The organism is Kitasatospora sp. NPDC005856 (assembly GCF_040629945.1).
Classification (GTDB): domain Bacteria; phylum Actinomycetota; class Actinomycetes; order Streptomycetales; family Streptomycetaceae; genus Kitasatospora.
The window spans coordinates 1-55,647 of sequence record NZ_JBEXWT010000058.1 but is presented as its reverse complement, the minus strand read 5'-3'; the positions used below and the strand labels follow the sequence as shown (position 1 = coordinate 55,647).

50 protein-coding genes and 1 pseudogene (1 of these 51 only partly in view) are annotated in these 55,647 nt (G+C 74.3%); 20 read left to right on the top strand and 31 right to left on the bottom strand.

Features of this window, described 5'->3' with window-relative positions:
- Positions 1-679: the 3' portion of a CbiX/SirB N-terminal domain-containing protein gene (locus tag ABZ449_RS28620; RefSeq protein WP_360351740.1), read on the top strand. It extends 56 nt beyond the left edge of the window; only the last 679 of its 735 coding nucleotides appear in the window; its start codon lies off the left edge, out of view; the stop codon is at positions 677-679.
- Positions 680-716: 37 nt separating this feature from the next.
- Here ABZ449_RS28620 and ABZ449_RS28615 read toward each other — a convergent pair whose 3' ends face one another.
- Both ABZ449_RS28615 and ABZ449_RS28610 read right to left on the bottom strand, forming a co-directional pair.
- Positions 717-1,037, bottom strand: coding sequence for a multidrug efflux SMR transporter (locus tag ABZ449_RS28615; RefSeq protein ID WP_360351737.1), 321 nt, complete (start codon positions 1,035-1,037; stop codon positions 717-719).
- Between the two features lie 5 nt (positions 1,038-1,042).
- On the bottom strand, positions 1,043-1,711 hold the full coding sequence (locus ABZ449_RS28610) for an NAD(P)H-dependent oxidoreductase (RefSeq protein WP_360351734.1): 669 nt from the start codon (positions 1,709-1,711) through the stop codon (positions 1,043-1,045).
- A 127-nt stretch (positions 1,712-1,838) separates the two neighbouring features.
- Between ABZ449_RS28610 and ABZ449_RS28605 the strand changes: the two genes are divergently transcribed.
- The gene (locus ABZ449_RS28605; protein ID WP_360351731.1) at positions 1,839-2,453 is read left to right on the top strand and encodes a helix-turn-helix domain-containing protein; all 615 of its coding nucleotides are present in this window, start codon (positions 1,839-1,841) and stop codon (positions 2,451-2,453) included.
- 114 nt (positions 2,454-2,567) lie between these two features.
- Here ABZ449_RS28605 and ABZ449_RS28600 read toward each other — a convergent pair whose 3' ends face one another.
- The 5 genes and pseudogenes from ABZ449_RS28600 to ABZ449_RS28580 form a co-directional block, all read right to left on the bottom strand.
- Positions 2,568-3,314 carry a ricin-type beta-trefoil lectin domain protein gene (locus ABZ449_RS28600; RefSeq protein WP_360351728.1) on the bottom strand — a complete coding sequence of 249 codons (747 nt, stop codon included), beginning with the start codon at positions 3,312-3,314 and terminating at the stop codon, positions 2,568-2,570.
- A gap of 53 nt (positions 3,315-3,367) precedes the next feature.
- Positions 3,368-3,757: pseudogene (locus tag ABZ449_RS28595) on the bottom strand (ricin-type beta-trefoil lectin domain protein); the annotation flags it as partial.
- A 706-nt stretch (positions 3,758-4,463) separates the two neighbouring features.
- On the bottom strand, positions 4,464-6,131 hold the full coding sequence (locus ABZ449_RS28590; RefSeq protein WP_360351725.1) for a DEAD/DEAH box helicase: 1,668 nt from the start codon (positions 6,129-6,131) through the stop codon (positions 4,464-4,466).
- 160 nt (positions 6,132-6,291) lie between these two features.
- On the bottom strand, positions 6,292-6,498 hold the full coding sequence (locus ABZ449_RS28585) for a cold-shock protein (RefSeq protein ID WP_030060364.1): 207 nt from the start codon (positions 6,496-6,498) through the stop codon (positions 6,292-6,294).
- A 292-nt stretch (positions 6,499-6,790) separates the two neighbouring features.
- A complete protein-coding gene (locus tag ABZ449_RS28580) occupies positions 6,791-8,968 on the bottom strand; it encodes an MMPL family transporter (protein WP_360351723.1) in 2,178 nt (725 codons plus the stop codon).
- 571 nt (positions 8,969-9,539) lie between these two features.
- Here ABZ449_RS28580 and ABZ449_RS28575 point away from each other — a divergent pair.
- The 3 genes from ABZ449_RS28575 to ABZ449_RS28565 all read left to right on the top strand — a co-directional run bounded on the left by ABZ449_RS28575 (position 9,540) and on the right by ABZ449_RS28565 (position 14,122).
- On the top strand, positions 9,540-11,810 hold the full coding sequence (locus tag ABZ449_RS28575) for an MMPL family transporter (protein WP_360351755.1): 2,271 nt from the start codon (positions 9,540-9,542) through the stop codon (positions 11,808-11,810).
- Between the two features lie 194 nt (positions 11,811-12,004).
- Complete coding sequence (locus ABZ449_RS28570; RefSeq protein WP_360351720.1) at positions 12,005-12,898, top strand: aminoglycoside phosphotransferase family protein; 894 nt, start codon at positions 12,005-12,007, stop codon at positions 12,896-12,898.
- A gap of 174 nt (positions 12,899-13,072) precedes the next feature.
- Positions 13,073-14,122, top strand: a complete 1,050-nt coding sequence (locus ABZ449_RS28565; protein ID WP_360351717.1) for a polysaccharide deacetylase family protein — start codon at positions 13,073-13,075, stop codon at positions 14,120-14,122.
- Positions 14,123-14,138: 16 nt separating this feature from the next.
- Here ABZ449_RS28565 and ABZ449_RS28560 read toward each other — a convergent pair whose 3' ends face one another.
- The 3 genes from ABZ449_RS28560 to ABZ449_RS28550 all read right to left on the bottom strand — a co-directional run bounded on the left by ABZ449_RS28560 (position 14,139) and on the right by ABZ449_RS28550 (position 16,751).
- Positions 14,139-14,840 carry an exonuclease domain-containing protein gene (locus tag ABZ449_RS28560; RefSeq protein ID WP_360351714.1) on the bottom strand — a complete coding sequence of 234 codons (702 nt, stop codon included), beginning with the start codon at positions 14,838-14,840 and terminating at the stop codon, positions 14,139-14,141.
- A gap of 149 nt (positions 14,841-14,989) precedes the next feature.
- A complete protein-coding gene (locus tag ABZ449_RS28555) occupies positions 14,990-15,448 on the bottom strand; it encodes a GNAT family N-acetyltransferase (protein WP_360351711.1) in 459 nt (152 codons plus the stop codon).
- A gap of 112 nt (positions 15,449-15,560) precedes the next feature.
- On the bottom strand, positions 15,561-16,751 hold the full coding sequence (locus ABZ449_RS28550) for an SAV2148 family HEPN domain-containing protein (RefSeq protein ID WP_360351752.1): 1,191 nt from the start codon (positions 16,749-16,751) through the stop codon (positions 15,561-15,563).
- A gap of 546 nt (positions 16,752-17,297) precedes the next feature.
- Here ABZ449_RS28550 and glgX point away from each other — a divergent pair.
- From glgX to treZ, 3 genes are all read left to right on the top strand, one after another.
- The gene (glgX, locus tag ABZ449_RS28545) at positions 17,298-19,421 is read left to right on the top strand and encodes a glycogen debranching protein GlgX (RefSeq protein WP_360351708.1); all 2,124 of its coding nucleotides are present in this window, start codon (positions 17,298-17,300) and stop codon (positions 19,419-19,421) included.
- A 119-nt stretch (positions 19,422-19,540) separates the two neighbouring features.
- On the top strand, positions 19,541-22,015 hold the full coding sequence (treY, locus tag ABZ449_RS28540; protein ID WP_360351705.1) for a malto-oligosyltrehalose synthase: 2,475 nt from the start codon (positions 19,541-19,543) through the stop codon (positions 22,013-22,015).
- Positions 22,015-23,802, top strand: coding sequence for a malto-oligosyltrehalose trehalohydrolase (gene treZ / locus ABZ449_RS28535; protein ID WP_360351703.1), 1,788 nt, complete (start codon positions 22,015-22,017; stop codon positions 23,800-23,802). Before treY ends, treZ begins: the two co-directional genes overlap by 1 nt.
- Positions 23,803-23,846: 44 nt before the next feature.
- Here treZ and ABZ449_RS28530 read toward each other — a convergent pair whose 3' ends face one another.
- A complete protein-coding gene (locus tag ABZ449_RS28530; RefSeq protein WP_360351700.1) occupies positions 23,847-24,740 on the bottom strand; it encodes a transketolase C-terminal domain-containing protein in 894 nt (297 codons plus the stop codon).
- Positions 24,741-24,853: 113 nt separating this feature from the next.
- Positions 24,854-25,567 carry a thiamine pyrophosphate-dependent enzyme gene (locus tag ABZ449_RS28525; protein ID WP_360351749.1) on the bottom strand — a complete coding sequence of 238 codons (714 nt, stop codon included), beginning with the start codon at positions 25,565-25,567 and terminating at the stop codon, positions 24,854-24,856.
- Positions 25,568-25,627: 60 nt separating this feature from the next.
- On the opposite strand from ABZ449_RS28525, the gene soxR reads away from it, so the two are divergent.
- A complete protein-coding gene (gene soxR / locus ABZ449_RS28520) occupies positions 25,628-26,176 on the top strand; it encodes a redox-sensitive transcriptional activator SoxR (RefSeq protein WP_360351697.1) in 549 nt (182 codons plus the stop codon).
- A gap of 43 nt (positions 26,177-26,219) precedes the next feature.
- Positions 26,220-27,143, top strand: a complete 924-nt coding sequence (locus ABZ449_RS28515) for an aminoglycoside phosphotransferase family protein (protein WP_360351694.1) — start codon at positions 26,220-26,222, stop codon at positions 27,141-27,143.
- On the opposite strand, the gene ABZ449_RS28510 is transcribed toward ABZ449_RS28515, so the two are convergent.
- From ABZ449_RS28510 to ABZ449_RS28495, 4 genes are all read right to left on the bottom strand, one after another.
- On the bottom strand, positions 27,140-27,706 hold the full coding sequence (locus tag ABZ449_RS28510; protein ID WP_360351691.1) for a GNAT family protein: 567 nt from the start codon (positions 27,704-27,706) through the stop codon (positions 27,140-27,142). The genes ABZ449_RS28515 and ABZ449_RS28510 overlap by 4 nt on opposite strands.
- Before the next feature lie 35 nt (positions 27,707-27,741).
- Complete coding sequence (locus ABZ449_RS28505) at positions 27,742-28,272, bottom strand: GNAT family protein (RefSeq protein WP_360351688.1); 531 nt, start codon at positions 28,270-28,272, stop codon at positions 27,742-27,744.
- A 157-nt stretch (positions 28,273-28,429) separates the two neighbouring features.
- Positions 28,430-29,050, bottom strand: a complete 621-nt coding sequence (locus ABZ449_RS28500; protein ID WP_360351685.1) for a formylglycine-generating enzyme family protein — start codon at positions 29,048-29,050, stop codon at positions 28,430-28,432.
- Positions 29,051-29,085: 35 nt separating this feature from the next.
- The gene (locus ABZ449_RS28495) at positions 29,086-29,541 is read right to left on the bottom strand and encodes a hypothetical protein (protein WP_360351682.1); all 456 of its coding nucleotides are present in this window, start codon (positions 29,539-29,541) and stop codon (positions 29,086-29,088) included.
- Positions 29,542-29,688: 147 nt separating this feature from the next.
- Between ABZ449_RS28495 and ABZ449_RS28490 the strand changes: the two genes are divergently transcribed.
- Positions 29,689-30,264 carry an XRE family transcriptional regulator gene (locus tag ABZ449_RS28490; RefSeq protein WP_360351679.1) on the top strand — a complete coding sequence of 192 codons (576 nt, stop codon included), beginning with the start codon at positions 29,689-29,691 and terminating at the stop codon, positions 30,262-30,264.
- A gap of 52 nt (positions 30,265-30,316) precedes the next feature.
- Here ABZ449_RS28490 and ABZ449_RS28485 read toward each other — a convergent pair whose 3' ends face one another.
- The 4 genes from ABZ449_RS28485 to ABZ449_RS28470 all read right to left on the bottom strand — a co-directional run bounded on the left by ABZ449_RS28485 (position 30,317) and on the right by ABZ449_RS28470 (position 35,332).
- Entirely contained in the window at positions 30,317-31,237 is a 921-nt protein-coding gene (locus tag ABZ449_RS28485) for a dihydrodipicolinate synthase family protein (RefSeq protein WP_360351676.1), read from the bottom strand.
- 1 nt (position 31,238) lies between these two features.
- Entirely contained in the window at positions 31,239-32,063 is an 825-nt protein-coding gene (locus tag ABZ449_RS28480) for an aldolase (RefSeq protein ID WP_360351673.1), read from the bottom strand.
- Positions 32,064-32,293: 230 nt separating this feature from the next.
- Positions 32,294-34,384: an AAA family ATPase gene (locus tag ABZ449_RS28475; RefSeq protein WP_360351670.1), complete on the bottom strand. Its 2,091-nt coding sequence runs from the start codon at positions 34,382-34,384 to the stop codon at positions 32,294-32,296.
- Positions 34,385-34,840: 456 nt separating this feature from the next.
- Positions 34,841-35,332: a MarR family transcriptional regulator gene (locus tag ABZ449_RS28470; protein ID WP_360351667.1), complete on the bottom strand. Its 492-nt coding sequence runs from the start codon at positions 35,330-35,332 to the stop codon at positions 34,841-34,843.
- A gap of 105 nt (positions 35,333-35,437) precedes the next feature.
- Here ABZ449_RS28470 and ABZ449_RS28465 point away from each other — a divergent pair, with 105 nt between their 5' ends.
- A complete protein-coding gene (locus ABZ449_RS28465) occupies positions 35,438-35,821 on the top strand; it encodes a hypothetical protein (RefSeq protein WP_360351664.1) in 384 nt (127 codons plus the stop codon).
- A 524-nt stretch (positions 35,822-36,345) separates the two neighbouring features.
- Positions 36,346-37,110 (top strand): hypothetical protein, encoded by a 765-nt coding sequence (locus ABZ449_RS28460; protein ID WP_360351661.1) that lies wholly within the window; start codon positions 36,346-36,348, stop codon positions 37,108-37,110.
- Between the two features lie 168 nt (positions 37,111-37,278).
- Here ABZ449_RS28460 and ABZ449_RS28455 read toward each other — a convergent pair whose 3' ends face one another.
- Complete coding sequence (locus ABZ449_RS28455) at positions 37,279-37,842, bottom strand: GNAT family N-acetyltransferase (RefSeq protein WP_360351659.1); 564 nt, start codon at positions 37,840-37,842, stop codon at positions 37,279-37,281.
- Between the two features lie 65 nt (positions 37,843-37,907).
- A complete protein-coding gene (locus tag ABZ449_RS28450) occupies positions 37,908-38,807 on the bottom strand; it encodes a LysR family transcriptional regulator (protein WP_360351657.1) in 900 nt (299 codons plus the stop codon).
- A 70-nt stretch (positions 38,808-38,877) separates the two neighbouring features.
- Between ABZ449_RS28450 and ABZ449_RS28445 the strand changes: the two genes are divergently transcribed.
- Complete coding sequence (locus tag ABZ449_RS28445; RefSeq protein ID WP_360351654.1) at positions 38,878-39,651, top strand: hypothetical protein; 774 nt, start codon at positions 38,878-38,880, stop codon at positions 39,649-39,651.
- Between the two features lie 7 nt (positions 39,652-39,658).
- Here the strand turns inward: ABZ449_RS28445 and ABZ449_RS28440 are convergent, their stop codons facing one another.
- On the bottom strand, positions 39,659-40,213 hold the full coding sequence (locus tag ABZ449_RS28440; protein ID WP_360351651.1) for a GNAT family N-acetyltransferase: 555 nt from the start codon (positions 40,211-40,213) through the stop codon (positions 39,659-39,661).
- 102 nt (positions 40,214-40,315) lie between these two features.
- Between ABZ449_RS28440 and ABZ449_RS28435 the strand changes: the two genes are divergently transcribed.
- Entirely contained in the window at positions 40,316-41,584 is a 1,269-nt protein-coding gene (locus ABZ449_RS28435; protein ID WP_360351649.1) for a sensor histidine kinase, read from the top strand.
- Positions 41,585-41,703: 119 nt separating this feature from the next.
- Here ABZ449_RS28435 and coaE read toward each other — a convergent pair whose 3' ends face one another.
- Together coaE and ABZ449_RS28425 are read right to left on the bottom strand one after the other, a co-directional pair.
- A complete protein-coding gene (gene coaE, locus ABZ449_RS28430) occupies positions 41,704-42,303 on the bottom strand; it encodes a dephospho-CoA kinase (protein WP_360351647.1) in 600 nt (199 codons plus the stop codon).
- A 134-nt stretch (positions 42,304-42,437) separates the two neighbouring features.
- Positions 42,438-43,088 (bottom strand): MBL fold metallo-hydrolase, encoded by a 651-nt coding sequence (locus ABZ449_RS28425; protein ID WP_360351644.1) that lies wholly within the window; start codon positions 43,086-43,088, stop codon positions 42,438-42,440.
- A gap of 48 nt (positions 43,089-43,136) precedes the next feature.
- Between ABZ449_RS28425 and ABZ449_RS28420 the strand changes: the two genes are divergently transcribed.
- Positions 43,137-43,568 (top strand): MarR family transcriptional regulator, encoded by a 432-nt coding sequence (locus ABZ449_RS28420; protein WP_360351642.1) that lies wholly within the window; start codon positions 43,137-43,139, stop codon positions 43,566-43,568.
- Positions 43,569-43,623: 55 nt separating this feature from the next.
- Positions 43,624-44,745 carry a cell division protein ZapE gene (gene zapE, locus ABZ449_RS28415; RefSeq protein WP_360351639.1) on the top strand — a complete coding sequence of 374 codons (1,122 nt, stop codon included), beginning with the start codon at positions 43,624-43,626 and terminating at the stop codon, positions 44,743-44,745.
- Here zapE and ABZ449_RS28410 read toward each other — a convergent pair.
- The gene (locus ABZ449_RS28410) at positions 44,742-47,054 is read right to left on the bottom strand and encodes an MMPL family transporter (protein WP_360351636.1); all 2,313 of its coding nucleotides are present in this window, start codon (positions 47,052-47,054) and stop codon (positions 44,742-44,744) included. The genes zapE and ABZ449_RS28410 overlap by 4 nt on opposite strands.
- Positions 47,055-47,265: 211 nt before the next feature.
- Positions 47,266-48,756: a 30S ribosomal protein S1 gene (rpsA, locus tag ABZ449_RS28405; RefSeq protein ID WP_030061640.1), complete on the bottom strand. Its 1,491-nt coding sequence runs from the start codon at positions 48,754-48,756 to the stop codon at positions 47,266-47,268.
- A 414-nt stretch (positions 48,757-49,170) separates the two neighbouring features.
- Between rpsA and ABZ449_RS28400 the strand changes: the two genes are divergently transcribed.
- Together ABZ449_RS28400 and hrpB are read left to right on the top strand one after the other, a co-directional pair.
- Positions 49,171-50,049: a class I SAM-dependent methyltransferase gene (locus ABZ449_RS28400; RefSeq protein ID WP_360351633.1), complete on the top strand. Its 879-nt coding sequence runs from the start codon at positions 49,171-49,173 to the stop codon at positions 50,047-50,049.
- A gap of 6 nt (positions 50,050-50,055) precedes the next feature.
- The gene (gene hrpB / locus ABZ449_RS28395; protein ID WP_360351630.1) at positions 50,056-52,578 is read left to right on the top strand and encodes an ATP-dependent helicase HrpB; all 2,523 of its coding nucleotides are present in this window, start codon (positions 50,056-50,058) and stop codon (positions 52,576-52,578) included.
- Between the two features lies 1 nt (position 52,579).
- Here the strand turns inward: hrpB and ABZ449_RS28390 are convergent, their stop codons facing one another.
- Positions 52,580-52,747 (bottom strand): hypothetical protein, encoded by a 168-nt coding sequence (locus ABZ449_RS28390; protein ID WP_360351627.1) that lies wholly within the window; start codon positions 52,745-52,747, stop codon positions 52,580-52,582.
- A gap of 21 nt (positions 52,748-52,768) precedes the next feature.
- Here ABZ449_RS28390 and ABZ449_RS28385 point away from each other — a divergent pair, with 21 nt between their 5' ends.
- The gene (locus ABZ449_RS28385) at positions 52,769-52,990 is read left to right on the top strand and encodes a hypothetical protein (protein ID WP_360351624.1); all 222 of its coding nucleotides are present in this window, start codon (positions 52,769-52,771) and stop codon (positions 52,988-52,990) included.
- Positions 52,991-53,371: 381 nt separating this feature from the next.
- Here ABZ449_RS28385 and ABZ449_RS28380 read toward each other — a convergent pair whose 3' ends face one another.
- The 3 genes from ABZ449_RS28380 to ABZ449_RS28370 form a co-directional block, all read right to left on the bottom strand.
- The gene (locus tag ABZ449_RS28380) at positions 53,372-54,109 is read right to left on the bottom strand and encodes a PASTA domain-containing protein (RefSeq protein WP_360351621.1); all 738 of its coding nucleotides are present in this window, start codon (positions 54,107-54,109) and stop codon (positions 53,372-53,374) included.
- 137 nt (positions 54,110-54,246) lie between these two features.
- Positions 54,247-54,648 carry an NUDIX domain-containing protein gene (locus tag ABZ449_RS28375; RefSeq protein ID WP_360351619.1) on the bottom strand — a complete coding sequence of 134 codons (402 nt, stop codon included), beginning with the start codon at positions 54,646-54,648 and terminating at the stop codon, positions 54,247-54,249.
- Between the two features lie 186 nt (positions 54,649-54,834).
- Positions 54,835-55,470, bottom strand: a complete 636-nt coding sequence (locus ABZ449_RS28370) for a hypothetical protein (protein WP_360351616.1) — start codon at positions 55,468-55,470, stop codon at positions 54,835-54,837.
- Positions 55,471-55,647: the final 177 nt, after the last annotated feature.

The window sequence follows — 55,647 nt, the reverse complement described above, 5'->3', positions numbered from 1 at the left end:
GGTGGCCGCGCTCGTGGAGGAGGTGCGGGCACAGCGGCCCGGCATCGAGGTCGCCACCGCCTACCTGGACCACTGCGCGCCGCGGATCCCGCAGGTGGTCGGGCGGCTGGCGGACGCGGTGGCGGTGCCGCTGCTGCTCAACCGGGCGTTCCATGCCAAGTACGACGTCCCGGCCGCGTTGCGCGCCGCCGGTGCCCGGCTGCCGGTCGCGGACGTGCTCGGCCCCTCCGCCCTGCTGCTCGCCGCGCTGGACCGCCGGCTCGCCGAGGCCGGTCCGGCGGTCGGCTCGGCCGCCGTCCGGGCCCGGACCGGCGTCGTGCTGGCGGCGGCCGGCTCCTCCGACCCGGCCGCCGACGCCGCGACCCGCGCGGTCGCCGCCGAGTGGCGCCGTACCCGCGGCTGGGCGGCCGTCGAGGTCGCCTACGCCTCCGCCACGGGCCCGCGGGTGCCCGACGCCCTGGCCGCCCTGCGCGCCGCGGGCGCCGAGCGCACCGCCGTCGCCCCCTACCTGCTGGCGCCGGGCCTGCTCCCCGACCGCATCGCGGCGGCCGCCGAGGAGGCCGGGGCGGACACCGTGGCCGACACCATCGGGCCCGCCCCGGAGCTGGCCGCCCTGCTGCTGCGGCGCTACGACGGGACGCGTCTGGCACCCCCGACCGCCCCGGCGCTGAGCGCCTGAGCTCCGGTCCGGGCGTGTTCCGGGGGACGCGCCCGGCTCAGGCGGTGCCGCCGAGGCGGACGGTGACGAGGCCGGTGGTGATGAGGGCGAGTCCCAGGAGGACGGACGGGGACGGGGTCTCGTGGCGCAGCAGGAGGGCGGTCAGGACGGTGCCGATGGTGCCGATGCCGGTGAAGACGGCGTAGCCGGTGCCGACCGGGAGGCCCTGGAGGGCGCGGGAGAGGAGGTAGGCCGCGCCGAACATGAGGACGAGGCAGAGGGCGGTCGGCAGGGGGCGGGTGAATCCCTCGGTGGGTTTGACGGACTGCGCCCAGGCGACCTCGACGACGCCGGCCAGCAGGAGCCAGATCCACGGCACGGCCGTCAGCCCTCCCTCGGGATGCGGTAGCCGACCAGCTCGGTGGCGAGTTCGCCGGCCCGGTCCAGGGCGTCGGCGACGGACTCGTGGTGCTGCGCGACCCGGCCGGCGAGCCCGGGGTCGACCAGGGAGTTGACCAGTTCGGCGGCGATGACCTCGGTGTCCTCCACCGCGTAGTGGCCGCGGATGAAGTCGCGCAGGTAGCGGCCGTTGTGGTCGAAGGGTTCGCGCGGGGTGCCGGGCCCGTAGGCGCCGCCGCGGGCGGCCACGACCACGAACCTGCGGGGCGCGAGGACCATCTTGGGGAAGGTGACCTGGTCGATCCAGGCCTTGAGGGCGGCGGGGATGCCGAAGTTGTACATCGGCGCGCCGATCAGCACGGCGTCCGCCGCGACGAGTTCGTCGAGCAGCGGCCGGACGACCGCCCAGGCCTCGTGCTCCTGCTCGGTGCGGACGGCCTCGGCGTAGTGGGCGGGGTCGGTGATGCCCTCGCGCAGCATGGTGTCGCAGATCCGGGTCCAGCCTTCGCGGATCGGCGGGAGCGGGTCGGCGGCCAGGTCGCGGTGGGTGACCTCGCCGCCGCCGGCGTGCCAGGCGTCGGCGAAGGCGGCGCCGAGGCGTCGGGTGAAGGAGTCGGTGCGCGCGCTGCTGTCGAGGTGCAGGAGGTGGGACACGGTGAACCCCCGGGACGGGATGGGCAGGACGAAGCCACGGAGACAAGTGGACAGTCCGTCCACTTGTCGGCACCCACACGCTAGAGGGAAGTGGACTATGTGTCCACTTCCCTCTAGCGTTGGTCCCATGACGACGGAACTCCCCCTGGCCGACGGCCCCCCGCCCCGCGAGCGGGCCGACGCCGCCCGCAACCGGGCCAAGGTCCTCGCCGCCGCGGAGCGGCTCTTCGCCACGGGCGATCCGACCGCCGTCACCATGGACGACATCGCCAAGGCGGCCGGCATCGGCCGTGGCACGCTCTACCGCCGCTACCCGGACCGCGCGTCCATCGCCCGTGCCCTGCTCGACGAGCACGAACGCGCCCTCCAGGAGCGGCTGTTGCGCGGTGCCCCGCCGCTCGGCCCGGGCGCGGCCGCCGAGCAGGCGCCCCCCACCCCGGCCGAGCGGCTGGCCGCCTTCTACGCCGCGACGGTCGAGCTGCTGGAGACCCACAGCCACCTGGTGCTCGGCGCCGAGACCGGCGCCGCCCGCTACCGGACCGGCGCCTACGCCTTCTGGCGGCTGCACGTCACCCACCTCGCGCGCGAGGCCGGCCGGCCGGACCCGGAGGTCCTCGCCGACCAGTTGCTCGCCCCGCTCGCCCCCGAGCTCTTCCGCCACCAGCGCGACGCCGGCCTCACCCCCGAGCGGATCGCCGACAGCCTGGCAGCGCTGGCCCACGGCGCGCTCGACCGGGCGTGAGCAGGACCGGGCGGGCCCCCGCCGGTCCGCCCGCCCCGGGGGTTCCGGCTCACACAGCCGGTGATCCGGCCGGTGATCCGGCGGGTGATCCGGCCGACGGGGCTGCCACGCGCGTCACGCGGGCGCGTGCCAGAGCTGGTTGGCGGTGCCGTTGAAGTCCCAGAGCTGCGTGAGCGCGCCGTTGGAGGTGTCCCAGCCCCGGACGTCCAGGGCGCGGCCGGACTTGACGTTGATGATCGCGCCGTCGGCCCGGACCCGCCACTGCTGGCTGATGGCGCCGTTGCAGTCCCAGATCTGCAGCGCCGTGCCGTTCTCGGTCCGCCCGCCGGTGTCCAGGCACTTGCCGACGGCGCGGATGGTGCCGTCGGCGGCGATCCGCCAGGTCTGGTTGACGTTGCCGAGGCAGTCCCACATCTGAACGGGGGTGCCGTTGTTGCTGCTGCCGCCGCGCACGTCCAGGCACTTGTTCACGTAGCCGGTGATCTGGCCGGTCGGCCCGGCCGCAGGCGTGGGACCGAACACGATGCCCACCCCCCACGTGTTCGCCAGGCCGAGGCACCCGGCGGTGGTGCTGGTGTTGCCGGCGACCCAGGTGCTCAGCCCCGACGAGAAGACCGGGACCCCGGGGTTGTTCATGTCGTAGGACACGCAGGTGAGCGAGAGGATCCAGGTCTGCATCGGGTCGATGCCCGAGCAGGTGCCGCGGTAGCCCCAGCCGTCGGGGACGACGGTGCAGTTGTCGGCCGGGCCGGCGGCCGGCGCGGACGACGTGCGCTCGGCGGCGCCGGCGGCCGGCGCCGTGGTGAGCGCGGCGGCTCCCGCGAGCAGGGCGGTGGCGAACAGGGTGGCGGTACGGCGCATGGGGAACGTCCTTGGGAGTGGGGGTGATTCGGTCGACGGGGCTGCCACACGCGTCACGCGGGCACGTGCCAGACCTGGTTGGCGGCGCCGTTGCAGTCCCAGATGCCCAGCTGGTTGCCGTTGGCGGTGGAGAAGCCGAGGTCGTCCAGGCAGCGGCCGGACTGCGGGTTCAGCAGCGAGCCGTCGGCCCGGACCTGCCACTGCTGGGCGCCGGTGCCGTTGCAGTCGTAGATCTGCACCTTCGTGCCGTTGCCGGTGTTCCCGCCCGAGACGTCCAGGCACTTGCCGAGGGCGCGGATGGTGCCGTCGACGCCGATCCGCCACTTCTGCGCGACCGTGCCGTTGCAGTCGTAGATCTGGACGGCGGTGCCGTTACCGGTGTTGGCGCCCCGCACGTCGACGCACTTGTCGGCGTAGCCGCTGATCTGGCCGGTCGGGCCGGCCGGCGGCGTGGCGCCGAGGACGACGCGCGGGAACATCACGGTGTCGCCGACCATGCAGGAGGCGGACACGGTGCCGTCGCCGATCGCCAGGCCGCCGATGGCGGGGCGGAAGAACTGCGTGGTGTGGGTGGAGTCCCAGTAGAGACAGCTGGCCGTCACGGTCCAGGTCTGCATCGGGTCGAGGCCGCTACAGGTGCCGACGGCGCTCCAGGCGCCGGCGTAGGCGGTACAGGCGGGGGCGGCCTGGGCGGCGGTGGCCGGTGCGACCAGGGCGGCGGCCCCGGCGAGCAGGGCGGTGGTCAGTACGGCGGCGGTTCGGCGCATGGGAGGGTCGTCCTTCCGGATCGGGGGATCGCTTCGACTCACGGTCCACGCCCGCATGGTGACGGTGCGTCGACTCGGTGGGTCGCGGGAAAGACTCGGGGGTGCGCGGTCGGCCGTCAACCGGCAGGTCACCGGCACCTGCCGGATGCGGTGGGGCTGAGCAGGGACGTCGGCCCGAGCGGCAGTTTCGCCGGAAGCGCGTGCCCGGGGCCGCAGGAGCGCGCGCCCGGGGCCGTAGGAGGGCCGCCCGGGCCGCAGGGGGGCCGCCCGGGGAGCGGCGGAGGGGCGGTGTCCGACACCGGGAAGCGGGGCGGCCGCAACGCGAACGGCCCGGCTCCCCCTGGTGACGGGGGAGCCGGGCCGTCGTCGGACCGGAAGGGCCTCAGTCCGCCTTGCGGCGCTGGCGGCCGGTGCCGTAGTTGGAGCCGGACTTGGAGCCGCTGCCGGGCTTGGCGCGGCCCGAGGAGCGGCCGATGAAGCCGGCCGCCTGCGGGCGGTCGCCCTGGGCGGCGGCGCCCATCCGCTGCTTGGGGCGGGGGCGACGCGGGTTGCCGTTCATGTCGACGTCGGTGGGCAGCGCGGAGCGCTTGCCGGAACGGCGGCGCGGGGCACCGGACTTGGCGCCGGCCGCCTTCTGCGCCGAAGCCTCCCCCGAAGCCGGAGCGGCCGCGACGACCGGCACGGCCAGCGTCACCGCGACGCCGCTGGGCGTGCGGGCGCCGGTGATCCGGGCCAGGTCGGCGTCGCCCGGGCGGATCTTGGTGACGGTCGGGCGGATGCCCGCGACCGTCATCAGCCGGTTGACCTCGCGGCGCTGCTCGGGCAGCACCAGGGTGACGACCGTCCCGGACTCGCCGGCCCGGGCGGTGCGGCCGCCGCGGTGCAGGTAGTCCTTGTGGTCGACCGGCGGGTCCACGTTGACGACCAGGTCCAGGCCGTCGATGTGGATGCCGCGGGCGGCGACGTTGGTGGCGATCAGCGCGGTGACGTGGCCGTCCCGGAACTGGTCCAGGACCCGGTTGCGCTGCGGCTGGGACTTGCCGCCGTGCAGGGCGGCGGCCTTCACCCCGTTGGCGAGCAGCTGCTTGGCCAGCCGGTCGGCGCCGTGCTTGGTGTGCACGAACATGATCACGCGGCCGTCGCGGGAGGCGATGTGCGCGGTGGCGGAGGCCTTGTCGGCCTGCTCCAGCTGGAGGACGTGGTGGTCCATGGTGCTGACGGCGCCGGCCGAGGGGTCGACCGAGTGGGTCACCGGGTCGGTCAGGAAGCGCTTGACCAGCCGGTCGACGTTGCGGTCCAGGGTGGCGGAGAACAGCATCCGCTGCCCGCCCTCGGCGACCTGCTCCAGCAGCTTGCTGACCTGCGGCAGGAAGCCCATGTCGGCCATCTGGTCGGCCTCGTCCAGGACCGTGATCGCGACGTCGGAGAGCTTGACGTCACCGCGCCCGATCAGGTCGTCCAGTCGGCCCGGCGTGGCCACCAGCACCTCGGTGCCGCGGCGCACCGCGTTGGCCTGGCGCCCGATCGACATGCCGCCGACGACGGTGGTGATCCGCAGGTTGACGGCGGTGGCGTACGGGGTGAGCGCCTCGGTGACCTGCTGGGCCAGCTCACGGGTGGGCACCAGGACGAGCGCCAGCGGGTGGCGGGTGTCGGCGCGCCGGCCGGCGGTACGGGCGAGCAGCGGCAGGCCGAAGGCCAGGGTCTTGCCGGAGCCGGTGCGGCCGCGGCCGAGCACGTCGCGCCCGGCGATCGAGTCGGGCAGCGTGGCGGCCTGGATCGGGAAGGGCTCGGTGACGCCCTCGCGGGTGAGCGCGGCGAGGATCGACTTGGGGAGGTCGAGCTCGGCGAAGGAGGCCGCCGGGGGCCGGGCCGGGGTGCCCTGGACGACGGTGAAGTCGGTGGCCTCGGGCACGGCGGCGGGGCGGCCCTGCCTGGGGGCGCCACCGCGGCTGCGCGGCTTGCGCGTGCGGTCGCCGCCGGCGGTGCGGCGGGCCTGGTCGGTGTTGCGGGGGCCGCGGTCGCGCGGCGGGCGGGCAGGGGTGGTCACGGGATCTCCGTCCGTCGGTCGGCAGCCCGGATCACGGGCTGGGTCGGCCGTCGGAGGATGGAGTGCGCCGCCCCGGCCGTACGGCGGCATGAACGGGGGCCCGCACCGTGCGGTGCGGGCCCCCGCTTCGCGATGATCGCGAGTCAGCGTGGAGCTGACGTCAGCCGATGATCTGGATGTTCTCGGCCTGCGGGCCCTTCTGGCCCTGGGTGACGTCGAACTCGACCTTCTGGCCCTCGAACAGCTCACGGAAGCCCTGAGCCTGGATGTTCGAGTAGTGGGCGAACACGTCGGCGCCGCCGCCATCCTGCTCGATGAAGCCGAAGCCCTTTTCGCTGTTGAACCACTTCACGGTGCCGGTAGCCATAACCGTCTCCTCTAACTGGGGCATCAGGGACCCACACCTCGTGGATCCCCAAGTAGCCGCGATCCCCATCCGGAGACTGAAACACCGGACAAAACAAATGCGCCTGTCGGTTGGAACCAGCAGGCGCACACCACGTTCATGGGAACCAAAACTGCAACTGCTTCGACTGTAGCACGGTGGAACCGGGGTTGACCGGGGATTTTCCGCCTCGGAGATCACGTTTGGCCGTCCGGGGAAAGGGGCAGCGGCGCCCCGCCGAAGCGGGACGCCGCTGCCCTGCGGACCGGTCGGATCAGCTCCGGCCGGCCGGCTCCGGCACGCCGTGCGGGTCCGCCAGCGGGGCCGGGCCCCGGCCGTGGCCGGGGTCGGCGCCGTGGCCGGGCCACCACGCCTTGTTGCCGATCAGCGCGGTGAGCGCCGGGGTGAAGAACATCGCCATCACGAAGGCCGCCAGGATGATGCCGAAGGCCATCGCGAAGCCGAACTCCAGCATGAAGACGTTGCCCGCGAGCATGAAGGTCGCGAAGGACGCCGCCAGGATGAAGCCGGCCGCCGCGACGGTCGGGCCGCCGTGGCGCAGCGCCTCGCGCGCCGCGTCACGCGGGCTGCGGCCCTCCCGGGCCTCCTCGCGGAGGCGGGCGATGATCAGGATGTTGTAGTCGGTGCCGATCGCCACCACGAAGAGGTAGATCAGGATCGGCAGCATGAACATCAGGCCGGTCTCGCCGCCGATGTTCTGGAAGAGCAGCGTGGTGGCGCCGAGGGTGGCGGAGAAGCCGAGGCCCACCGAGGCCATCAGGTACCAGGGGGCGACCACGCTGCGCAGCTGCAGGGCGAGGATGAGCAGGATCAGCAGACCCGCGATCGGGAAGACCAGCTTGTAGTCGTGGGTCATCGCGAGGTTGATGTCCTTGTAGACGGCGGTCAGGCCGCCGACCTTCGCCGAGGTCCCGGCCGGCGCCTGGCCGTGCGCGACCTCCCGGATCTGCGTGAGGGTGTCGATCGCCTCGTTGCTGTCCGGCTTGTGGGTGAGCGTGACGGTGAAGTCGGCCGTCACGCCGTCCGCGCTGAGCTGGGGCTTCGGCGCGGCCTGGGCCACTCCGGACACCCCGCCGAGCTTGGCCGCGTAGGACTCGAACGCCCCCGGGTCGAGCTTGGCGCCGCTGGTGTTGGTCAGGAAGACGTGGGTCGGGTCGGCCGCACCGGCGGAGAAGCCGTTGATCATCTTGTCCTGGACGACCATCGACTCCTTCTCCTTGGGCATGGAGCTGCCCGCCAGGTCGAAGGTGCCGTTGTAGCTCAGGGCGCCGGCGGACAGCGCCAGCAGCACGCCGCCGGAGGCGATCGCGACCGCGGCCGGGCGCTTCTGCACCATCCGGCCGAGCGCGGCGAAGCGCGCGTCGTTCGGCTCCCGCATCCACTTCTTGCCGGGCCAGAACACGGCACGGGCCGGGATGACCGCGAGCAGGGCGGGGGCCAGGGTGAGCGAGGCGAAGGCGGTGACCACGACGGCGATGGCCAGCGCGGGGCCGAGGGCCTTGAACATGCCCAGGCTGGAGAGGATCAGCACGGCGAACGCGACGGTGACCGCGCCGGCGGCCGAGGCGATCGCCTCGCCGACCCGCCCGACCGCGTTGGCCACGGCCTCCTTGCGGTCGTCACCGGCCCGCAGCCGCTCGCGGTAGCGGAACGCCAGGAAGAGGAAGTAGTCCGTGCCGACACCGAGCACGACGACGATCAGGATCGCCGAGAGGATGGGGGTGGTCTCCAGGTCGAAGGCCTTGGTGGCGTAGTTGATCAGGCCGTTGGAGGCCGGCATGGCGACCACGAGCGAGACCAGGAGCGGCAGGATGCCGGCCAGGATGCTGCGGAAGATCAGCCCGACGATGATCGCGACCAGGACGATCGTCGCCATCCCGATGAGGGCGTCGGCCGAGCCGGAGGCCTCCTGCTGGTCCAGCGACTGCGCGGCGGAGCCGCCGAGCTGGAACTTGACGTCGGTGCCCGAGGCGAGCGCCTTGCCCTCCTCGCGGAGGTGCTTGGCGACGTCGCCGAACTTCTTCGGGTCCTGCTGCTTGCTCTTGTCGATGGCTATCGGCGCGAGCGCGTACTTGCCGTCCTTGGACGTGGTCTGCTCGCCGACCGGGATGATCTTCTCGACGGCCTCGATCTTCTTGTCCGTGAGGCCCTGGACGATCTTGGCCATCGTGGCCTTGTCGTCCGCGGTCAGCGCGCCGCCGTCGTTGCGCTCGAAGAGCGCCAGCGCGGACGGGGTGAAGCTGGCCGGGAACGCCTGTTCCTGGAGCTGCGCGGCCTGGATGGACTCGTAGTGCTTGGGCAGGAACGCGGACTCGTCCGTCTGCGAGGTGACCTTGGGCGCCGACGCGACGATGGCGACCATCGCGACGACCCACGCGGCGATGACCCACCACGCACGGCGAACGACGAATTGTCCTAGTCGGTGGAACATGCTCGTGATGCCTCCTGGGCATGGTTCACCGCAGCCCTTGGGGGACGGGACGCTGGGCAACGGCAAGGCCGGCTCGGGGAGAGCCCCACGGGCACTCCCTTGCCGGTCGGCAGGTAAGTGAATCTGGGGCATCATCCTACGGGCACTTGCTTGCCGCCCGGCAAGTAGTTTTCGCGTGCTTCAACCCCCGTGGGCCACCCCGAAGCGACCCCGACCCAGTTTCCCCTGCCCGCAGCCCCGTCGACCTCGTGCTCCGGGTGGAGCCTTCTCCCCCTCAGGGTGGAGGCGCATCCCCTACCCCCCAGGAGGAGATCTCGGGGTCCGGGGGTAGGGAAAACCCCACCCCGGCCCCCGGGAGAGCATCAGGATGCGGCCACCCGCCAGCCGGATTACCCGTCAACCCCCGCTTCCCTACTGTCGATCGGGACGCCGGATCGCACCCGGCGCACCGCGACCGGCGACTTCCCCGACCCAGGGCCGCCGCCGCTCCCGTCCCACGCCGACCGCCGCTCTCCCAGGGGGAAGAACCACCGTGAAGCCCGTGAAGTCCAGACTCGGCCCGGCGGGCGCGATGGGCGCCTGGAGCGCCCGGCACCGCAAGACCGCCGTGTTCGGCTGGCTGCTCTTCGTCGTCCTGGCCGCCGCGCTCGGCACGGCGCACGGCAGTACGAAGATCACCGACGCCGAGCAGGTCCCCGGGCAGGTCTCCCGGGCCGCACGGATCCTCGACGAGGCCGGTCTGACGAGCCCGGCGAGCGAGACCGTCCTGGTCCAGAGCGCCACCCGCAGCGCCGACGACCCGGAGTTCCGCGCCGCCGTCGGCCAGGTCATCGCCGCCGTGAACGGCACCGGCGAGGCCGCCGAGGTCCGCTCGCCGTACGACACCGGGGCCGTCTCCGCGGACGGCCACTCCGCGCTCGTGACGCTGACGCTCAAGGGCGACCCCGCGCAGGCGCCGGACCACGTCCAGCCGGTGCTGGACGCGGTGGCCGGCGTGCAGCGGCAGCACCCCGACCTGACGGTGGTCCAGCTCGGCGACGCCAGCTCCGGCAAGTGGATGCAGGACCAGCTCGGGAACGACTTCGCCCGCGCCGAGTGGACCGCCGTGCCGCTCGCCCTCGGCATCCTGCTGGTCGCCTTCGGCGCGCTGGTCGCCGCCGTGCTGCCGGTGGTGCTCGCGCTCACCGCCTTCGTCGCCGCGGCCGGGCTGGTCGCCCTCGGCAGCGGGTTCCTGCACACCAGCGGCGACGCCTCCTCGGTGATGCTGCTGGTCGGCCTCGCCGTCGGCGTCGACTACTGCCTCTTCTACCTGCGCCGCGAACGCGAGGAGCGGGCCGCCGGGCGCGACGCCGCCACCGCGCTGGCCGTGGCCGCCGCCACCAGCGGCCGGGCGGTGCTGGTCTCCGGCGTCACCGTGGTGGTCGCCATGGCCGGGATGTTCCTCACCGGGATCGCCACCTTCAAGGCGATGGCCCTCGCCACCATCGTGGTCGTGGTCACCGCCGTGCTCGGCTCGCTCACCGTGCTGCCCGCAGTGCTGTCGATGCTCGGCGACCGGGTCGAGAAGGGCCGGGTGCCGCTCCTCGCCAAGCTGCGCCGGCCGGGCGCCGCACAGGACGGCGGACGGTTCTGGAACGCGGTGCTGACCCCGGTGCTGCGCCGACCGCTGGCCGCCACCGTGCTCGCCTGCGCCTTCCTGCTGGCCCTGGCCGCACCGCTGCTCACCATGCACACCGCGAAGCTGACCTTCCAGCAGCAGCTGCCCAGGGGCAACGCCCTGGTCGCCGCCTCGCAGAAGATCGAGGCCGCCTTCCCCGGCAGCCCCGCCCCCGCCGTCGTGGTGATCAGGGCCGCCGACATCGACTCCCCCGCGATGACCGCCGCGATCGCCGACCTCAAGGCCAGGGCGCTGTCCGGCGGGCGGATGCACGGCCCGGTCGAGGTCGCCGTGCACCCCGACCGGAACGTGGCCACCGTCGACATCCCGCTCAACGGCTCCGGCAACGACGCCACCAGCAACGAGGCCCTGAGGAGCCTGCGCGAGGACCTGCTGCCCGCCACCGTGCTCAAGGTGCCCGGCACCGAGGCGCCCGTCACCGGCCAGACCGCGAGCTCCTACGACTTCAACCGGAAGATGACCGGCTCGATGCCGCTGGTCTTCGGCTTCGTGGTGGTCTTCGCCTTCCTGCTGATGCTCACCTCCTTCCGCTCCCCGGTCGTCGCCCTCACCGCCGTGGTGCTCAACCTGCTCTCGGTCGGTGCCGCGTACGGGGTGCTGACGCTGGTCTTCCAGCACGGCACGGGCGCCTCGCTGCTGGGCACCGCCGGGGTCGGCGCGGTCGAGTCCTGGGTGCCGCTGTTCCTCTTCGTGATCCTCTTCGGGCTCTCGATGGACTACCACGTGTTCGTGGTCTCCCGGATCAAGGAGGGCCACGACCGCGGCCTGCCGACCCGGGCCGCGATCGCCCACGGCATCCGCTCCACGGCCGGGGTGGTCACCAGCGCCGCGGTGATCATGGTGGCGGTGTTCTCGGTCTTCGGCTCGCTCTCCATGCAGGTGATGAAGCAGATGGGCGTGGGGCTGGCGGTCGCGGTGCTGATCGACGCCACCGTGATCCGCGGGGTGCTGCTGCCCTCGGTGATGACCCTGCTGGGCGAGCGCAACTGGTACCTGCCGCGCTGGCTGCGCTGGCTGCCGGACCTCTCGCACGGCGAGTCCGTCCCGCCGGTCGGCGCCGGACCGGCCCCGCACGACCGGCCCGCCGCGTCGGCTCCGGGGGCTGAGCGCGCGAAGGGGGCCGAGGGCGCGGAGGGGGCGCGCCACCGCCGGGCCGGGGTCTGAGCTCCCCGGCAGCCCCACGGCCCTCCGGCACCCCCGGCCCGACGGCCCGTCCGACCCGCCCGACGGCCTGTCCGACGGCCTGTCCGACCCGCCCGACGCCGGGCCCCGCAGCGCGCGGGGCCCGGCGTCCGTGCGTCATGATGATCACCGTCCGGGATCCCCCGGATGAACGTCGGCGGAACGGAACTCCAGTCATGATCCCCTTCGACGAGGGCCGTGCCCGGCTGCTGCTCGCCCGGGCCTGCGAGTCGGCCGGGCTGGGCGCCCCCGACGGGGCCACGCTGCTCGCGCTCGGCGAGAACGCCGTCTTCGACCTCGGCGACCCGGCCGTGGTCGCCAAGGTCGGCCGCGGCCCCGAGCTGTACGACCGGGCGCACCGCGAGCTGGCCCTCGCCCACTGGCTGGCCGGCCAGGACGTCCCGGTGGTCCGCCCGTACGACGCGGTGGCGCCCGAGCCGCAACTGGCCGACGGCCACCCGGTCACCTTCTGGCGCCGGCTCGCGCCCGCCGTCCGGCCCGCCCGCCCGGTCGACCTCGCCCCGCTGCTGCGCGCCCTGCACCGGCTGCCGCTGCCGCCCTTCGCCCTCGGCCGGCGCGACCTGCTGGCCCCGGTCGAGCGCTGGCTGGCCTCCGCCGAGGGGCATGTGGACCCGGTGGACGTCGCCTTCCTGCGCCACCGCCGGGACGCCTTCGCGGCCGCCCTGCCCGACCTCGTCCCGCAGCTGCACCCCGGGGTGATCCACGGCGACGCGCTGCCGCGCAACGTCCACATCGGCCCGGACGGGCCGGTGCTGCTCGACCTGGAGTTCATGGCGAACGACCTGCGCGAGCACGACCTGGTGGTCCTCGCCCTCAGCCAGGACCGCTACGGCGTGCCCGTCGAGGAGTACCGCGCGTTCACCGAGGCGTACGGCTGGGACGTGCGCGAATGGCCCGGCTTCACGGTGCTGCGCGGCGCCCGGGAGACCGCCAGCGCCTCCTGGGTGGCGCAGCAGGCGGCCAGCAACCCGGCCGCGCTGAAGGAGTTCCGGCGCCGGGTCGACTCGCTGCGGGACGGGGCCACCGGGGTGCGCTGGTACCCCTTCTGACGGCCTTCCCCGGTACCCGTGGCGGGGCGTGGCCGCCAGCGGGGCGAGTGTGAGAAGACTCTTACGGCGGGTCGGTCCGGTCCGCAACCGGGGAACGTACGATCGGCGTCCTATCGGACAGTCGTCCTGACCCGAGAGATCGGCACCGCACTCGCACCTCAGGAGCCGCCGCCCATGCACCGGACCTCCCGACGCCCCTTCGCCCCGACCCCACCGTCCCGCTCCCGGCGCCGGCTGCTCGTGGGCTGCGTCGCGGTGGCCGCCGCCCTGGGGCTGGCCGCGTGCGGGACGGCCAACGGGGCGCTCCAGCCGCCGAGCGCGGCGGCGGAGTCGCAGACCCGGTCGCCGGCCACCGCCCCGCCGAGCGGGACGGCCGCGACCACCATCGCCCCGGCGCCCGGCTCGGACGCCGTGCCGCCGGGCGCGGGCTCCCCGGCAGCCTCCGCGCCGGCGGTACCGGCTGTACCCGCTGTACCGGCGAAGCCGACGCCCAAGCCGTCCACGGCCACGGGCTCCCCCGTCTCGGCCGCGCCCAGCGCGCCGGTCACCCCGGCCGCACCGGCCGCACCGAGCACCCCGGCCGCCGACCCCTCCGCGCCCGCGGCGCCGCCCCCGCACACCGGGGCGGGCACCGTGATCGGCTCCACCGCCTCGGGCGGCCGCACCGTCGCGCTCACCTTCGACGACGGCCCGGGCCCGGCCACCGGCCAGATCCTCGACCTGCTCGCCCAGTACCACGCCAAGGCCACGTTCTGCCAGATCGGTCAGAACGCCGCCGCCAACCCCACCATGGTCAAGCGCGTCCTGGCCGCCGGGCACCGGCTCTGCGACCACAGCGTCCACCACCCGCAGCCGTTCGCGAAGCTCCCGCACGACCGGGCCGTGGACGAGATCACCACCGCCCGGAACATGATCGTCCAGGCCGGCGGCCCCGGCACCGAGGTCGGCTGGTTCCGCGCCCCGGGCGGCGGCTTCAACGCCGACAACGAGCACATCACCGCGGGCCTCGGGATGTCCTCGCTCGGCTGGTCCGTGGACCCGCGCGACTGGGCGCGCCCGGGAACGCCGGCCATCGTCGCGGCCGTGCAGAAGCAGCTCAAGCCCGGCGGCGTGGTCCTGATGCACGACGGCGGCGGCGACCGCGGCCAGACCGTGGCCGCGCTCAAGCAGCTGCTGCCCTGGCTGGTCGCCGAGGGCTACACCTTCGACTTCCCGGCCGCGTAGCGGCGCCGGACGGCCGTCACCGCGCGGGCCAGCGCGGATCGACCACCGCCTGCGGGTCCTTGCCGCGGCGCAGCCAGGCCTGGAGGCCCTCGGCCCACTGCCGGTACCAGTCGATCTGCCGCCGGTGCAGTTCGGCGGGCTCCACCGCCCCCACCTCGGCCGGGTAGCGCCCGGCCAGCGCGACGGCGACCCGGACGGCGGCGAGCGCGTCGCTGCCCGCCTCGTGGGCGTCCGTCAACTCCACCCCGTACAGCTCGCAGACCCGCTGCAGGGTGCGCGAGCCCTTGCGGTACTTGTCCACGGCCCGGTCGATCACCAGCGCGTCCAGCACCGGCCCGACCGGCCGGCCGAGGCGCTCGGCGAGCGTCGCCAGCCCGTGCCGGCGCAGCTCGGCGTCGAGCAGCGACAGGTCGAACGGCGCGTTGAACGCCACCACCGGCCGCCCGGCGGCGATCCGCTCGCAGAGCGCGGCGGCTATCTCCTCCACCGCCTCCTTCGCCGGTCTGCCCTTGCTCCGCACCACCTCGTCCCCGATCCCGTGGATCGCCTCCGCCTCGGCGGGTATCGGCACCCCGGGGTCGAGCAGCCAGTGCGCGGCCCCCACCCGGGCGGCCCCGACGGTGTCCACGAGCGCGGCCGTGACGATGCGGTCCACGGCCGGGTCGGTGCCCGTGGTCTCCAGGTCGAAGCCGACCAGTGGCTGCTGCCACCAGCTCATCAGGTGTGTCCTTCCGTCCTGCCTCTCGAAACAGCCCCTATCATCACCCGGCCCACCGACAACCCGGCCCGCGCCCCCGCCTCCCACCCGCCCGGCGGTCGGGTGGGAGGCGTGTGCCGGTCGCGGTCGGAAGGGCGGTCGGGGGGTGGTCACGGTGCGGGGGCCGGGCGGTACATGTGGACGTCGACCGCGTCCTCGTGGGCGACGGTGAAGCCGTGCCGTTCGTACAGCCGCCGGGCGGCGCTGCCCTGCAGGACGACGAGGTGCACCGGTTCCCCGGCAACATCGGCCTCGGCGAGGAGGCGCCGCAGCACGGCGGTGCCGAGGCCGCGGCCGTGGAGGTGCGGGGCCAGGTAGAACAGCTCCAGGTGGCGTCCGCCCCGCTCGTCGGGGCGGACGGTGACGGAGCCCGCGAAGGCGCCTTCGACCAGCAGCACGGACGTCCACGTGGTGGAGAAGGCGTCGGCCACCCGCCGGCGGGAGCGCTCCGGGTCCCAGCGGCCGAGGCGTTCCAGGTCGGCGCGCATGACCTGGTCCTTGAGGTCGGTGACGCGTTCGAGGTCGGAGAACGCGGCGGGTTCCAGGGTCCAGACGGGGAGCTCGTTCACGGCCCGCAGTCTGGCAGGCCCGCCGCCCCCGCGACGAGGGCATTCCCCGGGACGCGGGCCTGACGACACCGGCCGGGACGCGGGCCTGAGGACACCGGTCGGGACGCGGGTCTCAGGACACGGGCCGGGAGTCGGCCCAGACGCCCTCGAACTCCTCGCGGTAGACCTCCAGCAGTCCCGGCTCGGTGCCGCCGGGCTGCTGGCCGGCGCCGCCGCGCAGGACCAGCGCCGGGGACTCCATGCCGCGGGCGCGGCGCAGGTAGGGCTGGATGACGCCGAGGTCGCGGCCCTGGCGTCGGCCGCCCGCCTGGCCGGCCGTGCGGGGGCCCTCGACCAGGTAGGCGGTGAAGCGCGGGGTTTCGTCGAAGACCCGGATCTCGAAGCCGCCCTGGTCCCGCAGCCGGGCCCGGACCCGCCGCACGTGCATGATGTTCATTTCGATGGAGCGCGACAACTCGCTGCGCCCGAGGCCGAGTTCGCGTTCGCGTCGGCGTACCGCGCTGCTCGCCGGGTTGAGGAAGAGCAGCCGCACCCGGCAGCCTTCGCCGGCCAGGCGCACCAGGCGCTTGCCGGTGTAGTTCTGGCAGAGCATGCCGAGGCCGATGCCGAGCGCGTCGAGGCGCCGGGCGCCGTCCAGCAGGTCCTCGACGGGGAGGTCGCGCTGGAGCCGGACCCGGTCGGCGTGCACGGCGACGACGTCCGCGTACCGGCCGGCCACCAGGGACTCGACCACGTCCGCGGGCACCCCGCCGGCGCCGCCGTCCAGGACGGCCAGCAGGCGGGCGGCGGCCCGCTCGGTCTGGGCCAGCACGGTCTGGGTGAGCACCCGGTTGCGGGAGACCACGTGCCGGGCCACCTCCAGCTCGTCGAGCGCGAGTTCGATCTCGCGCCGGTCGGCCAGGTACGGCTCGAAGCAGGGCCAGTGCTGCACCATCAGCTCGCGCAGCTGGGGCAGGGTGAGGAAGACCAGCGGGTCGTCGTCGGCCGGGTCGAGCAGGTAGCCCTTGCGGCGGCTGACCTCGCGCACGGCCCCGGCCCGGTGCGCCCACTCCTCGCCGGCCGGCCCGGCGGCGGCGGTGACCCAGTCCTCGCCGTGGGCGGGGGCGTAGATCGGGTGGAGCACCTCGTCGACCAGGGCGCGCAGCCGCTGTTCGACCAGGTTGAGCCAGACGTAGGCGCGGCCGGACAGCCGGACCCGCTGGTAGGCGTCCTCCCATTCGCCGGCCGACCAGGCCAGTGCCGGTATCTCGACCGGGCCGCTCTGGGCGGGCACCAGGGCCCGGCCGGTCAGGGTGGGGCGCATGACCACCGTGGGCGCCTCGCTGCGGGCCGCGCCCCGGTCGGGGCCGCCGGGCCCGGAGCCACGGCCGCCGGCGGGGAACACCATGCGCCACCTCATCTGGTCGTGCGGCCGACCCCCGCGGGCGCGGGGACCGTCGGAAGGCTGTCGACTGAAAGCCCGTCGGCCCGTGAAAGCCTGTCGGTCCGTCGGAAGCCCGCCGGCCGGCCCCCGGGCGACCGGACGATCAAGGGTACTGCCCGCCGTGAGCCGATCGCAGCCGGATGCCCGGGGGCCCTCCCGCACCACCGGAAGCACTCTTCACACGAATGCCCGACGGACGCTCGTTCGGCCCAACCCGGGCCGGATCTCCCGGCCCCCGGGGGAGGGCTCGGGGAGTATGCCCTGTGCCGCGCGTCCACGGCCGCCGTGTCGTGCGTCACGGCGCACGCTCGCGCACATGCCCGGCCGCCCGGCCGGGAAGAGAGCGTCCGGGCCCGGACAGACGGCCCGCAGTGCAGTCGGAGTACATGTCAGTTCCCGTCGGTAGCAAGGAAGTTGAGGAGCGTCATGCAGGTCTGGCCCGGTACGCCCTACCCGCTCGGCGCCACCTACGACGGGGCCGGCACCAACTTCGCGGTGTTCTCCGAGAGCGCCGACCGGATCGAGCTGTGCCTGATCGCCGAGGACGGCTCCGAGACCGCCGTCGAGCTGCGCGAGACGGACGCCTTCGTCCGGCACGCCTACCTCCCCGGCGTCCAGCCGGGCCAGCGTTACGGCTTCCGCGTGCACGGCCCGTACAACCCCGGCCTGGGCCAGCGGCACAACAGCGCCAAGCTGCTGCTGGATCCGTACGCCAAGGCGATGAGCGGGCACGTCGACTGGGACGAGTCGGTCTACGGCTACCACTTCGGCGCCCCCGAGCGCCGCAACGACCTGGACTCCGCCCCGCACACCATGCACTCGGTGGTGATCAACCCGTACTTCGACTGGGGCACCGACCGGCCGCCGCGCACCGACTACCATCGCACCGTCATCTACGAGGCCCACGTCAAGGGCCTGACCCGGCTCCACCCGGGGATCCCCGAGGAGATCCGCGGAACGTACGCGGGCCTGGCCCACCCGGCGGTGATCGAACACCTGGCCAAGCTCGGCGTCACCGCGATCGAGCTGATGCCGGTGCACCAGTTCGTCCGCGACCACCGGCTGCGGGACCTCGGCCTGGCCAACTACTGGGGCTACAACACCGTCGGCTTCTTCGCCCCGCACTCCTCCTACTCCTCCACCGGCGACCGCGGCCAGCAGGTGCAGGAGTTCAAGTCCATGGTCAAGGCGCTGCACGCGGCCGGGATCGAGGTGATCCTGGACGTCGTCTACAACCACACCGCCGAGGGCAACCACCTGGGGCCGACGCTGTCGCTGCGCGGCCTGGACAACGTCTCCTACTACCGCCTCGCCCGGGACCAGCGCTTCTACGAGGACACCACCGGCACCGGCAACAGCCTGCTGATGCGCAGCCCGCACGTGCTCCAGCTGATCATGGACTCGCTGCGCTACTGGGTCACCGAGATGCACGTGGACGGCTTCCGCTTCGACCTCGCCGCCACCCTCGCCCGGCAGTTCCACGAGGTGGACCGGCTCTCCTCCTTCTTCGACCTCGTCCAGCAGGACCCGGTGGTCTCCCAGGCCAAGCTGATCGCCGAGCCCTGGGACCTCGGCGAGGGCGGCTACCAGGTGGGCAACTTCCCCCCGCTGTGGACGGAGTGGAACGGCATGTACCGGGACACCGTGCGGGACCTGTGGCGCGGCGAGAACGCCACCCTCGCCGAGTTCGGCTCCCGGCTCACCGGCTCCTCCGACCTCTACCAGGACGACGGCCGCCGCCCGATCGCCTCGATCAACTTCGTGACCTGCCACGACGGTTTCACCCTGCGCGACCTGGTCTCCTACAACGAGAAGCACAACCAGGCCAACGGCGAGGACAGCCGGGACGGCGAGTCCTTCAACCGCTCCTGGAACTGCGGCGTCGAGGGCCCCACCGTCGACCCGGCCGTCGAGGAGCTGCGGGCGCGCCAGCAGCGCAACTTCATCGCCACCCTGATGCTCTCCCAGGGCGTGCCGATGCTCTCGCACGGCGACGAGCTCGGCCGCACCCAGCTGGGCAACAACAACGCCTACTGCCAGGACAACGAGCTCACCTGGGTGCACTGGCCCGAGGGTGACGGGCCGCAGGCGCGGCTGCTGGAGTTCACCCAGGGGATGATCTGGCTGCGCCGCGACCACCCGGTGTTCCGGCGGCGGCGGTTCTTCCACGGGCGGCCGGTGTCCGCCTCCGGCGGCTTCGACGACCTCACCGACATCGCCTGGTTCACCCCGACCGGGGAGGAGATGACCAAGCGCAACTGGGGCGCCAGCTACGCCAAGTCGCTGACCGTCTTCCTCAACGGCCACGCGATCTCCGAACCGGACCGGCGCGGCGGGCGGATCGTCGACGACTCCTTCCTGCTGATGTTCAACGCCCACTTCGAGCCGCTGGAGTTCACCGTGCCCGCCGGCCACGGGCAGGAGTGGCAGGTCGTGGTCGACACCGCCCGGCCCCGGCTGCCCGCCCCGGGCACGGGCGCCCGGGTCAAGGCCGGGGACACCCTGTGGCTCACCGACCGCTCGCTGATGGCGCTGCAACGGCCCGCGTAGGACGACTCCCGGAACGGCCCCGGGACCGTGGCACGCGGCCTTCGGACGGCCGGGGCCGGTCACCTGTTCGGGCCAGCAGCGGGTCTTGGCCGCGGCCTCCCCCGGGTACCTATGGAGCTATGACCCCCGCCGCCGAGCCCGCGCAGCCCCGCCCGGCCGCCACCGTCCCCTCGTCGTCGTACCGCCTCCAGCTCCAGCCCGGTTTCACCCTCCACGACGCCACCGCCGCCGTCCCCTACCTGGCCGCCCTCGGCGTCTCCCACCTGCACCTCTCCCCGCTGCTGGAGGCCGTCCCCGGCTCCACCCACGGCTACGACACCGTCGACCACACCCGGATCAGCGAGCAGCTCGGCGGCGAGCCGGCGCTGCGCGAGCTGGCCGCCGCCGCGCACCGCCACGGCCTGCGGCTGATCGCCGACGTGGTGCCCAACCACATGGCCGTCCCCGCCCCCGAACGGCTCAACCGGCCGCTGTGGCAGGTGCTGCGCGACGGCCCCGACTCGCCGTACGCGCGCTGGTTCGACATCGACTGGACCGCCCAGGAGGGCCCCGCCGACGCCCCGGGGCGCGGCCGGGTGCTGCTGCCGCTGCTCGGCGACCGGCTCGGCGCCGTCCTGGACCAGCTCACCGTGGACACCGCGGGAACACCTCCCGGCGGCCGGGCCGGGGCGGTGCTGCGCTACCACGAGCACGAGCTGCCGCTGCGCCCCGGCACCGAGGAGCTGCCGCTGCCCGAGCTGCTCGGCCGCCAGTGGTACCGGCTCGCCTGGTGGCGCCTGGCCCGCACCGAGCTCAACTACCGGCGCTTCTTCACCGTCAACGAGCTGATCGCCCTGCGGGCCGAGGACCCGGAGGTGTTCGCCGCCACCCACGCCGTCCTGCTCGCACTGCACGCCGACGGCGTCCTGGACGGCTTCCGGATCGACCACCCGGACGGGCTGGCCGACCCGCGCGGCTACCTGCGGCGCCTGGCGGCGGCCACCGGCGGGGCGTACGTCGTGGTCGAGAAGATCCTCACCGGCGAGGAGCGGCTGCCCGAGGACTGGCCGGTGGCCGGCACCACCGGCTACGACGCGCTGCGCCGGATCGACGGCGTGCTCACCGACCACGCCGGCGCCTGCCGGCTCGCCGGGGCGTACGAGTCCTTCCGGCACGGCGGCCCGGTCCGGGACCTCTGCGCGGACCCGCACCCCGCCGTCGCCGAAGCCCGGCGCGGGCGCGCCGACATGGCCGGGCCGGACGGCGAACTCGCCGCCGAGGTCGACCGGCTGGTGCGGATCGCGCTGCGGATCGGCGCCGCCGAGCCGGCGCACGCCGACCACTCGCCGGGGCAGCTGCGCGCCGCGCTCGGCCGGCTGCTCACCGGCTACCCGGCGTACCGGCCGTACGCCCGGCCCGGCGAGGCGGTCCCGGCCGCCTCCACCCGACAGCTGCGGGCGGCCCTGGACGGCTCCGCCGACCCGACCGACCGGCTGGTGGCCGCGCTCGCGCTCGGCGAGCTGGGCCGCGGCGCGGACAAGGACGAGTTCTGCACGCGCTTCGCCCAGACCGCCGCCGCGGTGGCCGCCAAGGGCGTCGAGGACACCGCCTTCTACCGCTGGAACGCCCTGCCCGGCCTCAACGAGGTCGGCGGCGAACCCGCCCGGCCCGGGCTCCACCCCGCGGACTTCCACGACTGGTGCCACTACCTGGAGCGCACCTGGCCGCACAGCATGACGGTGCTCTCCACCCACGACACCAAGCGCAGCGCCGACGCCCGGGCCCGGCTCGCCGTGCTCGCCGAGCGGCCGGACTCCTGGGCCGCCGAGGCCGCCGCCTGGTCCACCGCCGCGGGCCCGGCCGCGCCCGGTCTCGACCGGGACGCCGACTGGCTGCTGTGGCACACCCTGGTCGCCGCCTGGCCGATCGACCCGGACCGGTTGGTCGCCGCCCTGCTCAAGGCTGCCCGCGAGGCCAAGCTGCACACCTCCTGGACCACCCCCGCCCCCGGCTACGAGCGGGCCCTGGAGCGGCGCGCCCGCTCGGTCCACGCCAACCCCGGGCTGCTCCCCCGGATCGAGGGCGCCGTCCACGCCCTCGCCCCGTACGCCCGCGCCAACACCCTGGCCGCCGCGCTGCTGCACCTCACCGTGCCGGGCGTGCCGGACCTCTACCAGGGCAGCGAGGAGCCGCTGTACACCCTGGTGGACCCGGACAACCGGGGCGTGGTGGACTTCGGCGCGCTCGCGGTGCGGCTCACCGACGCGGCGGCGCCGCGCCCCGGCGACCTCGCCCGGGAGAAGCTGCACCTCACCACCACCGCGCTGCACCTACGCCGCACCCGCCCGCTCGGCCCGTACCGGCCGCTGCACGCCGCGGGCCCCGCCGCCGACCACCTGCTGGCCTTCGCCCGGGGCGAGGACGTCGTCACCGCCGTCACCCGGCTGCCGTACGGGCTGGAGCGGGCGGGCGGATGGCGCGACACCGTGCTGGAGCTGCCGGCGGGCGGGCCGTGGACGGACGAGCCGACCGGGCGGAGCTTCCCCGCGGGCGCGGTGCCGGTGGCGCGGCTGCTGGCGGACCTGCCGGTGGCCTTGCTGACGAGGAGGGGCTGATGCCGCGCTACCAGGTGTGGGCACCGAACGCGGACTCGCGGGTGCGGGTCGAAGTCAACGGCTTCGGCTACGACCTGGCCCGCTGTCCGGACCGGGACGGCTGGTGGTCCGGCGAGGCCCCGGCGGGCGACTACGCCTTCCGGCTGGACGACGGCCCGCCGCTGCCCGACCCGCGCTCGCCCCGGCAGCCGCACGGACCGGACGGGCCCAGCCGCACGGTGGACCACGCCGCGTTCCCCTGGTCGGGGACCGTCCGGGGCGGCCGGGCGCTGCCCGGCGCGGTGCTGTACGAGCTGCACGTGGGCACCTTCACCGCCCGCGGCACCTTCGAAGCCGCCGCCGAACGCCTGGACCACCTGGTCGAGTTGGGCGTGGACTTCGTCGAACTGATGCCGGTCTGCCCGTTCCCCGGCCGGCACGGCTGGGGCTACGACGGGGTCTCGCTCTGGGCCGTCCACGAGCCCTACGGCGGGCCCGAGGGACTCAAGCGCTTCGTGGACGCCGCCCACCGCAAGGGCCTCGGGGTGGTGCTCGACGTGGTGCACAACCACCTCGGGCCGTCCGGCAACCACCTTCCCGCGTACGGCCCGTACTTCACCGACCGCCACCACACCCCGTGGGGCTCGGCGGTCAACCTGGACGCGCCCGGGTCGGACGAGGTGCGCGCCTACCTGATCGGCAGCGCGCTGGCCTGGCTGCGCGACTACCGGATCGACGGGCTGCGGCTGGACGCCGTCCACGCCCTCGCGGACGACCGGGCCGTCCACTTCCTGGAGGAACTCTCTGCGGAGGTGGGGAAGTTGGCGGTCTCCACCAATCGGCCGCTGTTCCTGATCGCCGAGTCCGACCTCAACACCCCGGTCACCACCGCCCCGCCCGAGGCGGGCGGGCAGGGCCTCACCGCGCAGTGGAGCGACGACTTCCACCACGCCCTGCACTGCGCGCTCACCGGCGAATCCCAGGGCTACTACGGGGACTTCGCGCACCAGCCGCTCGCCGCCCTCGCCAAGGCGCTCACCCGCGGGTTCTTCCACGACGGCACCTGGTCCTCCTTCCGCGGCCGCCACCACGGGCGCCCGTTCGCCCCGCCCGGCAACGGCCACCGGCTGCTCGGCTACCTCCAGACCCACGACCAGGTCGGCAACCGGGCGCTCGGGGACCGCGTCTCCACCAGCCTCTCCCCCGGCCGACTCGCCTGCGGCGCGGCGCTGGTGCTCACCTCACCGTTCACCCCCATGCTCTTCATGGGCGAGGAGTGGGGCGCCGCCACCCCCTGGCAGTACTTCACCGACCACACCGACCCGGGCCTCGCCGAGGCCGTCCGGCAGGGCCGGCGGCGGGAGTTCGCCGAGCACGGCTGGGCCGCCGAGGCCGTCCCCGACCCGCAGGAGCCGGCCACCGTGCTGCGCTCGGTCCTCGACTGGACCGAACCCCGGCGCGCCCCGCACGCCGAACTGCTCACCTGGTACCGGACGTTGATCCGGCTGCGGCGCGAACGCCCGGAGCTGTCCGACCCCGACCTCGGCGCGGTGCGGGTGGACTTCGACGAGGCGGCGGGCCGGCTGGTGGTGCACCGGGGGCCGTACCGGATCGCCGTCAACCTCGGTCCGGGCGAGGCCGCGCTGCCGCTCGGGGCCACCGGGCGCGAGGTGGTCGCGGCCTTCGGGGCGGCGGCGCTGGAGGGGGCCGCGACAGCGGAGGGAACGGCGGCGACGGAGACGACCGCGGCGACGGAGGGGACGGCGGTGCGGCTGGCGGCGGACGCGGTGGCGATCGTGCGGGTCTGAACCACCGGCCACCCGGGCCCGAACCACCGGCTACCGGCTACCGGCTACCGGAGGAAGGTCCCGATCCGCTCCCGCAGCGCCGGGGCGTCCAGGCCGTAGGCGGCCAGGTGCTCCGCGATCGAGCCGTAGTGCCGGTGCTCCTCGCGCGGCACGCCCAGGCCCAGCACCCGGTGCGGGCGATCGGCGAGCGCCGCGTGCGCCTCGTTCGCGGAGGTGCCCGCCAGGTACGGCTCGACCAGCACCACGTCCGCCCGGTCGCCGAGCGCCGCGCGCAGCCCGACCGCGTCGAAGGGGCGCACCGTCGCCGCGTACAGCACGGTGACGTCCAAGCCCTCGGTGGCCGCGAGCACCGCGTCCAGCATCGGCCCGACGGCGAGCACGGCCCCGCGCGAGCCCGTCCGGAGGGTGGCGAAGCGGCCCGGCTCGACCGGCACCGCGGCCGCGTTCTGGTGCGCCGAGAGCCGGACGTACACGTTGCGGTCGCCGTCCGCGTAGGCGTGGCGCAGCAGCTGCTCGGCCTCGTCCGGGTGGCCGGGGACGTGGACCGTCCAGTCCGGCAGGGTGTCCAGCAGGGCGACGTCACCAGGGGACATGTGGGTGCGGCCGCCGGAAGGCCAGTCGTACGAGCCGGCCGCGCTCACCAGCACGGCGCCGACGCCCTGGTGAACGAGGTCCAGCTTGACCTGTTCGAAGGGCCGCTCGATCAGGAAGCTGGCGAAGGTGTGGGCGATCGGCCGCATCCCGGTGAGCGCCAGGCCGCCCGCCGCGCCGATCAGGAGCTGCTCGCGGATGCCGACGTTGACCACCCGGTCGGGGTGGTGCCGCTGCGCCGGGGCGAAGGCGGCCGCGGTGATGTCGGCGAGCACCAGGGCCAGCCGGGGGTCCTCGTCCAGCAGGCGGGTGGTCACGGCCACGAAGCGCTCGCGCATGGTGTCCATCGGGGAGGTTCCTTTCGGCGGTGCGGGTACGACGCGTGCGGGTTCCACGGGTGCGGGTAGGACGCGTGCGGGTGAGACGCGTGCGGGTTCCACGGGTGCGGACGGCCGGGCGCTCAGTGGTTCTCCTTGGGCTCGACCCGGGCGACCACCGCGTGCGGGCGGCCCGGGTGCTCCGCGGTGTACGCGCGGTGCAGCGCCTCGTGGTCGCGACCGTCCACCGTCGCGGTCGACCAGCCCTCGGCCGCGAAGCGGCCGGCGATGCCACCCTGCCAGCCGTGCGTGGCCGAGGAGTTGTCGATCACCACCACGTGCAGCCGGTCCAGTCCGTAGGCCCCGGCGAAGGCCACCGCCTCGGCATTGGAGCCCTCGTCGAACTCCGCGTCGCCGACCAGCACCCACACCGCCGGGTCGGTCAGGCCCTGGGCCCGCAGCCCGAGCGCGGTGCCGACGGCCAGCGGCAGGCCGTGCCCGAGCGAGCCGGAGGCGATCTCCACGCCGGGGACCAGCGTGCGGTCCGGGTGGTGGCCGAGCGGCGAGTCGTAGCCGCCGAAGCCCGGCAGCACCGCGGGGTCGAGGAACCCCTTGGCCGCCAGCACGGCGTAGTACGCCATCGGGCCGTGGCCCTTGGAGAGCAGGAAGCGGTCGCGGTCCTGTGCGTCGGCGGTCTCCGGGGTCACCCGCAGCACCCGGTCGTACAGCACCCAGAGCGCGTCCAGGGTGGAGGTCGCGGCGGGGCCGTGCTTCTCGTCGCCGGTCATCAGGCCCATCAGGGCGGGCAGGTCCTCGAAGCGGGTGCCGGTGGCGGTCGTGGCGGTCGCGTTCGTCATCATGACCCCGATCGTGCAACTTAAAGTCGACTTGAGGTCAAGCGGCTACAGTGGGTGCCCATGACCGCCCACCCAGACGGCCGCCGCACCCCCGGGCCGCACCACAGCGATCCGCTCACCATCGGCCAACTCGCCGACCGCAGCGGCCTCGCCGCCTCCGCGCTGCGCTACTACGAGAGCCTCGGCCTGATCCACGCCACCCGCACCTCCGGCGGCCAGCGCCGCTACACCCGCGGCACACTGCGCCGGATCGCCTTCGTCCGCGCCGCCCAGCGGGTCGGCCTCTCCCTGGACGAGGCGAAGGTCGCCCTCGACCGCCTCCCCGAACGCCCGGCCCCCAGCCGTGCCGAGTGGGACCGGGTGGCCGAGTCCTGGCAGGACCGGATCGACGAGCAGATCGCCGAACTCCAGCGGCTCAAGGCCAAGCTCACCGGCTGCATCGGCTGCGGCTGCCTCTCGCTGTCCCGCTGCGCCCTCTACAACGCCGCCGACCGCGCCGGCGCGGCCGGCCCGGGAGCCCGTTACCTGCTCACCCGCGACCCGGACACCGGCCCCGAGCCGGTCCCGTCGGACGTGGAGACCTGCGGAACCCGCCGGGGAGGGCACTGAAAGGCCTTTGCGCCGGCGCCGTTCTCCCACCTACGGTCGGCCCGTGCTTCCCCTGGTGCTGACGGACGAGGAATGGGACGCGGTCGTCCCCGACGAGACGGTGATGCGCCCCGGCGCCGAGGCGCTCTGTGCCCGACTGGGCGTCGGGGGCCTGCCCCTGGAACGCTTCACGGAGGGCTCCGTCCCGGTCTACGCCGTCGGCGACGCGCTCGTGCTGAAGCTGTTCCCGGCCGCCGGCGCCCGGGACGGCATCGTCGAGGAGCGCGTGCTCACCCGGCTGCACGGCGCACTGCCGATCCCCACCCCGTCCGTCCACGCGGCCGGCGAGTACGTCAACGGCTGGCGGCACATCCTGATGTCCCGCCTGCCGGGCGAGGGCCTCGCCCCGGCCTGGCCGCGCATCCCGCGGCCCGACCGCGAGCGGATCGCCCGCGAGTGCGGCGAGGCGCTCGCCGCCCTGCACGCCCTCGACCCGGAGCCGCTCGCCGACACCCTCGGCCCCGGCGACTGGCCGGCCTTCCTGGCCCGCCAACGGGCGGGCGCGGTCGCCCGCCAGCGCGACCGCGGGCTGACGGAGGACTGGCTGGAGCAGATCCCGGACTTCCTCGCCGCCGCCCCGCTCCCCGCCGCCCCCGAACGCGCCCTGTTGCACACCGAGTTCATGCGCGAGCACCTGCTCACCGACCCGGCCGGCGGCTGGCGCCTCACCGGCCTGATCGACTTCGAGCCCGCGATGATCGGCGACCCGGCCTACGACCTGGTCGCCGTCGGGCTCTTCACCACCCGGGCCGACCCCCACCTGCTCGGCCGGCTGCTGGACGCCTACGGCCGCCGCTTCGAGCCCCGACTGCTGATGGCGTACACCCTGCTCCACGTGTACAGCAATCTGCCGTGGTACCTGCGGGAGTTGAAACCCTCGGCGCGGACGCTGGACGCCCTCGCCGAGGAGTGGTTCGGAACGGCCTAGGGTCTGTCGTCGCCCCGCAGGCGCGAGTTCGACGACAGGCCCTGGGGTCTGGGGTCGGTGCGCAGCAGGCTGTAGCGGACGACGTCGCGCCACTCGCCGGCCCGGAAGGTGACCGCGCGCTGCACGCCCTCCCGGGTGAAGCCGAGCTTCTCCAGGACGCGCTGTTCGGCCAGGTTGTCCGCCTCGGTGTCCGCCTCCACCCGCATCACCGGGGAGTGCGCGAACAGGTAGTCCACCAGCAGCCCTTGGGCCCGGGTGCCGATCCCGCGCCCGCGCACGCCCGGCAGCAGCTGCACGCCGATGCTCCAGTACGGGGCGGACGGCCGCACCCCGTTGCGGTTGGCGGCGACGAAGCCTCCGAACTCGCCGTCGACCACGACGGCGAGCATCCACTGCTCCTCCTCCAGCAGCCCGCTCTCCACCCACCGACGGCGGTAGCGCCGCGCGTCCCGCCAGCCGTACCACTGGAACTCACCCAGTGTCTCCGGGTCGTTCACCAGCTCCTCGATCACGGACAGGTCGGCCTCGGCTATCGGGCGCAGGGAGACTGCTTCATCACTCATGCAGGCGCCAACGCCCGAGCGGACGCGGCGGTTCCTCAACCGAGCGGCGGTCGCGGATCGGTGCGCAGCAGGCTGTAGAGAACGACGTCGCGCCATTCACCGGCCCGGAAGAGCTGCGCGCGTTTCACGCCCTCGCGGACGAATCCGATCTTTTCCAGGACGCGCTGCTCGGCCGCATTGGCGGATTCGGTCTCCGCCTCCAGCCGCATCACCGGGGAATGCGCGAAAAGGTGGTCGACGAACAGCCGCTGCGCCCGGGTGCCGAGGCCCCGGCCGCGCGCCCCGGGCAGCAGCTGGGCTCCCATGCTCCAGTGCCAGCCCGTCGGTGCCACGACCTCCCTCATGGCGGCGGCATAGCCGCAGAACTCCCCGCCCACGGTGATGGCTAGCGTCCACTGCTCGTCCGTGAGCAGCCCGTTCTCGGCCCAGACCCGGCGGATCCGGTCCGGCTGCCGCCAGCCGAACCACAGGTGCTCGCCCATGACATCGGGGTCGTTCAGCAGGGACAGGAAGTGCGGGAGGTCGGCTTCGACCACCGGGCGCAGGGTGACGTTCTCTTCGCTCATACCGGCGTCAACGCGATCGACGGCATGACGGTTCCTCAATTACCGGAGGAATTCCGGCCGGAGCGTCCATTGGTCCACGATTTACCGCGCCACGCCTTTCCTTTACTGCGCCGCGCTTTCGTTTACCGCGCCGGGCCGCCTTTTACCGCGGCCTTCGTCAGGCGACGATCGAGCGGGCGAGCCGGAACCCCACGTCGTCGATCCGCAGGGTGGGGTGGCTGCGGCGGCGGACGGAGGCGCGGCAGCTCCAGTGCTCGTCGAACCAGCCGCCGCCGCGCAGGACGCGGTAGTCGCCGTACACCTCGGGGTCGTAGCGGTCCCAGCACCACTCCCAGACGTTGCCGAGCAGGTCGTAGAGGCCGTGGGCGTTCGGGAGCAGCCCGCCCACCTGGTGCGGGCGCTCGCCCGAGTTGCCGCGGTACCAGGCGATCTCGTCCAGCGGGCCGTAGCGCGGGCCGTCCGTGCCGGCGCGGCAGGCGTGTTCCCACTCGGCCTCGGTGGGCAGCCGGTAGCCGTCGGCGGCGCGGTCCCAGGAGACCTCCTCGCCGTCCACCGCGTAGGCGGGTGCCAGGCCTTCGCGCCGGGACAGCTCGTTGCAGTGGTGGACGGCGTCCAGCCAGGAGACGCTGTGCGCGGGTCGGCGGTCGCCGGTCGCGCCCTCGTACTGCTCGCGGGTCACCGGACAGGCGGCCAGTCGGAACGAGGCGACGTCGACGGCCCAACTGCTCCGGGTGCGGCGGTCGGAGAGGGTGACCCGGCCGGACGGAACGGTGATCATCCGGCGATCCTAGTAGGGCCGGGCTCCGCGCCGGGTCAGCTGACCGGCGGCAGCGTCACCGCGATGCCCGCGAGCGCCACCCAGCCGACCAGCGCGGTCCCGCCGGCGGCCCAGGCGAAGCGGGCCGCCGGGCGGCCCCACTCCCGTCCCCTGGCCCGCTGGAACCCGGCGCTCAGGCCGGCGATCGCGGTGACCGGCAGGGCGAGGAAGGCCAGGTAGACCGTCCCGTACCAGAACGGAACCGCGAAGATCATCCCCAGGAACGCGAACGGGGCCGACACCAGCGCCACCACGACGCCGGCCACGGTGCAGGCGACGCGCAGCCGCTTCGGGTCGGAGAAGAAGGGCGGCACGAAACAGACCACGAGGCACAGCAGCGCGGGCAGGAGGAGGAGCATCCCCCCTGTCCCGTAGCCCATCGCGAGCAGGCTCGTCGGCAGCAGGAACGCCCCGGCCCCCAGTCCGGACAGCCACCGGGCACTGACCGGCACCGCACCCATGCTTCCCCCCGCACGTGGATCCGTTCGAACGCGTTGGAAGCTAGCACGCGGCGGTGTGGAGCCGCACCGGGCGGTCATGGCCGCACGGGCGGCCGGACCGATAATGGACCGGACGATTCCGTGGGTGAGAGGTGGCGCATGGCCGGCAGGTTGCGGGTGCTCAGGAAGCAGAACCGGCTCAGCCTGGAGGCACTCGCCGAGCAGGTCGGCGTCACCAAGAGCTACCTCTCCAAGGTCGAGCGCGGTATCAGCGACCCGTCGATCTCGACGGCGCTCAAGCTGGCCCACGCCCTCAACGTCGACGTCGGCAGGCTCTTCTCGGACGAGGTGGAGCCCGAGCTCGTCACCGTCGTCCGGGCCGGCGAGCGCACCCCGGTCGGCTCCGGGGCGGGCTCCGGCGTCTCCCGTTACGAGGGCATCGCGACCGGGCTCAGCGGCAAGCGGATGGTGCCGTTCGTGATGTACCCGCCGATCGAGTCGGCGGACTCGCCGTTCAAGTCGCACACGGGTGAGGAGTTCTTCTTCGTCCACGCGGGCACCGCCGTGCTGGAGTTCCCCGAGCGGAGCGTCGAGCTCGGCCCCGGGGACAGCGTGTACTTCAACTCGGCGCTGCCCCACCGCTGCCGGAGCACCGGGGCGGAGCCGGCCGAGATCCTCGTGGTCATCCACGACGACCCGGACGGCTCCTCGGAGCGGGTTCCCACGCTGCCCTGACGGGCCCCGGCGCACCGCCCGGGGCCCGCGCGGGGCCGGCGTCACGCAGGCGTCAGGCCTTCGGTGCCGCGTCGGCCGCCGGGGCGACCCCCGCCGCGGACAGCAGCGCGGCCAGCTGCGCCGTCCCCGCCTCGTCCAGCGGCAGCAATGGGCGCCGCGGCTCGCCGACGTCCAGGCCGCGCAGCGCCAGGCCCGCCTTCACCGTGGTCGGCAGACCCCTGCCGACCAGGAACCGCAGCACCGGCAGCTGCCGCTGGAACACCCGGCGGGCCGTGTCGAGGTCACCGCCGCGCACCGCCCGGTACAGGTCGAGGGTGAGGTCGGGGATGAGGCAGGGCGCCGCCGTGCACCAGCCGGCCGCGCCGGCCGCGAACGCCTCCAGGGCCAGCGGGTTGGAGCCGTTGTAGAACGGCAGGGCGCCGTCGGACAGCTGGGCGAGCCGGTGCATCCGCTGGATGTCGCCGCTGCTCTCCTTGACCATGGTGATGTTCTCCACCTGGTCGACCAGCCGGTGCAGGAGTTCCGGGCCGAGGTCGACGCCGGCGGTGGCGGGGTTGTTGTAGATCATCAGCGGGATGCCGATCGCGTCGGCGATCTCGGTGTAGTGCCGGGTGACCTCGCGTTCGTCCAGCCGCCAGTACGAGAGCGGCAGCACCATCACCACGTCGGCGCCGGCCCGTTCGGCGAACCGGGCGCGGCGGACGGCGCTGCGGGTGGTGAGGTCGGCGATGCCGACGACGGTGGGCACCCGGCCGGCGACGGCCGCCACCGACGCCTCGGCGACGGTGTACCACTCCTGGTCGTCGAGGTAGGCGCTCTCGCCGGTGGAACCGAGCGGGGCGATGGCGTGGCAGCCGGAGCGGACCAGCCGGTCGATCAGCTCGGTGAGCCGGGCGAGGTCCGGGCCGCCGTCGGCGGCGGAGAGCGGGGTCACCGGATAGGCGATGATCCCTTCGAGGGTGGTGGCGGGCATCTCAGGAGTCCTTCCGGGTGACGAGGGCGTCGCCGTGGCCGGCCCGCAGGGCGCGGCGGGCGTAGTAGGCGAAGTTCGCCTGGCCGCGCTTGGGGGTGGAGATCCAGTCGTGCGCCTCCCTGGCGAGCAGGTCGGGGATCTCCTGGATCTTCCCGGCGGCGCCGGCGAGGAGCTGGAGCTCGGCGGCCCGCTCGAAGAGCAGGGCCAGGGTGCACGCCTCCTCGACGGTTCCGGTGGCGACCAGCTGGCCGTGGTGGGCGAGCAGCAGGGCGCGCTTGTCGCCGAGGGCGGCGGAGATGATCTCGCCCTCCTCGTTGCCGACCGGGATGCCGGGCCACTTCTCCAGGAACGCGCAGTCGTCGTACAGCGGGCACAGGTCCATGTGCGAGACGACCAGCGGGGTCTCCAGCATCGAGAGCGCGGAGATGTGCAGCGGGTGGGTGTGGATGACGCAGTTGACGTCCGGGCGGGCCCGGTAGACCCAGCTGTGGAACCGGTTGGCCGGGTTGGCCATCCCCTCGCCCTCCAGGACGTGGAGGTCCTCGTCGACGAGGAGCAGGTTGTCCTCGGTGATCTCGTCGAAGCCCAGGCCCAGGCGCTGGGTGTAGTAGGTGCCGGGGCGTTCGGCCCGGGCGGTGATCTGGCCGGCCAGTCCGGAGTCGTGGCCGGCGTCGAACAGGATGCGGCAGGTCAGGGCCAGTTTCTGGCGCACCGTCCAGCCGTTGTCGGGGATCGCGGTCCGCATCCGGTGATGGGCCAGGTTCACCAGGTCGGTCTTGTCCGTGTCGAACGTGTCGGTCTTGCCCGTGTCGAACGTGTCGGCCATGGCCGTGGTTCTCCTTCGCTCTGCGCGGCGGGGGGACACGTCATTCACTTTAGGACACCTTGTGTCCTCGCGTCGACGGTTCACCCTCACCCGTCCGACGGACACGCCCCGCCCGTACGCGCCGCCCGTACGGGCCACCACGGACGCCGGCCCGTGAGCGCGGCAGCGCGCGGGCCCGTCCGCACGGGAAGTCGGACGGGCCGACCTCCCGTGCGCGGGAGGGCGCCGCGCTACGCCCCGGCCGCCCCGAGGGTCACCGTGCACAGCCGCTTGGTGGCGCGGGTGAGGGCGACGTACAGGTCCCGTTCGCCCGCGGGCCGGGCCGCGACGATCCCGTCCGGGTCGACCACCACGGCCTCGTCGAACTCCAGGCCGCGCGCCTCCGACGCCGGGACCAGCCGGGCGTACCGCTCGACCCCCGCGGCCGCCAGTTCCGCCACCCGGCCGTCCGCGCAGACCACTCCGAGCAGCTCGCCCGGATGCGCGGCGGCCTGCGCCCGCAGCTCGCGGACCAGCTCGGCGGCCAGCCGCTGCGGCGCCACCGCGACGGACCGGGGCTCGTCACCGCGGCGGATCGACCGGACCGGCGGCTGCCCCGGGGCGATCCGGCCGAGCAGTTCCGCGGTGGTCGCGAGGATCTCCTGCGTGGTCCGGTAGCTGACGGTCAGCGTCCGCAGGTCGAAGCGGCGGCCGAGGTGCGGGGCGAGCGCCTCGTTCCAGTCCCGCGCCGTCGCCACCGGGCCCGCCTGCGCGAAGTCGCCGACCAGCGTCATCGAGCGGCCCGGGCACCGGCGCACGACCATCCGCCACTGCATGGCCGTCAGCTCCTGCGCCTCGTCGACGACGACGTGCCCGAAGGCCTGCTCGGGCGGCCCGTCGACCAGGCTCGCCGCCTCGTCGAGCAGCGGCACGTCGGCGTCGGCCCACGGCGCGCCGGGCGTGCGCAGCAACGACGCCCGCTCCCCGTCGGTGAGGTGCGGCAGGTGCGCGGCCAGTGCCTCGGCGTCGGCCAGCAGGGCGTCGACCACCCCGCCGGGCACGAGCCGCGGCCAGAGTTCCTCGACGGCCCGGTCCACGTGCGCGTCGTCCAGCAGCGCGGCCCGGACGGCGTCGGCGTCGAACTCGTCGGCCCCCGTCGCGGGTCGGTCGTCGATGCCGAGGTTGCGCAGGTCCCGGGCCGCCATCCGGTCGAAGTCCACGCCGGTGAGCTGCGCGACCTCGGCGTCGATCCGCTCCAGCGTCTCGGCCATGCCCCGGGCCAGCGCGCCGGTCAGGGCGTCCACCAGCAGCTCCAGGAACAGCCGGCGCGCCCGGTTGTGGGCGAGGCCGCTCGCCCGCGCCGCCTCCCGCGCCCCGGCGACCTCCCCCTCCTCCAGGCGGACCCACTCCTGCCCGACCCGGACGGTGAAGTCCCCGTCCGGGGCCTGCCGCGCGCGGACCGATTCGGCCAGTGCGCCGGCCAGTTCGACACCGCCCTTGAGGCGCGCCGCCCCGAACCCGTCCACGGTGACCGACCGGATGCCGGCCAATTCCTCGCACGTCGCCAGCACGACGTCGTTCTCCCCGAGCGAGGGCAGCACCTGGGAGATGTAGTCGAGGAAGCGCGCGTTCGGCCCCAGCACCAGCACGCCGCGCTCGGCCGCCTTCGGGAACGCGTACAGCACGTACGCGGCGCGGTGCAGCGCCACCACCGTCTTTCCGGTGCCCGGGCCGCCCTGCACCACCGTCACCCCGCGGTGCGACGAGCGGACGATCGCGTCCTGCTCGGTCTGGAGCGTGGCGACCGCCGTCCCCATCCGGCCCGTGCGCCGCTCCCGCAGCGCCGCCGCCAACGGGCCGTCGCCGACGACGTCCCCGGCGGCCGGCTCCGATCCGTCCAGCAGTTCGTCGCTCACCCCGACCACCGTGCGGCCCGTCAGGCTCAGATGACGGCGCCGCCGCAGCCCCAGGGGGTGGACCGGCGTCGCCTCGTAGAAGGCCCGCGCCGCCTCCGCCCGCCAGTCCACCAGCAACGGCAGCTCGTCCTCGTCCCGTTGCAGGCCCAGCCGCCCGATCCGCAGCACCGTCCCGTCCGCCAGGTCGATCCGGCCGAAGACCAGCCCGCCCTCGGCCCCCTCCAGCCGGCGCACCTCACCCGCCAGCCGCCCGGCCGCCACCTCCCGCTCGTACACCTCGCCCGCGCTGTCCGCCGCCGACGCGAGCACCCGCCCCAACTGCGCCCGCGCCCCGGCGAGCCGCTCGTCGAACAGCTCGCCGATGACGGACACCTGCGCCTGCTCCAACTCCGCCTGCTGCGCGGCGTGGTCATGGATCTGCGACAAGGAAGAGTCTCCTCTCGGTTCGACCCGCCACTATGCAGAGGTCGTCCGAGGAAGTAAATGTTGACTTGTCCGGCACGGATGTGGCCTTCCGTTCCCCGGCCCGGCATTCCTCCGGAGGAAATTCCACGACGGCCTCCCGGGGCCCCCTCCCCGCCCCGCGAGAACGCCCCTTCCCGGCCCGCGCCGGGGGCGCCGGCAGGTGGCCACCCGGGCCCGGAACACCCGGTGGGGCCACAACTCCGACAGCCCCAACAGGCCGCTGCGGAGCGGTTCTTGGGACCGGAGCGCCGGCCCGCCGGACCGCCTGGGCTCGGCGGAATGAACCGTACGATCCGCACCACCGAAGACGTCCTCGCCCTCCTCACGGCGCTCTTCCGGCGAACTCCCGGACACTGACCGGCCTTCCGGGCCCCGGCCGGCATCCCCGGCACCGACCGGCTTCCCGGCGCGCCGCCGTCAGTCCCGTTCCCGCCCCACCGCCGCCTCGTACGCCAGCAGCGTGTCCACCACCAGGCGCCGCTGCGCCGTGTCGAGCGGCCCGAGGGCCGTGCGCCAGGCGGCGGCCCCCGGGGCGAGCCAGGCCTCGATGGCGGGCAGCCGGGCCGGGGTGATCGCGACGATGCGGCGCCGGCGGTCGGCCTCGTCCTCGCGCCGTTCGAGGACGCCCTGCCGGCCGAGGTCACCGACCATCAGGCTGACCGTGGTGGGGGCGACCTCCAGCCGGGCGGCGAGGTCGTTCACGCCCATCGGCCCGTCCAGCAGCAGGAGGGCCAGCAGCGACAGGTGACGGGGCGCCAGCGAGAGGCCGCGCAGCGGTTCGGGGGCGGGGATCCGCTTGGCCCGCCCGACCAGCCGGGGCATCAGCAGCAGCATCGACCGCACGGCGTCGTCGAGCCCCTCCCCGGTCGACGCCCGCGCGTTCCGCGGCTCCCTCTCGGGCGTTGACATCGCCCACCCCTCTCCAATTACCTTTGATACCAAAGCTGTTTTACGTGCAAAGTGAACCGTCAGCCCATGGTACGAACGACGAACCGAGCCGAACGGAGCTCCACCATGCCGCACCTGAGCCTGCACATCCGCGAGGAGTCCCTCGATCCCCAGGTCGAGCCCGCGCTCATCGCCGGCCTCACCGAGGCCGTCACCTCGGTCTTCGGCGAGCGGGTCCGCCCCCTGGTCGCGGTCGAGCTGATCGGGATCCCCCAGCGCCGCCGGGGCATCGGCGGGCTGCCGACCGACGAGGTCGCGCCGGTGGTCGTCCTGAGCATGCGGGAGGCGGCCTACCACCTGCCGCAGGTCCCCGACGCGCCCGCCCGGCTGGTCGCGGCGGCCACCGGGGCGATCACCGGCGTGCTCGGCGAGGCCGTCGGACGGCAGACCGTGGTCACCCTCGACGGCGTTCCGGCGGGCCGCTCCGGCATCGGCGGCCAGGTCGCCTGACCCGGCCCACGCCTCCGGAGCCGTCGCGCGCGCCCAGGGTGCGGGTCGGCCCGCCCGACCCGGCCCGCACCTCCCGATCCGCCGCACGCACCCTGCGCACCCGCCCCCACCAGCCAGGATGCGCCGCCCCGGCCCGCGCGCGGCTGCCGTCACACGCCCCGGGAACCCCTCGCGCCCCGTACACCGCTCCCACCACAGGCGGTCACATTCACCCCATTGGCCCCACCGGCCCCAAAAGGAATCCGGGCCTCCGGCCGGAACCCGGCTTTGCGACCGGCGGCCCGGTGGCATAGGTTTCGACCGCCGTCGACACGCCATCGACCCTGACCGCCCATCAATCACGGGGCGGGCAGCGGGGCGAGGAGCCAGGCGGCCGCATGCACAGGGGGAGGAGCCGCCATGCCGCACGCCCGCGACCACGGGCCGACCGGGCGGTGAGGACGGACGGCGCCGCGCACCAGCGGCCCACGGCCGATGCGCGCCCGACCCCGACCAACGCCACCGGACATCCGAGGAACCGTCAGTTGCGCACCACCAGAGTCGTCACCGCCACCGCCGCAGCCCTCCTCTGCCTGGGCGCGCTCAGCGCCTGCGGGCCGGACAACGGCAGTCAGGACGCCACCCCCACCATCCCCGCCACCACCGGGCCCAGTGTCAACCCCAACAAGCCCACCGGGTCCGACAAGGGCATTCCGGACAAGGCCTGGATGGACACCAAGAGCATCCCGATGGACGAGAGTTACCACTACACGCCGCTGGCGGCCAACGCCAAGCAGGTCTCCGGCCCGGTCCTGTTCAAGGGCATGGAGCTGTGCCGCGCCGCGATCGCCAAGGACGAGGAGCCGCTGTTCACCGGCACCGCCGCCGCGCGGGCCTCGGTCGGCTTCGGCGGGGACCGCTGGACGGCCCAGCAGACCCTGCTGTTCCACGGCGACCCGACCCGCAGCAGCGGCACCAAGCAGAGCACCAACCTGGCCGAGGGCCATCTCACGGAGGCGCTCAAGAACTGCGCCAAGACGGCGCCCGGCGCCACCGTGAAGGTCGACAGCGCCCCGGACGCGCCCTACTTCGCCGCCGTCCTGACCGTCCCACAGGCCGACGGCGGCACCGTCACCCTGCACGAGTACGTGGTGAGCGACGGCGGCGTGGTCAGCGAGCTGGCCGTCTGGACCACCACCAAGGCCGGGGCCCAGCCCAAGGACGCCTGGAAGGCCCCCGAGGACAAGTACGTCGGCACCGGCATGACCGCGCCGATGTGCGAGGCCTTCCCGGGCTGCGACGGGCACTGACGCCCACCGGGCGCCGACCCCCTCCAGGGTCTGACGCCCGCCGGGCAGCGACGCCGAGCGGGCACCGGCAGCACCGGTGCCCGCGGCACCTCGCAGACGGCCGCCCGGTCCGTCCGGAACAGGGGACCGGACGGGACGGGCGGCTCCTTCGTGTCGGCCGCCGGCCGGTCAGCCCCGCGGGACCGCCAGCTCGATCTCCCGGCCGCCCCCGCCACCGGGCACCGGCAACGCCACGCCCGAGTGTTCGAAGCCGGCCTTCCGGTACATCGCCTCGGCGCGGGGGTTGTCCTCGTGGACGAACAGCCGCACCCGCTCGATCCGGGGCTCGGTGAGCGACCACGCCCACTCCTGGACGGTCCGGAGCAGGTCGAGCGCCAGCCCGGTGCCACGCGCCTCCGGCCGGACGTAGACGCCGACCACGTGCACCTGGTCGACCTCGACGACGTCGCCCTCCAGGGCCCCGTCGCCGCCGGCCCGCTCGACCAGTCCGGTCATGGAGCCGAGCCAGCGCCCGTCCTCGGCCTGCGCGACGAACTGCGCGACGTGCGGGTCCGTCGCCGCCCGGGTCGTGCGGTCCTGCCAGAACTCGTCCGGCCTGGCGGCGGCCTGCTCGTACGTCTCCAGGAAGGCCACGGCCGCGACCGGGTCCTGCAGCGCGTCCAGGCGGATGTCCCTGAGCCGCTGCCAGTCCTCGGTCCGTACGCGTCTGATGATGGTGGTACTGGTGTTCATCGCGTGATGATGTCATCGCCACCGGCGGCCCGCGCAAGCGAAATTCGGCGCGGCCGACGGGCCGCTCAGACCCGGGACCGCACCAGCAGCCTCGCCAGCAGCGCCGCCGGCCCCTCCGGCAGGCTGCCGTGGAGGAGTTCGGTGCGGTGCACCAGCCGGGGCTCGGCGATCGGCGCGTACCCGACCCCGGGCGCCGCCGCGAGCACCGGCTCGGGCAACAGGGTGAGCCCGTGCCCGGCCGCCACCAGCGCGAGCAGCCCGTGCACGTCGGTGCCCTGGTAGCGGGTCGCGGGCCGGAAGCCGTCGGCGCCCGTGGCCGCGCGCAGCCGGGCCGCCGTCGGGGTGAGGTCGGGGGCGTCCAGCCAGCGGGCGGCGGAGAGGTCGGCGAGCGCGAGGCCGCCGCGACCGGCCAGCGGGTGGCCGACGGGCAGCGCGACGGCGACCGGCCGCTCGGCCACCGCGACGGTGCGCAGCGGGCCGACGTCCGGCAGCGGCAGCGGGTCGCTGGGCGCGGCCAGTCCGTCGATCAGGGCCAGGTCGACCTCGCCGGTGGCCACCTGGGCGGGCAGCACGTCCTGGGCGAGGACCCGGACCACCGGCTCCATCCGCGGATGGGCCCGGCGCACCTCGCCGAGCGCACGCCCCAGTTCCGCTCCGACCGCCAGCGGAGTGGCCCCGACCACCAGCCGGGCACTCGGGGCGCCGGCCAGGCGCGCGACGTCGGCGCGCGCCGCCTCCAGCCGGACCAGCAGCGGTGCGGCGTGCTCCAGCAGTCGCCGCCCGGCCCCGGTCGGGCCGACCGGGCGACGGGCCAGCAGCGCCGTCCCGAGGTCCGCCTCCAGCGCGGCGATCTGCTGGGAGACCGCGGACTGGGTGTAGCCGAGCTCCCGCGCCGCCTCCGAGAAGGAGGCGAGGCGGGCGACGGTGACGAAGGTGCGCAGCTGCTGCGGGTCCACGGCGGGCATCAACCGATCTGATCGATACTTAAGGAATCATCGTTGGCGCTGATCTCGGGTGCGGGGTCAGGATAGCCGCATGACCCATCTGACCCCCCGGATCGCCCTGGTCGGCGACCGCTCCCCCGCCGTCCGCTCGCACGCCCGGATCCCGGGCCTGCTGGACGCCCTCGCCGAGCACGACCACCTCGTCCTGGACGCCTACTGGATCCCGACCGGGGACGCCGCCGCGCCCGGCGCCCTGGACGGCTTCGACGCGCTCTGGCTGCTGCCCGGCAGCCCGTACCGCAGCGAGGCGGGCGCGCTGGCCGCCGCCCGGACCGCCCGCGAACGCGGCATCCCCTTCCTCGGCACCTGCGCCGGGTTCCAGCACGCGGTGCTGGAGTACGCCCGGAACGTCTGCGGCCTGGCCGGGGCCGCCCACGGCGAGCAGCAGCCGGACGCGGAGCAGCAGGTGATCGCCCCGCTGGCCTGCTCACTGGTCGGGCACGAGGGTGCCGTCGAGATCACCCCCGGGAGCCTCGCCGAGCGGGTCCTCGGCGCCACCCGCACCGTGGAGCGCTACCACTGCGCGTACGGCCTCGACGGCGCCTACCTGGACCGGCTGACCGCGCACGGCCTGCGCTTCAGCGGCACGGACGCCTCGGGCGAGGTGCGCGTCCTGGAGCTGCCCGGCCACCCGTTCTTCCTGGCCTCGCTGTTCCAGCCCGAGCTGTCCGGCGACCGCACCCGGGCGCACCCCATGATCCGTGCCCTGGCCGGCGCCGCCGTGGCGCACGCGGACTCCACGGCCGCGCCGTCGAGCCCCCGGCCCGACGCCGCACCGGCCCCGGCCCCGGCCCCGACGGCCTGAGCCCGCCTCACATCGGCAGCGACCGCAGCCGCACCGGCCCCTCCGGCCAGCCGGCCCCCGCCGCCAGCGGCACCCACATGGTGCGCAGCGGCATCTCCACCAGCCGTCCCTCCGGCTGCTCCACCGTCACCCCTTCCGCCACCTCGCGGAACCCGAGCCCCCGGTAGAACGGGGCGAGCGGCGGGCGGCAGAACAGCAGCGCGTACCGGTGGCCGAGCGTGCGCGCGTGGTCGAGGGCGGCCCCGACCACGGCCCGCGCGAGGCCGCCGTGGCGCCGGTCGGGCGCGACGCAGACCCCGCCGACGCCCATGGCGTCCAGGTCGGTGCCGCCCACGGTGAGCGGCAGCGGCACCAGCCCGGTGTGGGCGACGAGCCGGCCGTCGGCGGCCCGCACACCGAAGTGGATCTCCTTGGGCCGGAAGGTCAGCCCGGTGTAGGCGACGCCGTACGGGTCCTCCCCCGGGCCGAGGATCTCATCCTGCTCGGCGCGGCCGTACCGCGCGAGCCGTTCGACCACCGGCGGCCCGACCAGGTGCGGTTCGGGCGAGAAACGATCATCCATCCCGCCATGCTCTCCCCCCACCAGGGCCTTTAACCAGTCCCTTCCCAGCCACTCGATCGGCCGACCGTCCCGGCGCCGCGCCGGTGTGGAAGCATGCCCCTCATGCAGCAGCCCACCGGCCAGTCGTCCGCCGACCGGTCGGCCGCCGACCTCGCACCGCTGCCGGACACCACACCGTTGCCCGACCTCGCCGCACCACTGCCCGGCCCGCCGCTGCGCCTGCCCCGCCCGGTCCGCGCCCTCGCGCCGACCGTCCTGGTGCTGCTGGTCCTCGTCCCGCTCGCCGCCAAGGACCCGGACGTCGGCCCGACCACCTCGCCGGGGACCAACGCGGGCCTGATGGCACTCGGCGCGCTCGCCCTGGCCCTGCGGCGCCGCCACCCGGCCGCGGTCGCCGCGGCCACCCTGCTCAGCGGCCAGCTCCCGCTGGCCGTCGCCCTCTACGGGCTGGCCGCGCGGCGCGGCCACACCGCGCCGGTGTACGTGCTGGCGGCGCTGGCCGGGCTGCGGCTGCTCGTCCCGTTCGACCTCGGGGACGTCGGTGCCCCGTCCGAACTCGCCAACCTGATCGAGGACCCGCTGGTCTTCGGCGCCGTGCCGCTCGCCCTCGGGCTGACCTCCCACCAGCGCGCCCGCACCGTCGCCGTGCTGGCCGAGCGCAACCGACTGCTCGGCGAACGCAACCGGCTGCTGGAGGAGGCCCGCCGGCACGCCGAGGAACGCGCGGTGGCCGCCGAACGCGCCCGACTCGCCCGGGAGATGCACGACGTGGTGTCCAACCGGGTCTCGCTGATCACCCTGCACGCGGGCGCCGGGCAGGTCGCCCGGGCCGAGGACCCGGCCGCCGTCCGGGAGACCCTCGGTCTGATCCGCGCCCTCGGCCTCCAGGCGCTCACCGAACTGCGCGGCCTGCTGGGCGTACTGACCACCTCCGCCGAGCAGGCACCCTCGCTGCGCGGGCTGCCCGCCCTGGTCGAGGAGTCCCGGCTGGCCGGACTGGCGGTCGGACTGACCGTCAGCGGACCGGACGAGGGACTGCCCGACCCCGGGCCCGCCGTGCAGTACGCGGCCTACCGGATCGTCCAGGAGGCGCTGACCAACGCGCACAAGCACGCCCCGGCCGCCGAGGTGGCCGTCACCGTCGAGGTCACACCGGACGGGCTGCGCCTGGCGGTGGTCAACTCCCCCGCCGACGACCCGGACGGCGAGGCCGCCGGCGGGCGGACGGAACACCCGGAACTGCCCTCCGGCGGCCACGGCCTGCGCGGTATGCACACCCGGGCCGACGACCTCGGCGGCACCCTGCACGCCGGGCCGACCCCCGAGGGCGGTTTCGCCGTCCGGGCCCGGCTGCCGCTCGGCACCGCCTGAACGGCGGCACGGGCCGAACGGCGAGCAGCGGCCGAGCACCCGCCGAGCACCCGCCGAGCACCCGCCGAGCACCCGTCGACCAACGCCACCGGCGCGACGGAGGTCGGGCCGAGCCGGCCTCAGGCCGCCGCGCGCCGCGCCAGCTCCGACCAGACCTCGTCCACCCGCGCTTCCAGCTCCGCCAGGCCGCCACTGTTGTCGATCACCAGGTCCGCGATCGCCAGCCGGTCCTCCCGCGTGGCCTGCGCGGCCATCCGGGCCCGGGCCTCCTCCTCGGTCATCCCGCGCAGCCGCACCAGCCGGTCCACCCGCACCTCGTCGGCCGCGTCCACCACCACGACCAGGTCGTACAGCGGCGCCAGGTGGTTCTCGGCCAGCAGCGGCACGTCGTGGACCACGGCCGCGTCCGGCGCGGCCGCCGCCTCCAGCTCGGCGGCGCGGTCCCGCACCAGCGGGTGGACGATCGCGTTCAGCGCCTTCAGCCGCTCCGGATCGGCGAACACCACCGCCCCGAGCGCCGGGCGGTCCAGTGTGCCGTCCTCCCGCAGCACCTGCGGGCCGAACTCGGCGACCACGGCCGCCAGGCCGTCCGTCCCGGGGGCGACCACCTCGCGGGCGATCACGTCCGAGTCCACGATCACCGCGCCGCGCGCGGCGAACAGCCGGGACACCTCGCTCTTGCCCGCGCCGATGCCACCCGTCAGTCCGATCTTCAGCATGGCGTCAGGCTACCGGCGCGGCACCGGGCCCGTCAGCACGGGCCGGCGGCGGACGACCCGGTGGTGGACCGCCCATCGGCGGACCGCCCATCGGCGGACCGCCCGTCGGCACCGGCCGCAAGCGGAGAGCGCCGTCAGCCGAGCTCCAGGCTCTCGCCCTCCCCCAGCACCGTCAGCTCCGCGCCCGTGCCCGGCCCGTCCGGGCCGACCAGCCGGGTCTGCACCGCGAACCCGATCGGGCTGAGCACCGCCTCGTGCACCGGCACCGCCTGGCGCGGCCCGGCCTCCCGGACGTAGTCGATCACCTCGGCGGCCTTGCTCCAGGGCGCCGCGAGCGGCAGCAGCAGGGTGTCCACGGCGTGCGGCGGCACGGTGAACGCGTCACCGGGGTGGAACAGCCGGCCGTCGAACAGGAAGCCGATGTTCCGCACCCGCGGGATGTCCGGGTGGATCTGCGCGTGCCACTCGCCGTGCACCGAGACGCCGAGCCCGCCGAGCCCGCCGATCTCGAAGGCGTCGCCCTCGCCGACCACGGCGATCCGCTGCGCCACGCCGTCCAGCTGGGCGGCGACGGCCCCGTTGGTCCACACCCGCAGCGCCGGGTCGGCCTCCAGTGCGGCACGCAGCCGGGACTCCTCGAAGTGGTCCATGTGCTCGTGGGTGATCAGGACGGCGTCCGCCCCGGCCAGTGCGGCGGGGTCGGTGAACGCTCCCGGATCGACGACGACGGTGGCACCGCCGTGCTCGACGCGTACGCAGGCGTGTCCGAACTTGGTGATTCGCATGGCAAAACCATACAGCGAAGCTGTACAAACTCCCGATAGACTTCTCCCATGCCCAGCGAAGCCCCGCACCCGGACACCCTGGAACTCGCCGCCGACCTGCGTGCCGCCCTCGGCACCCTGGTCCGCTCCCTGCGCACCGACGACGAACTGCCGCAGAACCAGGCCGCCGTCCTCGGCCTGCTGGTCCGTGACGAGCTCTCCTGCACGGTCGCCGAACTCGCCGCACTCCAGCGGGTCCGCCACCAGTCGATGGCCCGCACCGTCGCCCTGATGACCGAGGCCGGGCTGGTCACCCAGCAGCCCCACCCCACCGACGGCCGCAAACTGCTGATCGCCGCCACCGAGGCCGGCCGCGCCGCCCTGCTCGACCAGCGCGCCCGCCGCGAACACCGGATCGCCACCGCCATCGAGTCCCGCCTCAGCCCCGAGGAGCGGCAGCAGCTGCGCGCCGCCGTCCACCTCCTCGACCGCCTGCACTGAACGGCGAACTCCCCGCCCGGACCGTGCCGCTGACCCCCTGCTAGGGTCCGAGCCCGTGACGGACAGGGCAGCACCACAGGACCAGGCCATGCGCGGGCACTTCCACCGCGCCGCCCAGCAGCGCGGCTTCACCCTCTCCCCGGCCCAGCAGGCGGCGGTCGACCGACTCGGCCGACTCGCGGGCGAACTGGCCCGCCCCGCCTGGCGGTTGCGTCGCCCACCGCGCCACGTCTACCTCTGGGGCCCGGTCGGCCGCGGCAAGAGCTGGCTCGTCGACACCTTCCTCGACGGCCTGGCCACCCCGCACAAGCGCCGCCTGCACTTCCACGACTTCTTCGGCCGACTGCACGAGGGCGTCGCCCACCACGACGCCGCCGCACACCGGGGAGCCGCCGTCGATCACGCCGTGGACGAGCTGCTCGACGGCTGCCGGGTCCTGGTCTTCGACGAGTTCCACGCCCACGACGCCGGCGACGCGATGCTCGTCGCCCGTCTCTTCCACACCCTGCTGGACCGCCGGATCACCCTGGTCACCACGTCCAACTACCCGCCCGCAGGCCTGATGCCCGACCCGCTGTACCACCACCTCTTCGAGCCGACGATCACGCTCATCGAGGAACGGATGGACGTCCTCGACGTCTCCGGCCCGGTCGACTTCCGCCGCGGCCCCCGTCCCCGAGGCCCCGGCCGGCGCTTCGCCACCGGCGCCCTGCTGCGCCCGGGCCAGGAGGCGGCGGCCGACCTGACCCCGCCCGGCCCCGGGGAGGCCGCCCCGGTGGCCGCCCACCACCGCGGTCTGACCGCCCGCGCCGTCCGCTCCGACCTGGTCTGGTTCGGCTTCGACGAGCTCTGCGAGGGCCGCACCGCCCCGCCCGACTACCTCGCGCTCGCCGAGCGCTTCCGCACGCTCGTCCTGGCGGACGTCCCCGCGCTGGTCGACGCCACCAGGGACGCCCGCCAGCGGTTCGCCAACCTGGTGGACGTCTGCTGCGACCGTGACGTCCGCCTCGTCCTGATCGGCGCCGACCCGATGACCGGCCTGACGCCCGGCTCCCCGGTCCAGCGCGACCTGGACCGCACCGCCAGCCGCCTCGCCCTCCTGCGGTCCCCCGCCGCCGAGACCGCCGCCGAGACCGCCGGGGAGGCCGTCGGGGAGGCCGTCGGGGAGAGCGCCTAGGCCTCCGACCCCACCAGGTCCTTGGCCGATGGCTTCCGGCCCGCCGACTCCCCGGCCACCGACTCCCCGGCCACCGGATCCGCACCCGTCGACTCCGCTCCCGCCAGGTCCGCGCCCACCGGCTCCCCGTCCGTCGCGCGCGGCACCGGGATCGCCGCCGGCGCGATCTCCGGCAGGTCGACGTGCTCGCTCAGCCCGAACCGCCGGTGCAGTCGCCGCAGCGGGGCGGGCGCCCACCAGTTGAACTCGCCGAAGAGGCTCATCGCCGCGGGCACCAGCAGGCACCGCACCAGGGTGGCGTCGACCGCGACGGCGACGGCCAGCGCGATGCCCATCTGCTTGACCATGAGCATGTCCCCGAGCGCGAACCCGGCGAAGACGATCACCATCAGCAGCGCCGCCGAGGTGATGATCCGACCGCTGCGCTGCACGCCCAGCTCCACCGCCCGGACGCAGTCGTGCCCGCGCAGGGTCAGCTCCCTGATCCGGGAGAGCAGGAACACCTCGTAGTCCATCGACAGCCCGAAGGCGAAGGCGAAGACCAGCACCGGGATGAAGGTCTCCAGCCCGCCGGTCGGGCTGAAGCCGAGCAGCCCGCTGAACCAGCCGTCCTGGAACACCAGGGTGAGCGCGCCGAGCGAGGCGCCCAGCGAGAGCAGGTTCATCAGCAACGCCTTGACCGGCATCACCACCGAGCCGGTCATCAGGAAGAGCAGCACCAGGGTGCCGGCCGCGACCAGGCCCAGCGCCCACGGTCCGCGCGAGAGCAACTCGTCCTGGAAGTCCACCACCGAGGCCGCGCCGCCGGTGACGTAGGTGGTCAGCCCGCCGCGGTCGGCCCGCAGCTCCTCCACCACCTGCTTGGCCTGTCCGCCCTGCGGGTCCCCGTGCACCAGCACGTCGATCGTGGAGACCGCGTCGCCCACCGGCGACACCGCCCGCACCCCGCTCACCCCGGGCAGCTTGGCGACCACGTCGTCCGCGTACGCCTGCGCCACCGACGCCCCGCCCTCGACCACCACGGTGATCGGCGCGGCCGAGGCCTGCGGGAAGCGCTGGTCGATCGTCTCGGCGACCTGCCGTCCGGCCGAGGAGGTGGGCAGCACCGCGGCGCCGGAGCTGCGCATGTCGGCGTGGAGGAACGGCGCACCGGCGGCCATCAGAAGCGCCACCGCGGCGAGGGTGACCGCCACCGCCCGCTTGCGCACCCGGCGCACGGTCCGGCTGAAGAACCCCTCGTCCGCCACCGGCGCGGCGGGCGACTTGATCCGCGCGCCGGCGAAACCGAGCAGTGCCGGGATCAGGGTCAGCGCGGCGGCGACGGCGATCACCACCACGCTCACCCCGGCCGCCGCCACCGCGCCGAGCACCGGGCTGGTGAAGACGAACAGGCCGGAGAGCGCGACGGCGACGGTCAGCCCGGAGAAGGCCACGGTGCGTCCGGCGGTCGCCGCGGTGCGTTCGACGGCGGCGGCGATGCCCGCGCCGTGGCCGCGTTCCTCGCGGAAACGATTCACCATGAGCAGCGCGTAGTCGATCGAGAGCCCGAGCCCCAGCACCGTGGCGATCGGCAGCACGCTGGTGTCGATGTCCATGATCCGGCTGAAACCGAACATGGCCAGCAGTGCGCCGCCCACCGAGGCGACCGCCCCGATCACCGGCAGCGAGGCCGCCGCCAGCCCGCCGAAGACCAGCACCATGACGATCAGCGTGAGCGGCAGCGTCACCAGCTCGCCGAACCGGGTGTCCTTCTCGGTCTGCTGCTTGACCTCCTGCTGGAGCACCAGGTCCCCGCCGACCGTGACGTGGGCGCCGCCCACCCCGTCCAGCGCGCCGAGCCGCTCGGTGACGGCGTCGGTCTGGGCGGTGCTCGCGGTGTCGGCCATCCGGACGGTGACCAGGCTCGCCGTCCCGTCGGCGGAGCGCAGCGCCGCGGACGCCGGGCCGGGGCCGTACGCGTCCTGAGCGGAGGAGACCCCGGGCAGGGCGGCGATCTCGGCGGTGGCCTTCTCGACGACGGCCTTCACGGCCGGATCGTCCACCGGCCTGCCGTCCACCACGGCGGTGACGGTGCCCTTGGCCGGGTCGGCCGCGGTGACCACCGCACTGCCCCGGTCGGCCTCGGCGCTGGCCGAGGAGGCCCCGGCCACCGAGCCTTCGAAGACCCGCCCCCCGATCAGGACACCGACCACCAGGACGACGGCCCACAGGCCGAGCACCCAGCGGCGGTGGCGGAAACAGAACCGGCCGAGGGCCGCGAGCCGGCCGCCGACCACGGCGGTGGGGGCGGCGGAAGAGGGGTTACGCATAAAAGGAGCCTTTCGGGCAGCTCCCCTCAATCTAGGTGCCAGGCGAACTCCGGCCTATAGATGGGCAATGAGCCTCATCTCACACTTTCCTTCACATAAAACACACATAAGTCGGGGCGCCATAAGTCATGGCGGAAAACGAAATGGGCCCCACCCGGAAATTCCGGGTGGGGCCCACCGTCTAGCTATCGGCTAGCGGGAAGCGAGAGCCTCAGCTCTGGCCGCCGGCCAGCTTCTCGCGCAGGGCGGCCAGGGCCTCGTCGGAGGCCAGGGCGCCCGAGCCCTCGTCGCTGCTGGACGAGTAGGAGCCACCGGCGGCAGCGGCGACGGCGTCGCCACCCTCCTCGGCAGCCTGGGCGTCGGCCTCGCGGCTCTTGATGACCTGGGCCTGGTGCTGCTCGAAGCGGGCCTGCGCCTCGGCGTACTGGCGCTCCCACTCCTCGCGCTGCTTCTCGAAGCCGGGCAGCCAGTCGTTCGCCTCGGGGTCGAAGCCCTCCGGGTAGATGTAGTTGCCCTGGTCGTCGTACGAGGCGGCCATGCCGTACAGGGTCGGGTCGAACTCGACCTCGGCCGGGTTGGCACCCAGGGCCTCGTTGGCCTGCTTCAGCGACAGGCTGATGCGACGACGCTCGAGGTCGATGTCGATGACCTTGACGAAGATCTCGTCGCCGACCTGGACGACCTGCTCCGGGATCTCGACGTGGCGCTCGGCCAGCTCGGAGATGTGGACCAGACCCTCGATGCCCTCGTCCACGCGGACGAACGCACCGAACGGAACCAGCTTGGTGACCTTACCCGGAACGACCTGGCCGATCTGGTGGGTACGGGCGAACTGCTGCCACGGGTCCTCCTGGGTCGCCTTCAGCGACAGGGAGACGCGCTCGCGGTCCATGTCAACGTCGAGAACCTCGACGGTGACCTCCTGGCCGACCTCGACAACCTCGGACGGGTGGTCGATGTGCTTCCAGGACAGCTCGGAGACGTGCACCAGGCCGTCGACGCCACCCAGGTCCACGAAGGCACCGAAGTTGACGATCGAGGAGACGACGCCGGAGCGCACCTGGCCCTTCTGCAGGGTGGTGAGGAAGGTCTGGCGGACCTCGCTCTGGGTCTGCTCCAGCCAGGCACGGCGGGACAGGACCACGTTGTTGCGGTTCTTGTCCAGCTCGATGATCTTGGCCTCGAGCTCCTTGCCCACGTAGGGCTGGAGGTCGCGGACGCGACGCATCTCGACCAGCGAGGCCGGCAGGAAGCCACGGAGGCCGATGTCGAGGATGAGACCACCCTTGACGACCTCGATGACGGTACCGGTGACGATGCCGTCCTCTTCCTTGATCTTCTCGATCGTGCCCCAGGCACGCTCGTACTGAGCGCGCTTCTTGGACAGGATGAGACGACCCTCCTTGTCCTCCTTCTGGAGAACCAGGGCCTCGATGTTGTCACCGACGGCGACGACCTCGTGCGGGTCAACGTCGTGCTTGATCGAGAGCTCGCGGGACGGGATGACGCCCTCGGTCTTGTAACCGATGTCGAGGAGGACCTCGTCACGGTCGACCTTCACGATGACGCCCTCGACGATGTCGCCATCGTTGAAGTACTTGATGGTCTCGTCGATGGCGGCGAGGAAGGCCTCCGCGTCGCCGATGTCGTTGACCGCGACCTGCGGGGTGGTGCTGAGGGAGGAGTCGGTGGGGCTCGTCATTAGGAAAAGGGCTCCGGTACGGACATGAAAGTCGTAGGTAATGCCACGCGGAGGGCCCGTATCGCTCCCACCGAAAGCCGGACAGCCAAGAACACGGCACACCGAGGTACCCGTCGAAACGAGAACCGGCGTCCGTCTTGCGACCGTGGGGTCTTCGACAGATGCGAGCGCGACCTGCTCCGTCCGAGGCGCGCAGGCCCGCAGCGCAACTTGTAGCATACGGGGACGGCCAGGCACGGTCAATGCCGAAGGACGGCAAGACGGTGGAGCCCGGTACGGATCAGGCCATATCCTCCGAATGCGCGCCTCGCGGCGACGCCCGAAGGGGCCATGTCCCCGGATGCCACCGCCAGGATCCGGACCCTGACGGGCCGGTTCGCGGCAGCGGCGCTTCCGCACTCCATACCCTACGCGATGGGCATTGTCACCGTGGCCACCACCCCCCAGTCGGACCTGCACGATCTTGACACCTCCCCCGCTCGGGTCGAGGAGGAGGACGGCGACGACGCGATCCGCCGCGAGGCCGGCACCGGGGAGAGCAGCCGGGCCAGCCGGCACTGGTGGGACCGCAACGCCGACGAGTACCAGGACGAACACGGCGAGTTCCTCGGCGACGACCGCTTCACCTGGTGCCCCGAGGGCCTGGACGAGGCCGACGCCCGCCTGCTCGGCGAGGTGGCCGGCCGGGACGTCCTGGAGCTCGGCGCCGGCGCCGCCCAGTGCTCCCGCTGGCTCGCCGCCCGGGGCGCCCGGCCGGTCGCCCTGGACATCTCCCACCGCCAGCTCCAGCACTCCCTCCGGATCGACCTCGGCCGCGGCACCGCCCCCGTCGCCGTCGTCCAGGCCGACGCCGCCGTGCTGCCCTTCGCCGACGCCTCCTTCGACCTCGCCTGCTCCGCGTACGGCGCCGTCCCGTTCAGCGCCGACACCGCCGCCCTGATGCGCGAGGTCCACCGGGTGCTGCGGCCCGGCGGGCGCTGGGTGTTCTCGGTGACCCACCCGATCCGCTGGGCGTTCCCGGACGAGCCCGGTGTCGAGGGCCTCACCGCGATGTCCTCCTACTTCGACCGCACCCCGTACGTCGAGCAGGACGACCAGGGCCGTGCCACCTACGTCGAACACCACCGCACCCTCGGCGACCGGGTCCGCGAACTCGTCGGCGCCGGCTTCCGCCTGGTCGACCTGGTCGAGCCCGAGTGGCCGGCCGACCTGGAGCAGGAGTGGGGCGGCTGGTCCCCGCTGCGCGGGCGGCTGATCCCCGGCACGGCGATCTTCGTCACCGAGCGGGGCTGAGTCGTCTTGCCGAACCCGGCCTTGCGTCCCGCCTGGCGCGACCTGCCCGTCCGCACCGCCCTGCCCTCGTTGGCCGCCGCGCTGGAGGAACACGGCACCGCCGTCCTCGCCGCACCGCCCGGCACCGGCAAGACGACGCTGGTGCCGCTGGCCCTGGCGGGGCTGTCGGACGCCTCGCGCGTGCGCCGGGTGCTGGTCGCCGAGCCGCGCCGGCTCGCGGTCCGGGCGGCCGCCCGGCGGATGGCCTGGCTGCTCGGCGAGGCGGTCGGCGGCCGGGTCGGGTACACCGTGCGCGGCGAGCGGCGCGTCGGCCCCGAGACGGTGGTCGAGGTGGTCACCACCGGCGTGCTGCTGCAACGGCTCCAGCGCGACCAGGAGCTGCCCGGCGTGGACGTGGTGGTGCTGGACGAGTGCCACGAACGGCACCTGGACGCCGACACCGCGCTCGCCTTCCTGCTCGACGTCCGGGCGGCGCTGCGACCCGAACTCCGGCTGGTCTGCGCCTCGGCCACCTCCGACACCGAGGCCTGGGCCGAACTGCTCGGCGGCGCCCCGGTGGTCGAGGCGCACGGGGTGTCCCACCCGGTGGAGACGGTCTGGGCGCCGCCACCGCGCGCCGTCCGGCCCGCCCACGGCACCCGGGTCGACGCCGCCCTGCTCGACCACGTCGCAGCCGTCGTGCGGCGGGCGCTGGGCGAGCGGGAGGGTGACGTGCTCTGCTTCCTGCCCGGCGTCGGCGAGATCACCCGGGTCGCCGGGCAGCTGACCGGCGTCGCGGCCGAGGTGCTGCAACTGCACGGCCGCGCCCCGCAGGCCGTGCAGGACGCCGCCCTCTCCCCCGGCGAGGGCCGCCGGGTCGTCCTCTCCACCGCCGTCGCCGAGTCCTCGCTCACCGTGCCGGGCGTCCGGGTCGTCGTCGACGCCGGGCTCGCCCGCGAACCGCGCACCGACCACGCCCGCGGGCTCGCCGGGCTGGTCACCGTCCGGGCGTCGCTCGCCGCCGCCCGCCAGCGCGCCGGGCGGGCGGGACGTGAGGCCCCCGGCACCGTCTACCGCTGCTGGAACGAGGCCGAGGACGCCCTCGCCGCCCGCTTCCCCACCCCCGAGATCGCGCTCGCCGACCTCACACCGTTCGCCCTCCAGGCCGCCTGCTGGGGCGACCCGGACGCCACCGGCCTCGCCCTGCCCGACGCCCCGCCGGCGGGGGCGATGGCCGCCGCCCGGCAGACCCTGCTCGCCCTCGGCGCGGTCTCTTCGGACGGGCGGGCCACGGCGCGAGGCGTGCGCCTCGCCCGTACGGGGCTGCACCCCCGGCTGGGGCGCGCGCTGGTCGACGGCGCGCCGGTGGTCGGCGCGCGACGGGCGGCCGAGGTGGTCGCGCTGCTGTCCGAGGAGCCGCCCAGGGCGCTGGGCGACGACCTCGGCGCGGTGTGGCGGACGGTCCGGGACTCCCGCGACCCCTACGCGATGCGCTGGCGCGACGAAGTCCGCCGCCTGCTGCGCGGCACCTCCGACGAACCCGCCACCCAGCTGCCCGACGCGACCGCCGCCGGACTCGTCGTCGCCCTCGCCTTCCCCGAGCGGATCGCCCGCGCCAGGGTGGAGCGGCCCGCCCCCGGCGAGCGCAGCCCCTACCTGATGGCCAGCGGGACAGCCGCCGAACTCGCCCCCGACACCCGGCTCGGCGCCCTGCCGTGGCTCGCCGTCGCGGTCGCCGACCGCCCGGCGGGGTCCCACTCGGCCCGCATCCTGCACGCCGCGGCGCTGGACGAGTCCACCGCCCTGCTCGCCGGTGCGCCATTGCTCGGCGGTCGCGCCGAAGTCCACTGGGACACCCGGCGGGGCGAGGTCGTCTCCCGCCAGGTCGAGTCGCTGGGCGCGATCGAACTCACCGAGAAGCCGCTGAACCGTCCTGACCCTTCGCTCGTCCGCGCCGCCCTCCTCGAAGGCCTCACCCGCGAGGGCGTCGGCACGCTGCTCACCTTCCCGTCCAACCTCCGCGAACGCCTGGCCTTCCTTCACTCGGCCATCGGCGACCCTTGGCCGGACGTCTCCGACGCCGTGCTCCTCGAACGCGCCGAAGAGTGGCTGGAGCCCGAACTCTCCCGCGCCCGCCGCCGCACCGACCTGGCGAGGATCGACACGACGGCCGCCCTCCAGAGGCTCCTGCCCTGGGCCACCGGCGAAGCCGGCCGGTTGGACGAACTCGCCCCCGAGCGCATCACCGTGCCGTCCGGCTCAAAAATACGAGTCGACTACACCACCGAACGCCCAGTGCTGGCCGTCAAGTTGCAGGAACTCTTCGGCTGGGCAGCAGCGCCCGCCCTGGCCGGAGGACGAGTACCGCTGACCATCCACCTGCTCTCCCCCGCCGGCCGCCCCGCCGCCGTCACCGGTGATCTGGCGTCCTTCTGGCGCGAGGGCTACCGCGCCGTCCGCGCGGAGTTGAGAGGCCGCTACCCCCGCCACCCCTGGCCCGAGGACCCGACCACAGCGGAACCCACCCGGCGCACCAACACCCGGAAGTAGGTCAGTCGCGTCGGTTCGGCCGAATCGCGGAGAAGACGACGAGCGTCAGGATCAGGGTGGTGAAGAGGATCAGGAACTTTCGCAGTCCCTCGGAGCTGGTGGGCAGCCAGCCCTGCAACAGCCCGACCCCGTCTCCCTCACCGCCACCGAACTCGCCGTCGTCGAACACTTCCTCACCGCCATCGACGCCATGGGCGGGATCCGCCCCGGCCACCAACACGGCCTCACCCGCTGGTTCACCACCGCCTACCTCTCCCTCGCCGCCGCCCGCCCCCTCCCCCGCACCGGCGACCCCACCCTCTACTGGACCACCCTCGTCACCGCCGGCGAACTCCTCACCACCGCCTCCAACCCCGACCCCCGCCTCGCATACGCCCTCACCCACTGCCACACCCAAGCCACCCGCACCTGACACCCCCGCACGAGAAGTCGACTCGACCGACTTCCCACGCACCGAACAGCCGGCTGCGTTCCCGACCACCGGACCGCGCCCCGGGAAATCAACAAGGTGCCGCCCTCGGTCTCCCGAGGGCGGCACCTTCCCGTGTCCACCGCAGCACGGCGCCACCCGGTGATCAGCTCATCCGCTCCCGCATCGCCTTCAACGGGCCCTGCGATTCGCCGTTGTAGCTCGGCGATGGCACGGCCGACTGCGTCCTGCGCAGGACGCCCTCGCCCGGGTCAGCGCGGCCGCCGGCCCTCCGGTGCCGACCGTCCTCGGCACCACGGAGTCAGCTACCGCCCGGCCTCGCCCCCGCCCCGGAGCGGCCAGGCCCGGGGCCCCGCCCGTCGGTCACTCCCAGCGCCAGCCGTTCTTGTCCTCGCAGGTGAGGACGCGCCCCGCGGCATCGGTGCCGGTGTCGCCGTGGGCGCTGTTGGGGCAGGCCCGACCCCGGACTATGCAGGCGCCCTTGGAATCGGTGGTGCAGCCGGCCGCCTGGTGCTGCGTGGGCGCGGGCTGCGGCGCCGGTGGGGTGTTCGCCGGAGCCGGTTCACGGGTGGCCGGGGCAGCGGGAGCAAGCGGGGCGGCAGGAGCGGGGGGAGGAGCCGGGGCGGCAGGAGCGGCCGTCGCGGTCGGTGCCGCGCTTGCCGCCCCGGGCGCGCTCGCGGCCGGGGCGGGCGGTACGGTCCCCGGGCAGTCCTCCTCGTTCTTCACCACGGACAGCGTCACCGTCGTGTCCTTCACCGCGGGTTCCCCGGCGGCCGGCTGCTGGGAGCACACCTTCCAGTGGCTCGGCATGAGCACCGATCGGGTGTGGGACTCGCCCTGGTGGACGTCCTTGAAGTCCACGCTCTTGGCGATGCGGGCGTCCCGCTGCTGCAAGGCGTCCTTGGCCTTGTCCCCGTGCATGCCGACGACGCTCGGCACCGACGTGCCCTGCGTTCCGGCGACGCTCGACGCCGACGTGCCGTCAGCATCGGCCTTGCACCCGGCCACCATGAGCACGGCGGCGATCGCGCCCGCGCCGAGGACGGTCGCCCGCATCCGGCGGGTGGGGCTCGTCGGACGGACTCCGTGCGACTGGAACATCGGCGGCTGTATCACGGCAGGCAGACACACTTCCGGGTCAATGGTGGCGCGTCACAAGGGCTTTCGGACGCGGAGAAGGCTTGAACGTACACCAGGAGAACTCGCGGTGGCGCCGGTCTACGGAATCCGGCCCGGCGTCAGCTCAGCAGGCCCGTCGCGTGCAGGTGGTGGAAGACGAGCCGGTCGACGGGGGACGAGCAGTGCCGGTCGCCGTAGGTGAGCCAAGCGAACTCCTCGATCTCACTGCTCGCCTCCAGGTGCCCCTCGTACGCCGCCGTGTAGCAGGTCATCCGGACGAGGACGCCGTCCGGATGACCGTGGGCCTGAGCCTCGAACACGCCCAGGAGTGCCGCCGACTCGGGCGCGATGGCGACGGCGAGTTCCTCCCCGACCTCCCGCACCAGGGTGTCGAGGTCGCTCTCCCCGGGCTCGCGCTTGCCGCCCGGGAGGTAGTAGGCGTCCTTGCCGCGCGAACGCGTGCTGAGCACCTTCCCGTCCTCGGTGTGGATCCAGGCCACCTTGTCGATGACGGTTGCCATGCCTCTGCCCCGCTCCCCGACCGATCCGACCGATCCGACCGGCTCAACTCCAGGAACAACCTGACGGACTTCTCGGCGGGCGGCCCCGCGCCGGAGCGGCTGACAGGTTTGTGCCCTGCACCACCGGGCCGGGGCTCCCCGAGCGCACAAGCTGTCGTGTCCGTCGGATTCCTCGCCGGTCCCGGGTCAGTGGGTGTGGTCGGGCCAGCCCGGGGTGGGGGTGCCCATCGACTGACCAGGGCGCAGGATCGGGATGCCGGTCTGGACAGGGCTGCAGGTGATGATCCGGCCCGCCGAGTCGTGGATGCACTTGCCCTGCGGGTCGGACTCCTCGGCCTTGGCCTCGCAGTTGGTGCAGGGCGCCGGTGCCGTGTCCTGCGGGTCCTGCGCCGCCGGGGCCTTGGGCTTCCCCACGGACGACCCCTGAGGCTTGGACGCGGCGGTGGGTGCGGCCTTCGTGGCGGGCTTCCGGATGGCGGTCGAGGCGTTGCCCGCCGGCTCGGCGGCCCCCGGCTCGTCGGCCGCGGGCTCGGCGGCGGCCGGGGCCGGGTCGGGTTCCGGCGCCGCGGACGGGCTGGGTGAGGACTGCGCCTCGGTCGGCGTCGGCGCGGGCGTCGGCATCACCGACGGCTCGGCGGTCGCCGTCGCGCTGGGCGTGGCCGCGCCCGCCCCGGCCGAAGCCGGCGCACCGCCCCCGCCGCCGGACAGCGCCCAGACCGACACGCCCGCCAGCACCAGCGCCGCCAGGGCGACCGGGACCACCGTCCGGGGCCGCGGGAACCTCCGCCCCCGCGTTCCCTCGCCCGTCTCCGTCTCCGCCATCGTCGTTCCCCCCGCTCGCAGCCGCGCCCACCGTGCGGCGGACCGGCAGGATCGTAGCGGCGGGCCCGGACACTCCCGCGTGCGGGCCCGCCCGGTGATCACCCACGGTGCCTTCGCGTCACCGGCCAGGGCGACCGGGCGGGCGCGGCGGGGAGGCCCCCCCCAACAACCCCCGCG

Excerpts from the sequence above, each read along its gene's own strand:
- ABZ449_RS28605 (WP_360351731.1), top strand. The coding sequence starts at position 1,839 with ATGACGACGGAACTCCCCCTGGCCGACGGCCCCCCGCCCCGCGAGCGG.
- ABZ449_RS28600 (WP_360351728.1), bottom strand. The coding sequence starts at position 3,314 with ATGCGCCGTACCGCCACCCTGTTCGCCACCGCCCTGCTCGCGGGAGCC.
- ABZ449_RS28585 (WP_030060364.1), bottom strand. The coding sequence starts at position 6,498 with ATGGCTACCGGCACCGTGAAGTGGTTCAACAGCGAAAAGGGCTTCGGC.
- ABZ449_RS28580 (WP_360351723.1), bottom strand. The coding sequence starts at position 8,968 with ATGTTCCACCGACTAGGACAATTCGTCGTTCGCCGTGCGTGGTGGGTC.
- ABZ449_RS28575 (WP_360351755.1), top strand. The coding sequence starts at position 9,540 with ATGGGCGCCTGGAGCGCCCGGCACCGCAAGACCGCCGTGTTCGGCTGG.
- ABZ449_RS28570 (WP_360351720.1), top strand. The coding sequence starts at position 12,005 with ATGATCCCCTTCGACGAGGGCCGTGCCCGGCTGCTGCTCGCCCGGGCC.
- ABZ449_RS28565 (WP_360351717.1), top strand. The coding sequence starts at position 13,073 with ATGCACCGGACCTCCCGACGCCCCTTCGCCCCGACCCCACCGTCCCGC.
- ABZ449_RS28560 (WP_360351714.1), bottom strand. The coding sequence starts at position 14,840 with ATGAGCTGGTGGCAGCAGCCACTGGTCGGCTTCGACCTGGAGACCACG.
- ABZ449_RS28550 (WP_360351752.1), bottom strand. The coding sequence starts at position 16,751 with ATGCGCCCCACCCTGACCGGCCGGGCCCTGGTGCCCGCCCAGAGCGGC.
- glgX (WP_360351708.1), top strand. The coding sequence starts at position 17,298 with ATGCAGGTCTGGCCCGGTACGCCCTACCCGCTCGGCGCCACCTACGAC.
- treY (WP_360351705.1), top strand. The coding sequence starts at position 19,541 with ATGACCCCCGCCGCCGAGCCCGCGCAGCCCCGCCCGGCCGCCACCGTC.
- treZ (WP_360351703.1), top strand. The coding sequence starts at position 22,015 with ATGCCGCGCTACCAGGTGTGGGCACCGAACGCGGACTCGCGGGTGCGG.
- ABZ449_RS28530 (WP_360351700.1), bottom strand. The coding sequence starts at position 24,740 with ATGGACACCATGCGCGAGCGCTTCGTGGCCGTGACCACCCGCCTGCTG.
- ABZ449_RS28525 (WP_360351749.1), bottom strand. The coding sequence starts at position 25,567 with ATGACGAACGCGACCGCCACGACCGCCACCGGCACCCGCTTCGAGGAC.
- soxR (WP_360351697.1), top strand. The coding sequence starts at position 25,628 with ATGACCGCCCACCCAGACGGCCGCCGCACCCCCGGGCCGCACCACAGC.
- ABZ449_RS28510 (WP_360351691.1), bottom strand. The coding sequence starts at position 27,706 with ATGAGTGATGAAGCAGTCTCCCTGCGCCCGATAGCCGAGGCCGACCTG.
- ABZ449_RS28505 (WP_360351688.1), bottom strand. The coding sequence starts at position 28,272 with ATGAGCGAAGAGAACGTCACCCTGCGCCCGGTGGTCGAAGCCGACCTC.
- ABZ449_RS28500 (WP_360351685.1), bottom strand. The coding sequence starts at position 29,050 with ATGATCACCGTTCCGTCCGGCCGGGTCACCCTCTCCGACCGCCGCACC.
- ABZ449_RS28490 (WP_360351679.1), top strand. The coding sequence starts at position 29,689 with ATGGCCGGCAGGTTGCGGGTGCTCAGGAAGCAGAACCGGCTCAGCCTG.
- ABZ449_RS28485 (WP_360351676.1), bottom strand. The coding sequence starts at position 31,237 with ATGCCCGCCACCACCCTCGAAGGGATCATCGCCTATCCGGTGACCCCG.
- ABZ449_RS28480 (WP_360351673.1), bottom strand. The coding sequence starts at position 32,063 with ATGGCCGACACGTTCGACACGGGCAAGACCGACACGTTCGACACGGAC.
- ABZ449_RS28470 (WP_360351667.1), bottom strand. The coding sequence starts at position 35,332 with ATGTCAACGCCCGAGAGGGAGCCGCGGAACGCGCGGGCGTCGACCGGG.
- ABZ449_RS28465 (WP_360351664.1), top strand. The coding sequence starts at position 35,438 with ATGCCGCACCTGAGCCTGCACATCCGCGAGGAGTCCCTCGATCCCCAG.
- ABZ449_RS28455 (WP_360351659.1), bottom strand. The coding sequence starts at position 37,842 with ATGAACACCAGTACCACCATCATCAGACGCGTACGGACCGAGGACTGG.
- ABZ449_RS28450 (WP_360351657.1), bottom strand. The coding sequence starts at position 38,807 with ATGCCCGCCGTGGACCCGCAGCAGCTGCGCACCTTCGTCACCGTCGCC.
- ABZ449_RS28445 (WP_360351654.1), top strand. The coding sequence starts at position 38,878 with ATGACCCATCTGACCCCCCGGATCGCCCTGGTCGGCGACCGCTCCCCC.
- ABZ449_RS28440 (WP_360351651.1), bottom strand. The coding sequence starts at position 40,213 with ATGGATGATCGTTTCTCGCCCGAACCGCACCTGGTCGGGCCGCCGGTG.
- ABZ449_RS28435 (WP_360351649.1), top strand. The coding sequence starts at position 40,316 with ATGCAGCAGCCCACCGGCCAGTCGTCCGCCGACCGGTCGGCCGCCGAC.
- coaE (WP_360351647.1), bottom strand. The coding sequence starts at position 42,303 with ATGCTGAAGATCGGACTGACGGGTGGCATCGGCGCGGGCAAGAGCGAG.
- ABZ449_RS28425 (WP_360351644.1), bottom strand. The coding sequence starts at position 43,088 with ATGCGAATCACCAAGTTCGGACACGCCTGCGTACGCGTCGAGCACGGC.
- ABZ449_RS28420 (WP_360351642.1), top strand. The coding sequence starts at position 43,137 with ATGCCCAGCGAAGCCCCGCACCCGGACACCCTGGAACTCGCCGCCGAC.
- ABZ449_RS28410 (WP_360351636.1), bottom strand. The coding sequence starts at position 47,054 with ATGCGTAACCCCTCTTCCGCCGCCCCCACCGCCGTGGTCGGCGGCCGG.
- rpsA (WP_030061640.1), bottom strand. The coding sequence starts at position 48,756 with ATGACGAGCCCCACCGACTCCTCCCTCAGCACCACCCCGCAGGTCGCG.
- ABZ449_RS28400 (WP_360351633.1), top strand. The coding sequence starts at position 49,171 with ATGGGCATTGTCACCGTGGCCACCACCCCCCAGTCGGACCTGCACGAT.
- ABZ449_RS28385 (WP_360351624.1), top strand. The coding sequence starts at position 52,769 with ATGGGCGGGATCCGCCCCGGCCACCAACACGGCCTCACCCGCTGGTTC.
- ABZ449_RS28380 (WP_360351621.1), bottom strand. The coding sequence starts at position 54,109 with ATGTTCCAGTCGCACGGAGTCCGTCCGACGAGCCCCACCCGCCGGATG.
- ABZ449_RS28375 (WP_360351619.1), bottom strand. The coding sequence starts at position 54,648 with ATGGCAACCGTCATCGACAAGGTGGCCTGGATCCACACCGAGGACGGG.
- ABZ449_RS28370 (WP_360351616.1), bottom strand. The coding sequence starts at position 55,470 with ATGGCGGAGACGGAGACGGGCGAGGGAACGCGGGGGCGGAGGTTCCCG.